This window comes from Leucobacter sp. G161 (assembly GCF_001482305.1).
Classification (GTDB): Bacteria; Actinomycetota; Actinomycetes; order Actinomycetales; family Microbacteriaceae; genus Leucobacter.
Map to the genome: position 1 here is coordinate 1 of NZ_LOHP01000074.1, position 56,995 is coordinate 56,995.

Annotated in this window: 54 protein-coding genes, 1 tRNA gene and 1 riboswitch (1 of these 56 cut by a window edge); of the genes, 37 read left to right on the plus strand and 18 right to left on the minus strand. The window is 65.7% G+C overall.

Annotated features, from left to right (window positions below; translation table 11 throughout):
* The 4 genes from AUL38_RS12395 to AUL38_RS12410 form a co-directional block, all read left to right on the plus strand.
* The coding region (locus tag AUL38_RS12395) for a DEAD/DEAH box helicase (protein ID WP_235590712.1) at positions 1-1,337 on the plus strand (1,337 nt) is incomplete at its 5' end.
* Positions 1,338-1,553: 216 nt separating this feature from the next.
* The gene (locus AUL38_RS12400; protein WP_059062671.1) at positions 1,554-3,629 is read left to right on the plus strand and encodes an acyl-CoA dehydrogenase; all 2,076 of its coding nucleotides are present in this window, start codon (positions 1,554-1,556) and stop codon (positions 3,627-3,629) included.
* A 205-nt stretch (positions 3,630-3,834) separates the two neighbouring features.
* The gene (pip, locus tag AUL38_RS12405; RefSeq protein ID WP_201023745.1) at positions 3,835-4,806 is read left to right on the plus strand and encodes a prolyl aminopeptidase; all 972 of its coding nucleotides are present in this window, start codon (positions 3,835-3,837) and stop codon (positions 4,804-4,806) included.
* A gap of 46 nt (positions 4,807-4,852) precedes the next feature.
* Positions 4,853-5,746 (plus strand): neutral zinc metallopeptidase, encoded by an 894-nt coding sequence (locus AUL38_RS12410; protein WP_059062674.1) that lies wholly within the window; start codon positions 4,853-4,855, stop codon positions 5,744-5,746.
* Positions 5,747-5,766: 20 nt separating this feature from the next.
* Here AUL38_RS12410 and AUL38_RS12415 read toward each other — a convergent pair whose 3' ends face one another.
* Positions 5,767-6,690, minus strand: a complete 924-nt coding sequence (locus AUL38_RS12415; RefSeq protein WP_059062676.1) for a LysR family transcriptional regulator — start codon at positions 6,688-6,690, stop codon at positions 5,767-5,769.
* Between the two features lie 86 nt (positions 6,691-6,776).
* On the opposite strand from AUL38_RS12415, the gene tdh reads away from it, so the two are divergent.
* Together tdh and AUL38_RS12425 are read left to right on the plus strand one after the other, a co-directional pair.
* Positions 6,777-7,820 carry an L-threonine 3-dehydrogenase gene (tdh, locus tag AUL38_RS12420; RefSeq protein ID WP_059062678.1) on the plus strand — a complete coding sequence of 348 codons (1,044 nt, stop codon included), beginning with the start codon at positions 6,777-6,779 and terminating at the stop codon, positions 7,818-7,820.
* Complete coding sequence (locus tag AUL38_RS12425; protein ID WP_059062680.1) at positions 7,820-9,004, plus strand: glycine C-acetyltransferase; 1,185 nt, start codon at positions 7,820-7,822, stop codon at positions 9,002-9,004. Before tdh ends, AUL38_RS12425 begins: the two co-directional genes overlap by 1 nt.
* Before the next feature lie 16 nt (positions 9,005-9,020).
* On the opposite strand, the gene AUL38_RS12430 is transcribed toward AUL38_RS12425, so the two are convergent.
* On the minus strand, positions 9,021-9,596 hold the full coding sequence (locus tag AUL38_RS12430; RefSeq protein WP_059062682.1) for a TetR/AcrR family transcriptional regulator: 576 nt from the start codon (positions 9,594-9,596) through the stop codon (positions 9,021-9,023).
* A 69-nt stretch (positions 9,597-9,665) separates the two neighbouring features.
* On the opposite strand from AUL38_RS12430, the gene AUL38_RS12435 reads away from it, so the two are divergent.
* The gene (locus AUL38_RS12435; RefSeq protein ID WP_059062684.1) at positions 9,666-10,595 is read left to right on the plus strand and encodes a DMT family transporter; all 930 of its coding nucleotides are present in this window, start codon (positions 9,666-9,668) and stop codon (positions 10,593-10,595) included.
* Here the strand turns inward: AUL38_RS12435 and AUL38_RS12440 are convergent.
* The 4 genes from AUL38_RS12440 to AUL38_RS12455 form a co-directional block, all read right to left on the minus strand.
* Entirely contained in the window at positions 10,592-11,407 is an 816-nt protein-coding gene (locus AUL38_RS12440) for a LysR substrate-binding domain-containing protein (RefSeq protein ID WP_083506857.1), read from the minus strand. The two genes, AUL38_RS12435 and AUL38_RS12440, sit on opposite strands and share 4 nt — an antisense overlap.
* An 8-nt stretch (positions 11,408-11,415) precedes the next feature.
* Positions 11,416-11,754, minus strand: a complete 339-nt coding sequence (locus AUL38_RS12445) for an MGMT family protein (RefSeq protein WP_059062688.1) — start codon at positions 11,752-11,754, stop codon at positions 11,416-11,418.
* A gap of 111 nt (positions 11,755-11,865) precedes the next feature.
* Positions 11,866-12,594 (minus strand): VIT1/CCC1 transporter family protein, encoded by a 729-nt coding sequence (locus tag AUL38_RS12450; protein WP_059062690.1) that lies wholly within the window; start codon positions 12,592-12,594, stop codon positions 11,866-11,868.
* 165 nt (positions 12,595-12,759) lie between these two features.
* On the minus strand, positions 12,760-13,230 hold the full coding sequence (locus tag AUL38_RS12455) for an Rv3235 family protein (RefSeq protein ID WP_059062692.1): 471 nt from the start codon (positions 13,228-13,230) through the stop codon (positions 12,760-12,762).
* Between the two features lie 190 nt (positions 13,231-13,420).
* Between AUL38_RS12455 and AUL38_RS12460 the strand changes: the two genes are divergently transcribed.
* Positions 13,421-14,929: a sensor histidine kinase gene (locus AUL38_RS12460; protein WP_059062694.1), complete on the plus strand. Its 1,509-nt coding sequence runs from the start codon at positions 13,421-13,423 to the stop codon at positions 14,927-14,929.
* Between the two features lie 8 nt (positions 14,930-14,937).
* Here the strand turns inward: AUL38_RS12460 and AUL38_RS12465 are convergent, their stop codons facing one another.
* Together AUL38_RS12465 and AUL38_RS12470 are read right to left on the minus strand one after the other, a co-directional pair.
* Positions 14,938-15,351: a hypothetical protein gene (locus AUL38_RS12465; RefSeq protein WP_059062696.1), complete on the minus strand. Its 414-nt coding sequence runs from the start codon at positions 15,349-15,351 to the stop codon at positions 14,938-14,940.
* The gene (locus tag AUL38_RS12470; RefSeq protein WP_059062699.1) at positions 15,348-16,961 is read right to left on the minus strand and encodes a PspC domain-containing protein; all 1,614 of its coding nucleotides are present in this window, start codon (positions 16,959-16,961) and stop codon (positions 15,348-15,350) included. The genes AUL38_RS12465 and AUL38_RS12470 overlap by 4 nt, the downstream gene beginning before the upstream one ends.
* A 113-nt stretch (positions 16,962-17,074) precedes the next feature.
* Here AUL38_RS12470 and AUL38_RS12475 point away from each other — a divergent pair, with 113 nt between their 5' ends.
* The 5 genes from AUL38_RS12475 to AUL38_RS12495 all read left to right on the plus strand — a co-directional run bounded on the left by AUL38_RS12475 (position 17,075) and on the right by AUL38_RS12495 (position 22,411).
* Positions 17,075-18,505 (plus strand): ATP-binding protein, encoded by a 1,431-nt coding sequence (locus AUL38_RS12475; RefSeq protein WP_059062700.1) that lies wholly within the window; start codon positions 17,075-17,077, stop codon positions 18,503-18,505.
* Positions 18,502-19,170 carry a response regulator transcription factor gene (locus tag AUL38_RS12480; protein WP_059062702.1) on the plus strand — a complete coding sequence of 223 codons (669 nt, stop codon included), beginning with the start codon at positions 18,502-18,504 and terminating at the stop codon, positions 19,168-19,170. Before AUL38_RS12475 ends, AUL38_RS12480 begins: the two co-directional genes overlap by 4 nt.
* A 144-nt stretch (positions 19,171-19,314) precedes the next feature.
* Positions 19,315-20,091: an SDR family oxidoreductase gene (locus AUL38_RS12485; protein ID WP_059062772.1), complete on the plus strand. Its 777-nt coding sequence runs from the start codon at positions 19,315-19,317 to the stop codon at positions 20,089-20,091.
* 5 nt (positions 20,092-20,096) lie between these two features.
* Positions 20,097-21,338, plus strand: a complete 1,242-nt coding sequence (locus AUL38_RS12490; RefSeq protein WP_059062773.1) for an acyl-CoA dehydrogenase family protein — start codon at positions 20,097-20,099, stop codon at positions 21,336-21,338.
* Positions 21,335-22,411, plus strand: a complete 1,077-nt coding sequence (locus AUL38_RS12495; protein WP_059062704.1) for a phosphotransferase family protein — start codon at positions 21,335-21,337, stop codon at positions 22,409-22,411. Before AUL38_RS12490 ends, AUL38_RS12495 begins: the two co-directional genes overlap by 4 nt.
* Positions 22,412-22,468: 57 nt before the next feature.
* On the opposite strand, the gene AUL38_RS12500 is transcribed toward AUL38_RS12495, so the two are convergent.
* Positions 22,469-23,062: a TetR/AcrR family transcriptional regulator gene (locus tag AUL38_RS12500; protein WP_059062706.1), complete on the minus strand. Its 594-nt coding sequence runs from the start codon at positions 23,060-23,062 to the stop codon at positions 22,469-22,471.
* Between the two features lie 173 nt (positions 23,063-23,235).
* Here AUL38_RS12500 and AUL38_RS12505 point away from each other — a divergent pair, with 173 nt between their 5' ends.
* From AUL38_RS12505 to AUL38_RS12515, 3 genes are all read left to right on the plus strand, one after another.
* Positions 23,236-24,882 carry a class I adenylate-forming enzyme family protein gene (locus AUL38_RS12505; RefSeq protein WP_059062708.1) on the plus strand — a complete coding sequence of 549 codons (1,647 nt, stop codon included), beginning with the start codon at positions 23,236-23,238 and terminating at the stop codon, positions 24,880-24,882.
* A gap of 93 nt (positions 24,883-24,975) precedes the next feature.
* Entirely contained in the window at positions 24,976-26,319 is a 1,344-nt protein-coding gene (locus tag AUL38_RS12510; RefSeq protein WP_059062710.1) for an MFS transporter, read from the plus strand.
* A 214-nt stretch (positions 26,320-26,533) separates the two neighbouring features.
* Positions 26,534-27,883 carry an MFS transporter gene (locus tag AUL38_RS12515; protein WP_059062712.1) on the plus strand — a complete coding sequence of 450 codons (1,350 nt, stop codon included), beginning with the start codon at positions 26,534-26,536 and terminating at the stop codon, positions 27,881-27,883.
* Positions 27,884-27,950: 67 nt separating this feature from the next.
* Here AUL38_RS12515 and AUL38_RS12520 read toward each other — a convergent pair whose 3' ends face one another.
* A complete protein-coding gene (locus tag AUL38_RS12520; protein WP_235590713.1) occupies positions 27,951-28,868 on the minus strand; it encodes a LysR family transcriptional regulator in 918 nt (305 codons plus the stop codon).
* 117 nt (positions 28,869-28,985) lie between these two features.
* Between AUL38_RS12520 and AUL38_RS12525 the strand changes: the two genes are divergently transcribed.
* Both AUL38_RS12525 and AUL38_RS12530 read left to right on the plus strand, forming a co-directional pair.
* On the plus strand, positions 28,986-29,930 hold the full coding sequence (locus tag AUL38_RS12525) for an NAD(P)-dependent oxidoreductase (RefSeq protein ID WP_059062713.1): 945 nt from the start codon (positions 28,986-28,988) through the stop codon (positions 29,928-29,930).
* Positions 29,927-31,414, plus strand: a complete 1,488-nt coding sequence (locus AUL38_RS12530) for a CoA-acylating methylmalonate-semialdehyde dehydrogenase (protein ID WP_059062714.1) — start codon at positions 29,927-29,929, stop codon at positions 31,412-31,414. The genes AUL38_RS12525 and AUL38_RS12530 overlap by 4 nt, the downstream gene beginning before the upstream one ends.
* 54 nt (positions 31,415-31,468) lie before the next feature.
* Here AUL38_RS12530 and AUL38_RS12535 read toward each other — a convergent pair whose 3' ends face one another.
* Positions 31,469-32,989, minus strand: coding sequence for a phospholipid carrier-dependent glycosyltransferase (locus tag AUL38_RS12535; protein WP_083506854.1), 1,521 nt, complete (start codon positions 32,987-32,989; stop codon positions 31,469-31,471).
* 28 nt (positions 32,990-33,017) lie between these two features.
* Between AUL38_RS12535 and AUL38_RS12540 the strand changes: the two genes are divergently transcribed.
* From AUL38_RS12540 to AUL38_RS12550, 3 genes are all read left to right on the plus strand, one after another.
* A complete protein-coding gene (locus AUL38_RS12540) occupies positions 33,018-34,781 on the plus strand; it encodes a proline--tRNA ligase (protein ID WP_059062715.1) in 1,764 nt (587 codons plus the stop codon).
* A gap of 332 nt (positions 34,782-35,113) precedes the next feature.
* Complete coding sequence (locus tag AUL38_RS12545) at positions 35,114-36,052, plus strand: alpha/beta fold hydrolase (protein ID WP_059062716.1); 939 nt, start codon at positions 35,114-35,116, stop codon at positions 36,050-36,052.
* Positions 36,053-36,109: 57 nt separating this feature from the next.
* Complete coding sequence (locus tag AUL38_RS12550) at positions 36,110-36,460, plus strand: hypothetical protein (RefSeq protein ID WP_059062717.1); 351 nt, start codon at positions 36,110-36,112, stop codon at positions 36,458-36,460.
* Between the two features lie 128 nt (positions 36,461-36,588).
* Here the strand turns inward: AUL38_RS12550 and AUL38_RS12555 are convergent, their stop codons facing one another.
* Positions 36,589-37,074, minus strand: a complete 486-nt coding sequence (locus tag AUL38_RS12555; protein WP_059062718.1) for a CarD family transcriptional regulator — start codon at positions 37,072-37,074, stop codon at positions 36,589-36,591.
* 180 nt (positions 37,075-37,254) lie between these two features.
* Between AUL38_RS12555 and AUL38_RS12560 the strand changes: the two genes are divergently transcribed.
* A complete protein-coding gene (locus AUL38_RS12560) occupies positions 37,255-37,884 on the plus strand; it encodes a DNA modification methylase (RefSeq protein ID WP_153006587.1) in 630 nt (209 codons plus the stop codon).
* 87 nt (positions 37,885-37,971) lie between these two features.
* Here the strand turns inward: AUL38_RS12560 and AUL38_RS12565 are convergent, their stop codons facing one another.
* A complete protein-coding gene (locus AUL38_RS12565; protein WP_059062720.1) occupies positions 37,972-38,664 on the minus strand; it encodes a response regulator transcription factor in 693 nt (230 codons plus the stop codon).
* Entirely contained in the window at positions 38,664-39,776 is a 1,113-nt protein-coding gene (locus AUL38_RS12570) for a cell wall metabolism sensor histidine kinase WalK (RefSeq protein ID WP_083506861.1), read from the minus strand. Before AUL38_RS12570 ends, AUL38_RS12565 begins: the two co-directional genes overlap by 1 nt.
* A gap of 137 nt (positions 39,777-39,913) precedes the next feature.
* On the opposite strand from AUL38_RS12570, the gene phoU reads away from it, so the two are divergent.
* Genes phoU through rlmB form a run of 3 tightly spaced genes read left to right on the plus strand, consistent with a single transcriptional unit; the run spans position 39,914 to position 43,111 of the window.
* Positions 39,914-40,555 carry a phosphate signaling complex protein PhoU gene (gene phoU, locus AUL38_RS12575; RefSeq protein WP_059062722.1) on the plus strand — a complete coding sequence of 214 codons (642 nt, stop codon included), beginning with the start codon at positions 39,914-39,916 and terminating at the stop codon, positions 40,553-40,555.
* A gap of 58 nt (positions 40,556-40,613) precedes the next feature.
* On the plus strand, positions 40,614-42,098 hold the full coding sequence (gene cysS / locus AUL38_RS12580; protein ID WP_059062723.1) for a cysteine--tRNA ligase: 1,485 nt from the start codon (positions 40,614-40,616) through the stop codon (positions 42,096-42,098).
* A complete protein-coding gene (gene rlmB / locus AUL38_RS12585; protein WP_059062724.1) occupies positions 42,095-43,111 on the plus strand; it encodes a 23S rRNA (guanosine(2251)-2'-O)-methyltransferase RlmB in 1,017 nt (338 codons plus the stop codon). The genes cysS and rlmB overlap by 4 nt, the downstream gene beginning before the upstream one ends.
* A gap of 88 nt (positions 43,112-43,199) precedes the next feature.
* Here the strand turns inward: rlmB and serC are convergent, their stop codons facing one another.
* Positions 43,200-44,324, minus strand: a complete 1,125-nt coding sequence (serC, locus tag AUL38_RS12590) for a phosphoserine transaminase (RefSeq protein ID WP_059062725.1) — start codon at positions 44,322-44,324, stop codon at positions 43,200-43,202.
* 162 nt (positions 44,325-44,486) lie between these two features.
* On the opposite strand from serC, the gene AUL38_RS12595 reads away from it, so the two are divergent.
* The 5 genes from AUL38_RS12595 (at position 44,487) to AUL38_RS12615 (ending at position 48,794) form a co-directional block, all read left to right on the plus strand.
* A complete protein-coding gene (locus AUL38_RS12595; protein ID WP_059062726.1) occupies positions 44,487-45,176 on the plus strand; it encodes a metal-dependent transcriptional regulator in 690 nt (229 codons plus the stop codon).
* A gap of 98 nt (positions 45,177-45,274) precedes the next feature.
* Positions 45,275-46,627, plus strand: coding sequence for an NADP-specific glutamate dehydrogenase (gene gdhA, locus AUL38_RS12600; RefSeq protein ID WP_059062727.1), 1,353 nt, complete (start codon positions 45,275-45,277; stop codon positions 46,625-46,627).
* Positions 46,628-46,740: 113 nt separating this feature from the next.
* On the plus strand, positions 46,741-47,499 hold the full coding sequence (locus AUL38_RS12605) for an NlpC/P60 family protein (RefSeq protein WP_059062728.1): 759 nt from the start codon (positions 46,741-46,743) through the stop codon (positions 47,497-47,499).
* Between the two features lie 167 nt (positions 47,500-47,666).
* Positions 47,667-47,739 (plus strand) — tRNA-Arg (locus tag AUL38_RS12610).
* A 251-nt stretch (positions 47,740-47,990) separates the two neighbouring features.
* A complete protein-coding gene (locus AUL38_RS12615; RefSeq protein ID WP_059062729.1) occupies positions 47,991-48,794 on the plus strand; it encodes a TIGR03084 family metal-binding protein in 804 nt (267 codons plus the stop codon).
* A gap of 11 nt (positions 48,795-48,805) precedes the next feature.
* Here AUL38_RS12615 and AUL38_RS12620 read toward each other — a convergent pair whose 3' ends face one another.
* Positions 48,806-50,377 carry a long-chain fatty acid--CoA ligase gene (locus AUL38_RS12620; RefSeq protein ID WP_059062730.1) on the minus strand — a complete coding sequence of 524 codons (1,572 nt, stop codon included), beginning with the start codon at positions 50,375-50,377 and terminating at the stop codon, positions 48,806-48,808.
* Between the two features lie 174 nt (positions 50,378-50,551).
* On the opposite strand from AUL38_RS12620, the gene AUL38_RS12625 reads away from it, so the two are divergent.
* From AUL38_RS12625 to AUL38_RS12655, 7 genes are all read left to right on the plus strand, one after another.
* Positions 50,552-51,334, plus strand: a complete 783-nt coding sequence (locus AUL38_RS12625; protein WP_235590714.1) for a TIGR03084 family metal-binding protein — start codon at positions 50,552-50,554, stop codon at positions 51,332-51,334.
* Between the two features lie 80 nt (positions 51,335-51,414).
* Complete coding sequence (locus AUL38_RS12630; protein WP_059062731.1) at positions 51,415-52,623, plus strand: acyl-CoA dehydrogenase family protein; 1,209 nt, start codon at positions 51,415-51,417, stop codon at positions 52,621-52,623.
* A 106-nt stretch (positions 52,624-52,729) separates the two neighbouring features.
* Positions 52,730-52,896, plus strand: a riboswitch (M-box (ykoK) riboswitch).
* A gap of 50 nt (positions 52,897-52,946) precedes the next feature.
* Positions 52,947-53,264 (plus strand): hypothetical protein, encoded by a 318-nt coding sequence (locus tag AUL38_RS12635; protein WP_059062732.1) that lies wholly within the window; start codon positions 52,947-52,949, stop codon positions 53,262-53,264.
* 64 nt (positions 53,265-53,328) lie between these two features.
* Positions 53,329-54,279 (plus strand): CorA family divalent cation transporter, encoded by a 951-nt coding sequence (locus AUL38_RS12640; RefSeq protein WP_059062733.1) that lies wholly within the window; start codon positions 53,329-53,331, stop codon positions 54,277-54,279.
* A 39-nt stretch (positions 54,280-54,318) separates the two neighbouring features.
* Positions 54,319-54,567: a hypothetical protein gene (locus tag AUL38_RS12645; RefSeq protein WP_059062734.1), complete on the plus strand. Its 249-nt coding sequence runs from the start codon at positions 54,319-54,321 to the stop codon at positions 54,565-54,567.
* Positions 54,568-54,633: 66 nt separating this feature from the next.
* Positions 54,634-55,581: a CorA family divalent cation transporter gene (locus AUL38_RS12650; RefSeq protein ID WP_059062735.1), complete on the plus strand. Its 948-nt coding sequence runs from the start codon at positions 54,634-54,636 to the stop codon at positions 55,579-55,581.
* Positions 55,578-56,468 (plus strand): CorA family divalent cation transporter, encoded by an 891-nt coding sequence (locus tag AUL38_RS12655; protein ID WP_059062736.1) that lies wholly within the window; start codon positions 55,578-55,580, stop codon positions 56,466-56,468. The genes AUL38_RS12650 and AUL38_RS12655 overlap by 4 nt, the downstream gene beginning before the upstream one ends.
* A 64-nt stretch (positions 56,469-56,532) precedes the next feature.
* Here the strand turns inward: AUL38_RS12655 and AUL38_RS12660 are convergent, their stop codons facing one another.
* Together AUL38_RS12660 and AUL38_RS12665 are read right to left on the minus strand one after the other, a co-directional pair.
* A complete protein-coding gene (locus AUL38_RS12660) occupies positions 56,533-56,832 on the minus strand; it encodes a hypothetical protein (RefSeq protein WP_059062737.1) in 300 nt (99 codons plus the stop codon).
* 162 nt (positions 56,833-56,994) lie between these two features.
* Position 56,995, minus strand: partial view of a nitrate/sulfonate/bicarbonate ABC transporter ATP-binding protein gene (locus tag AUL38_RS12665; protein WP_059062738.1) — a 1-nt sliver only. It continues 1,361 nt past the right edge of the window; only 1 of the gene's 1,362 nt is visible here; its start codon lies off the right edge, out of view — the gene reads right to left on this strand; its stop codon straddles the right edge of the window (only 1 of its three bases is visible, at position 56,995).

Genomic DNA, 56,995 nt, shown 5'->3' on the forward strand with positions numbered 1-56,995 from the left:
GCCAGCAGGTCGAGCGGCCAGCTGGTGCCGAGCGCGGCGCGACCCGGATCCGGCCGGTCGATAGCGAGAAACCGCAGAAGTTCACTGCCAAGCTGTGGACCGCGGATGACGCTGCCGGAAAGACCTTCAAGGAACTCGGCCTCGGTGGCAACATCGTGCGGACGCTGGGGGAGCTTGGGGCTGAGGCGCCGTTCCCCGTCCAGGTTGCAACGATCCCGGACGCGATCGCGGGACGCGATGTGCTCGGGCGCGCGGAAACCGGATCCGGAAAGACAATCGCGTTCGGTGCGGCGCTCGTCGAACGACTGCTCGTACTCAAAGCACAGGGCAAGCTCGGCGAGAGTACCTCGAAGAAATTTACACAGCCCAAGCGCGGGGAGCGCTCGGCGCGCGGTGAGCGTACGCCAACGCGCAATCCGAAGGCGCTCATCCTTGCACCGACCCGCGAGCTCGCACTGCAGCTCGACCGCACCGTGCAGCCGCTCGCCCGCTCGGTGGGCTTCTACACGGCACAGATCGTTGGCGGGGTGCCGAGCGAGCCGCAGGTGCACGCGCTCGAACGCGGCGTAGACATCGTGATTGGCACGCCGGGCCGGATCCGTGACCTCGTCGAACGACGCAAGCTCGACCTGCGCGAGGTGCAGGTCTCGATCATCGACGAGGCTGACCACCTGTGTGAGCTCGGTTTCCTCGAAGAGACGCAGTGGACGCTCAGGCAGACGGAGCGTGGTGGGCAGCGGATGCTGTTCTCGGCAACCCTCGACCGCGACGTTGAAGAGCTTGTCGCCGAATTCCTCGTTGATCCTGCCGCGCACGAGATCGAACACGCGAAATCGACGGTGCCGCACCGGGTGTACATGGTCATGCGTGAGGATCGCGACCAGGCGATCCTCGAGTTTGCCAAGATCCCGGGCCGCGTGATGCTGTTCAGCCGCACCCGCGCCGCCGCGGAGAGCATTACCGAGATGCTCGAAGCTGCCGGGATCTCAGCGACGTCCTTGCACGGCAACCTGAGTCAGGCCCGCCGCGAGATCAACCTCAAGCAGTTCTCATCGGGGAAGGCTCGGGTGCTCGTTGCGACGGATGTCGCGGCGCGCGGGATCCACATCGACGATGTTGACGCGGTCGTGCAGCTCGATCCGCCGCAGGAGGCGAAGACCTTCGTGCATCGCTCCGGTCGCACCGGTCGCGCTGGCCGCGGTGGGCAGGTCGTGACGTTGATTCCCCGTACCTGGCAGCAGCGGACGCGCGACATGCTCGACGAGGCGGGCATCGAGCCGCTCGTGTTCGAGGCGTTCGAACCGAAGCAGCGCGCGCGCAGCACCCGCAAGAAGTAGAGATAAGCGCCAGAGAACCCGTGGCGAATTTGTAAGGTTCGTACAAGCTCTCGGTGTCTGGGCTCGGGGCAGGTTGTCGACTGCCCCGCGCTCGGTTGAGTGATCTCCAAGGCCGACATACGCTGGCAGCATTACCAGGGCACGGGTGTGAGCGGGTGATCTGCGTGGTCGACGTTCTCCTCTGCCTCTGCCGTCAGGATCGAATTGGAGATATCGATGGCCAACACTGCCCCCCGTATCAATGTTCAGCAGGTGAGCGACGCGCTCCTCGGCAAATGGAAGGCCGAGCGCCTCGAATCCCGGGAGCTGGTGAGGAGCAATCCGAGCCTGCACACCATCCACGGCCAGCCGATGGACGAGCATCGCATTCGCGTGCTCAACCAGCTGCACGAGCTTGTCGACGCTGGCGCTATCCAGCGTGCCTTCCCGGCCTCGCTCGGCGGTCAGGACAATCACGGAGGCAACGTCGCCGCGTTCCAGGAGCTCGTGCTCGCTGACCCGTCGATGCAGATCAAGGGCGGCGTGCAGTGGGGGCTGTTTGGCTCGGCGATCCTCCACCTCGGCAACCAGTCGCACCATGAAAAGTGGCTGCCGGACGTGATGAATCTGAAGCTCCCCGGGGCGTTTGCGATGACCGAGATCGGTCACGGCTCAGATGTGGCCTCGATCGGTACGACCGCGACCTACGATGTCGACGCCGAAGAGTTCGAGATCCACACCCCCTTCAAGGGTGCGTGGAAGGAATTCCTCGGCAATGCGGCGCTGCACGGGCAGGCAGCCGTCGTCTTCGCGCAGCTCATCACGCGCGGCGTGAACCACGGCGTGCACGCGTTCTTCGTGCCGATCCGCACCCCGGAGGGCAAGCTGCTGCCGGGTGTTGGCAGCGAGGACGATGGGGTCAAGGGCGGGCTGAACGGCATCGACAATGGCCGGTTGCACTTCACGAACGTGCGCATCCCGCGCGAGAACCTGCTCAATCGCTACGGCAACGTCGCGGCTGACGGGACCTACACGTCGGACATCGAGAGCCCTGGCCGCCGCTTCTTCACCATGATCGGCACGCTCGTGCAAGGGCGCGTCTCGCTCGACGGCGCCGCCGTGCGTGCGATGCAGGCTGCGCTCACCATCGCGATCCGATACGGCACTGAGCGGCGACAGTTCCCCGGAGCTTCGGGGCGTGAGACCGTGCTCATGGATTACGGCCAGCACCAGCGTCGTCTGCTGCCGCGCCTCGCAGAAACCTATGCCATGGCGTTCGCCCACGAGCGCCTCCTCACGGTCTTCGACGAGGTCTTCTCGGGCGCGAAGGACACCGACGAGAACCGCGAGGATCTCGAGACGCTCGCAGCAGGCCTGAAGTCACTCTCGACGTGGGCCGCGCTCGACACGCTCCAGGAGGCGCGCGAGGCCTGCGGTGGCGCGGGCTTCATCGCGAAGAACCGGCTTACCGGTCTCCGTGCAGACCTCGATATCTATGTGACCTTCGAGGGCGACAACACGGTGTTGCTGCAGCTCGTCGGCAAGCGGTTGCTCACCGACTATGCTGCGCGGTTCAAGGACGGCGACAAGGCAGCGCTTGCCCGTGCAGCGGCGAGCCAGATCGGCGACAGGGTCGACCGTTTTGGGCTCCGCCAGCTCGGCCAGAGCATCGCTGACCTCGGACAAACGTCCCGCTCGGTCGAGAGCTTCCGCTCGCCCCAAGCGCAGCGCGATCTACTCACCGACCGCGTCGAGACCATGGTTGCCGAGGTCGCCTCGGTGCTCCGCGATGCCGGGAAGGATGCGCCGAAGGACGAGCGTGCTGCCCGCAACGAGGACGCGTTCAACTCGCAGCAGCACAAGCTCATCGAGGCTGCGCGTGCGCACGCCGAGCTGCTGCAGTGGGAGGCCTTCACGGAAGAGCTCGAGAAGCTCAGCGATCCGGGCACGAAGCAGGTCATGACCTGGCTGCGTGACCTCTTCGGCCTCACGCTCATCGAGCGCAACATGACCTGGTACCTCGTGCACGGCCGCATGTCCGGTAAGCGTGCAGAGGCCGTCACCGCGTACATTGATCGGCTTCTCGGGCGTCTGCGCGAGCACGCGCTCGACCTTGTCGACGCCTTCGGTCTGGACGACGGCCTGCTGCGTGCCGAGATCGCCACCGGCATTGAAGAGGAGCGTCAGCAGGAGGCGCAGAACTACGTTGACGCGCACCGCGCCGCTGGTACCTGGCCCGTTCACGAGAAGGAACTCCGCGCCAAGGCGAAGGCTGCTGAAAAGGCCGCCGCGAAGGCTGCTGCTCGAGTGTAGGCCTGGCGCCTGCGGCGGCGGGGCGTGATCCTTGTGGATCGCGCCCCGCCGCACTTGCATCGTGAAGCCCCCGTTTAATCTATTCAGACCCGTTTTCGGTCCTCGCAGGAGTCGGTCTAAATTAAAAGGGTCGGTGAGGATGCTGGGGGTGAGGATGCTGGGGGTGAGGCCGCGCGCGGGGCCGCCCAAGCCCTAGGCTTGAGCTATGACCGAGCTGCGCACCCTGTACCCCGAGATTGAGCCCTACGACCACGGCATGCTGGCTGTGGGGGACGGCCACGAGATCTACTGGGAGGTGTGCGGCAACCCGAACGGGAAGCCCGCAGTGTTCCTCCACGGCGGCCCCGGCGGCGGCCTCGCCCCGGACTACCGGCGCTACTTCGACCCCGAGATCTACCGCGTGGTGCTGTTCGAGCAGCGCGGCTGTGGCCGCTCGACGCCGCACGCGAGCGATCCCGCGGCTGACCTGTCAACAAACACGACCTGGCACCTCGTCGCCGACATCGAGCGGCTGCGCGAGCACCTCGGCATCGACACCTGGCTCGTGTTCGGCGGATCGTGGGGATCGACGCTCTCGCTCGCCTACGCGCAGACCCACACGGATCGGGTCACCGGGCTCGTGCTCCGCGGCATCTTCACGCTGCGCAAGAGCGAGATCGACTGGTTCTACCAAGACGGTGCATCCCACATCTTCCCCGACGTCTGGGAGGAGTACCTCTCGGTGATCCCCGAGGCGGAGCGCGGCGATCTCGTGGCGGCGTACAATCGCCGGCTCAGCGATCCCGATCCCGCGGTACACGTGCCGGCTGGCGTGGCATGGACGGTGTGGGAAAACTCGACGGTGCGGCTCATCCCGAACGAGGACGTCATCGCTGAGGCGCGCGCAGACGTCGCCTCGGCGGTCGCGTTCGCGCGCATCGAGAACCACTTCTTCTCGCACGGCGGCTGGTTCGAAGACGGCCAGCTCATCGCCGATGCGGGTAAGCTCGCTGAGATTCCGGGCGTCATTGTGCAGGGCCGTTACGACGTCTGCACCCCGGCGCGTTCAGCGTGGGATCTGCATCGCACCTGGCCAGAAGCAACGCTCGAGATGATCGGCGATGCGGGCCACGCCTCGAGCGAGCCAGGCATCGTCGACGCGCTCGTGCGCGCGACTGACCGCTTCGCGGGTAAATAGCTCAACGCTGCAAGCCTGAGTCACAGAGACGGGATAGCATTCCAGCATGACCTTCAACGAGAACGTTCGCATTGACACGAGTCAGGTGCAGAAGCGCAGCGGCGGTGGCCGGCGCACCGGCATGGCCGTTGGCGGCGGCGGTATCGGGCTCATGCTCGTGCTGTTTCTCGGCTCCCAGTTGCTCGGTGTGGACCTCACCGGACTTGCGCCAGCCCTGAGCTCGGGTGGCGGAGCAGCCTCGTCGAGCGAACAGGTCGTTGAAGTCGACAACTGCAAGACCGGCGCCGACGCGAACGCGAACGTTGAGTGCCGCATGACGGCGACGAGCGACTCGCTCAACCGTTACTGGAACACCCAGGTCGGCAACTACCGCGGGCCGCAGCCCGTCGCGCTGTTCAGCGGCCAGACCCAGTCGCAGTGCGGCACCGCGTCGGCGGCGACCGGCCCGTTCTACTGCCCACCCGAAGAGCGCATCTACGTCGACACCGCGTTCTTCAACACGCTGCGCTCCGACTACGGCGCCTCGGGCGGTCCGCTCGCTGAGATGTACGTGCTCGCACACGAGTGGGGCCACCACATCTCGAACATCACCGGCTCGCTGAACCAGGCCGGCCGCGAATCGGGGGCGACCTCGGGGTCCGTGCGCCTCGAGTTGCAGGCGGACTGCTTCGCCGGCGCCTGGGTCGGTGCCGCACAGACAGTCACCGACGACAGCGGGGTGCCGTTCCTGAAGCCCGTCACGCAGTCCGAGATCAATGACGCGCTCAGCGCCGCCGCGGCGGTCGGCGATGATCACATCATGGAGTCCTCGGGTGTGCGGGTCGATCCCGATCGTTTCACCCACGGCACCTCAGAGCAGCGCCAGCGCTGGTTCATGACCGGGTACGAGCAGGGGCCGACGTCGTGCGGCACCTTCGAGGTGCCGGCGAACCAACTGTAATTCGAGCTCATCGAGCTGGGTTACTTGCGCGCCTCGCCGGCTTGCACGAGTCGCGCCATCGCGGTGCGCAGGGCCTGCACAGTTGTCTGCACCGAGCGCCTGTGCAGTGTTTCGGGTCGGGTGAGGAGATCGATCGTTCGCGTCGCATTCACCCCCGAGAGCGGGCGTAGCACGAGACCCTGCAGCGCCGAGCCGACCGTGTAGCGCGGCACCATGCCGATCGCGTCGCCCGTCGCCACGATCGAGGCGACCGAGCCGTAATCGTTGATGCGGTGCACGACGTTCACCGGGCGGTCAGCGACGGCGGCGATCGCGCCGAGCAGGTCGTCGGGGGAGTAGCCGGCGCGGCTCGTCACCCAGGGCTCGCCAGCGACGTCAGCCGGCGTGAGGGAGCTGCGCTCGGCGAGCGGATGTTCCGCCGGGAGGGCGATGTCGAGCGGTTCCTGCGCGAGCCGAATCACGCGCAGGCCGGACGCGGGCCACGGCGGGCTGTGTTCGAGCCGGTGCGCGAGTACGAGGTCATAGTTCGCGGTGAGGAGTGGGAAATCGTCTTGTGACACATCTTCGTCTGCGAGCCGAAGGGCGGGCGGGGAAGCGGCACCGCGGAGTTCAGCGAGCAGCGCCCCGAAGATCGCCTGCGAGGCGCTGTGAAAGCCGCAGACCCGCACGATGCCGGCCGGCTCCTGCTCGAAGGCTTCGACCGCGCCGGCTGCGGCTGCGAGGGCCTCAATGACTCCCGTTCCCGCGCGTGCGAGCGCGTGGCCCGCCTCGGTGAGTACGAGTGTGCGGCCTTCGCGCCGGGTGAGCGGTGCACGAAACTCCCGCTGCAGCGCGGTGATCTGCTGCGATACCGCGGAGGGCGTGACGCGCAGGCTCTCAGCGACCGCGGTCACGCTGCCGAGCGTGCCGAGTTCGCGGAGGATCTCGAGCTGATAGATTTCCACGCCACCCCATTCTTTAGCTGTAGCTTAATGGAAACTAAAGAAAGTGGCCCTTGTTCTGAACTGTGCGTCGCCGAGACGATAGCTGTATGCGAGCACTCTTCAAGCCGGAACCCGGCCCCGGGTTCACCCTCTCCGAGGTCCCCGATCCACACTGCGCGGCCGACGAGGTCATTATTCGCGTCATGCGCACCGGCATCTGCGGCACCGACCTCCACATCCTCGACTGGGATGCCTGGGCGGCCTCCAACGTCGACGCGCCGCTTATCGCCGGCCACGAGTTCTACGGCGAGGTCGTCGAGATCGGCGAGCAGGTGCGCGACGTGCGCGTGGGGGATCGCGTCTCCGGCGAGGGGCACATCGTCTGCGGCACCTGTCGCAACTGCCGCGCGGGGCGCCGGCAGATGTGCATCCGCACGAAGGGCCTCGGCCTGCACCGCAACGGTGCGTTCGCCGAGTACCTCTCGCTGCCCGCGAGCAACGTGTGGGTGCACTCCGACACCATTTCGCCTGAGCTCGGAGCAATCTTCGATCCACTGGGCAACGCCGTGCACACGGCGCTCGCCTTCCCGCTCGTCGGCGAAGACGTGCTCGTGAGTGGCTGCGGCCCGATCGGCCTGATGTCGGTCGCTGTCGCCCGCCACGTCGGTGCACGCTACGTCGTCGCCACCGACGTCAGCGAGGCTCGCCTCGAACTCGCCCGCGGCCTCGGCGCGCACGAGACCGTCAACGTCGCCCACGAATCGATCCGGGACACCCAGAAGACGCTCGGGATGCGCGAGGGCTTCGACATCGGCTTCGAGATGAGCGGCGCGGGCACGGCGCTCCCGGGCATGCTCGAAAACATGAACCACGGCGGCAGGATCGCGATGCTCGGCCTCCCCACCGAACAGTTCGCGATCGACTGGGCGAAGGTCGTCACCCACATGATCACGCTCAAGGGCATCTACGGGCGTGAGATGTTCGAGACCTGGAATGCGATGGCCGCGATGCTCGAGACGAGCGAGCAGCTGCGTGAGCGCATCACCTCGGTCATCGCCGACGTGCTTCCCGCACGCGACTGGGAACAGGGCTTTCGGGCGGCGAAGTCCGCCACTACCGGAAAAATCATCCTCGACTGGACGGAACTGTAATGTACGGCGCATTTAAGCAACACCTCAGCTCAGAACTCACCGCGATCGAAGACGCAGGGCTCTTCAAGCGCGAGCGCGGCATCGCCGGCCCCCAGGGCCCCGAGATCACCGTGAACGATGCGCCCGTCTTGAACTTCTGCGCGAACAACTACCTCGGCCTCGCCGACCACCCGAGCATCGTCAAGGCCGCGCATACCGCACTCGACGAGTGGGGCTACGGGCTCGCGAGCGTGCGTTTCATCTGTGGCACGCAGGATCAGCACCTCGAGCTCGAGTCCAGGCTGTCATCGTTCCTCGGCACCGAGGAGACGATCCTCTTCGCCTCGTGCTTCGACGCGAACGGTGGCGTGTTCGAGACGCTGTTCGGCGCAGAAGACGCGATCATCTCTGACGCGCTGAACCACGCCTCGCTCATCGACGGCATCAGGCTCTCGAAAGCCCGCCGCTACCGCTACGCGAACTGCGACATGGAAGAGCTCGAGGCCCGCCTGCAGGAGGCATCGGACGCGCGCTTCCGCGTCATCGTCACCGACGGCGTCTTCTCGATGGACGGTTTCGTCGCCCCGCTTGAAGCGATTTGCGACCTTGCGGACAAGTACGACGCGCTCGTGCTCGTTGACGACTCGCACGCCGTCGGCTTTATGGGCGAGAGCGGAGCCGGTACGCCGGAGCTCTGTGGCGTTGCTGACCGCGTCGACATCCTCACCGGCACCCTCGGGAAGGCACTCGGCGGCGCCTCGGGCGGCTACGTCTCGGGTCACAGCGAGATCATCCAGCTGCTGCGGCAGCGTGCGCGGCCGTACCTGTTCTCGAACACGCTCGCGCCGACAATCGTCGCGGGCTCCCTCGCGGCGCTCGACCTCGTCGAGCAGGCGGGCGGTGAGCGCGTGCAGCTCCAGCAGAACGCTGAGCTCTTCCGCGCCCTGATGACTGAGGCAGGCTTCGACCTGCTGCCGGGCAACCACCCGATCGTGCCCGTCATGTTTGGGGACGCTGCCCGCACCGCCGAGGTCGCGGCCGAGCTGCAGCGCCGGGGCGTCTTCGTGACGGCGTTCAGCTTCCCGGTCGTGCCGAAGGGCGAGGCGCGCATCCGCGTGCAGCTGTCCGCTGCGCACACGGAGGAGCAGATTCGCACGTGCGTGGCGGCGTTCGTCGCCGCAACCGAGGCGGTCGTCTCGGCCTAACCGGCGGGCCCCGGAGTCAGTGCGGGAGCGCCGCGAGGATCGCTTCGGCGAGCGATCTCGCGGTCTGCACCCACGCGTCGGAACCTTCGAGCCCGGACTTCGCCATCGAGCCCTCGAGCAGAAGGGAGAGATGCGCTGCGACCGGTGCGGGCTCCGTGGTGAGTCCCGCGAGATGTGTGCGGAGGATCTCCTCGACCTCATCCTTGTGTGCCCGCACCGCTAAGCGACCGGGGTGGCCGACCGGGAGTTCCGCAGCAGCGTTGAGGAGTCCGCAGCCGCGCCAACCCTCGCGATAACCGGAATTGGCGTGGTCGGCGTACGCGTCGAACACCGCGAGGACGCGCTCAGCAGGGCTCTCCGTCTGCGTGAGCCGCGTCTCATACATGCCGAGCCACTCCTCGTGTCGGTCGGCGAGGTAGCTCGCAACGAGCGCGTCTTTCGAAGCAAAGTTGTTGTACAGACTGCCCTTGGCGACACCCGCGCTCGCGATGATCGTGTCGATCCCCGTCGCCGCGACTCCGGATGCGTAAAACTCCTCCGCGGCCGCGCGGAGCAGGCGGTCACGTGCGGGTGTGCGCTGGGTGTGGGTCACGGTTCCTCCCGGGCTGGGGTGTCGCTCCAGTGTACCCAGTTAGACCGATCTGTCTACTATGCTGAGCGGATGACCTCCTCCACATCGCTGCGCCCCGGTCTCGGCGTCCTGCTGGTACTCCTTGCTTCGTTGCTCTGGGGCACGACCGGCACCGCGGCAACGTTTGCGCCGGAGGTGAGCCCGCTCGCGATCGGGGCGGCCGCTCTCGGCGTCGGTGGCCTACTGCAGGCCGTCGTCGCGGGGCGTGGCCTGTTGCGCGCCGGCCCGCTGCTGCGCCCGCACTGGCGAGTCGTGGTCTTCGGGGGCCTGGGTGTCTTCGCCTACCCGCTCGCGTTCTACAGCAGCATGCACGCCGCTGGTGTGACGATCGGAACGGTCGTCTCCCTCGGATCCGCGCCCGTGTTTTCCGCACTGCTTGACTGGGCGATTGACCGCCGCCGACCTACGCGGCGCTGGATCATCGCCGCGGCATTCGGACTCTCGGGCATGGCCGTGCTGAGCCTGTTCGGCGGGCACGCCGCCGGCGGCGGCACCGGAAATGTTGGCGGAGGCGTCGCGCTCGGGCTCCTCGCCGGGGCGAGCTACGCCGGGTACGCCTGGGCCGCCCATCGGCTCATCGGGCCGGGCGTGGACTCCCGCGTCGCCATGGGGGCGGTCTTCGGTCTCGGCGGGATCCTGCTCATGCCCGTGCTCATCGCGACGGGCGCGACACTGCTCTCGTCGTGGCGAGCGTTCGGGGTAGGCGCATACATGGCGCTCGTGCCCATGTTCCTCGGCTACGTCCTGTTCGGGCTCGCGCTTCGGCACGTCGATGCGACGACCGCGACCGTGCTCACGCTCTCAGAGCCGGTGATCGCTGCCGGGTTTGCCGCCCTCATCGTCGGCGAGCGACTCGCGGGCGGCGGTATCGTCGGCGTGGTGCTCATCGGGGTGAGCCTCGCGCTGTTCGCGCTTCCCGCACACCGCCGACGGTCACCGGGGGGACCGACGTCGGGTTAGCGGCGTTTTGCCTTGCGGCGCTCCGCCTTTTCCCGCTCCCGCTTCTCCGTGGCCGCCTGTAACTGCGCACCGCGTGAGTTGGCTTTGAGTTTCGGCTTTTTCTTCTGCGCGGGCTGCTGGCGCTGAGCCGCAGGAGTGTCACTCGGCGATGTCGCGGCCTCGGCAGTCCGCGAGGAGCGTGCGGTGCGGCCACGCATCACGCCGGCGAGGTGCTGCATATCGGGCGCATCTCGCTCGACGGGCCAGCTTGCCCAGACGGTGCCGGCGACGATCTGATCGGAGATCCGGATCGTCACGTGCTGGTGCTTATCGGTGATGTGCCGCGCGAGTGGGGCGGGCATGAGGATGCCGCCCAACCCGGTCGCCACCAGGTCGAGAGCCGCGTTGATATCGGCTGGCATCCATGCTGGGTCAGCCCACGGCTCGGGATTCGGCCACTCGGCTGCGTGATTGGGGTGGTCGAGCAAACGGATGTCCGCGAGCTCGGCGAGTGACACAGTGTCGCGCCCGGTGAGGTCGTGACCTTTCGGGAGCACGACCGCGAGCGCCTCGTCGTACAACCGGAGGGCGTGGTGGGTGCGCTCGCTGGGGCCGTCCGCGCCCTCGGGCACGTGGCCTGGGGCCGTACGCTCGAGGATCATGTCGAACTCGGCCGCGTTGCCCGGCCGCCCGTACGGGCGAGGGAACGGCACGATCGTCAGGGGGCGCTCCGGAGAGACAACCTGCCAGCGCTTCACCCACTTACTCGGCGCGACACCGCGAGTGAAGCCAAGGAGGATCTTGGAGGTGGCTGGGGTATCTTCGTTCATCATTGCCTCGTTCACAGCATCACGTCTGCATAAATTTCGTGGGTGTAGGGGAGCCGTGCTGCGGACAGCGCAATGCGGTACTCCTCCGGAGACTCGACCCGCCTGAGCGGAGTGCTCTCCTCCCGGTACCGGGGGAGGGCGTCGCGCTCATGGCCCTGCGGCGGGAGCCCGCTCGCCGGCACCACTCGCCACCACGGGACCGCGTGCCCGTACAGGGCCATGACTCGGCCGACCGCGCGCGGGGCCTCCGAGCCGATTGCGATGCCGACGTCGCCATAGGTCATGACGCGGCCGGCGGGGATACGCTCGACGACCGCGAGGACGGCTTCGGTGAAATCGGGATCTGGCACGGCATCAAGCCTACGCCCGCGCGCGCCATCGCATCACCGAAAACGCAGACAGCGAAGCCCCGCCATCCAGGACGTATCCGGATGCGCGGGGCTCAAGCGTGTGCGGCGTGGCTAGATTCCGGAGACCCCGAGGAGCATGCCGATGGTGTACGTGGCTGCTACGGCGATGCCTCCGAAGAGTAGCTGCCTGCCGGCGCCCGCGAGCCAGCTGCGCTTCGTGGTCCGCGCCGCCAGCCCACCGGCGAGCAGCAGGCCGACGCCGCCGAACGCGAGGCCGAGCCAGAGGTTTCCGAATCCGAAGACGAAGGGAATGATCGGGATGAAGGCGCCAACGCCGAATGACAGCAGCGAGGAGATCGCGGCTACCCACGGGGACGGGCGGTCGTCGAGGCTCAGCCCAAGCTCGTGAGCAAGGTGAACCCGCACAGCGCTTTCGGTGTTCGCGTGCACCTGGGCAGCTGCGATGTCTGCGGTCTCTTCGTGCATGCCGAGGCGCGCAAAGAGTGCTGAGAGTTCGGCCTCTTCACCGATCGGGTTCCGAGTGTGCGCTTCCCGTTCGATGCGTACCTCGGCGTCGAGCTGCTCGTTCGCGGTTCGGACGGAGGTGTATTCGCCGAGCGCCATCGAGATCGCGCCTGCGATGAGCCCCGAGATGCCGGTGATGGCGACGATGGTGTTGGATGCGCCCGCTGCTGCGATACCGGCGATGAGACCGATGTTCGAGACAAGACCATCCATGGCACCGAAGACGGTCGCGCGGAGCCAGCCGGAGGAGACGTCTGCGTGGCGGTGGTCGTAATCGTGTGGGCGAGAAATGTCGCTCGGCGTCGGGGCGTTCACACGGGCCTTTCTGTTGCGTCGTGAGGCACGTTGCGCGGCATGGATTACTGCGCAAAGGGCAACGCTAACAGGGATTTTGCGTGAGGGAATAGCCCCTCCTGAAGCTCGAATCATCGAGCTTTCTGAGTTCGCTATAGCGAACTCCTATGCGCGGTGCGGCGTCGGCTACAGCACGGTAATCGAAGTCGCTTGCCACCGTTCCCGAATGATCTCGAATCTCAGAGCCACCGCCCGTGCACGAGCGGGCGTCGTGAGCACGACCGAGGCCTCGATGACGCCCGTGACGGGGCGTGTGGCGCGCACCCGCCGCACACTCGGAACGATGCGCCGGTGGTCGCGGTACAGCGAGCGGCGCTCAACGTTGAGCGCCCGCAGCTCCCCGAGCGTTTCGGCGACGCCGGCGGTGATCCACTTGCCGAGCTGTCCGACCTGGCGTGTGCCTTCAACTGCCTCGAACGCGAACACCGCGACCGCACCGATAGTCTGCGCTGAGAGACGGGGAATCGGGGGAGGATCGGGGACCTCGTGCGGCTGCTGGCTTGCTGACTCTGGTGCTGCCTCGACGGCGTGCAGCCGCCGGTACCGATGCGGAGACGTCGGCGAGCGTGGGGTTGGAGATGAGAGCGGCGCACCCATAATGTGGACTTTCTGTGTTTTGGGACGGAACTGTCCGCAGCCCCCACTCCGCGGCTGGATATGTGAAAGCCCACGTTACGTGCGCCGCATTATCGCGGGTCAAGGGTCGCATTCGCTCCGGTGTTCTGCTGCCTGGTACCGAACCGTCAGGTCGTCAGGGGATATCGGCGACGTGCCCTAGGCTTAGAGCGTGGCAACCCTTCGAAACCTTGCAACGAAGTACTCGGATCTCACCGGAGAGGAGCTCGAGTGGCTAGAGCTGCTCGCGCTCGACCTTCCGCTGCTCGCGGACGTCGCGCTCAGCGATGTGGTGCTCTGGGTGCCCTCGGATAATGGCGACTACCTCGCCGTCGCCCACAGCCGGCCTGCCGGCTACATCACGCTGTTCTATCGCGACGTGATTGGTGACTTCCTCCGCCCGGAGTGGCGCGAGGTCGTTGAGCAGGCTCTCGAAACGGGCCAGCCTGCTGCTTCGACGTCACCGGCCTGGTACGAAGAGAACCCGATGAAGCTCACCGCGTACTCGATCAGCAGGCGCGACAGCCAGGGCAACGTCATCGGCCCGTTCGCGGTCGCGACGGTGCACACGACGGCGCACGACACCCAGCATGCGTCGCGCATCGCAGCCTCGTTCCGCGAGGTCGCAGGCGATCTGCTCGGCATGATCCAGACCGGCGCATTCCCGAACCCGGGCGGCATGGGCGGCCAGCAGGGCGCCCCGCGCGCGACCGACGGCCTCGTGCGCGTGAACCTCGAGGGCATCGCGACGTTTGTGAGCCCGAACACGCAGACCACCTTCACGATGCTCGGCTACCGCGACGAGATCGAAGATCAGAACTTCTCCGAGGTGCTCTCCGAAGTGCTCAAGGGGCAGTTCGACACGAACGAGTCTCTCCCGCTCATCAGCCAGGGTAAGGTCGCCAAGCGCACCGAGATCTTCGCGCGCGGGCTCTCGGTCGCGATGCGTTCGATCCCCGTCTACCGTGACGGTGAGCGAATCGGCGGCGTGATCCTCACCCGGGACGTGAGCGAGCTGCGACAGCAGGCTCAGGAGCTCATCACCAAGGACGCGACGATTCGTGAGATCCACCACCGCGTGAAGAACAACCTGCAGACTGTGGCCTCGTTGCTGCGCGTGCAGGCACGCCGTGCTCGCAGCGAGGAAGCGAAGCAGGTGCTCGGTCAGGCGATGCGCCGTGTTGCGGCAATCGCCGTCGTGCACGACACGCTCTCGACGGGCCTCGCGCAGATCGTCGACTTCGACGTCGTCTTCGAACGCGTGCTCGGGCTGGCCGCGGAGGTCGCGAGCCTGCACGGCACCACCGTGCATCCGCGCAAGGAGGGCTCCTTCGGGGAGCTACCCTCCGAGTATGCGACGCCGCTCGCACTCGCGCTCACCGAGATCGTGACGAACGCGGTGGAGCACGGGCTCGCGGGCCGCGAGGGTGAGGTCTTCATTCGTGCGGATCGTACCCCGGAGCGGCTCACTGTCGAGGTCATCGATACCGGCACGGGCCTCCCCGGCGGCACCGTCGGAGACGGGCTCGGCACGCAGATTGTGCGCACGCTCATCGAAGGCGAGCTGGGCGGATCGATCCACTGGGGCGCCGACGTTGCCGGCGGCACCCGAGTGGCGATCGATATTCCGTTGCACTGGCTCGCAGCGCAGACGCGGCCGATCCCGAAGGTCGAACGCTAGGGTTTCGGCTATTGGCGGTCGCGTGATCCTCGGACGAGGACCGCGACGCCGACGCCGAGGAGCAGGATTCCGAGGCCCAGAATCGTGGTGATGAGCCACGCGGTTGGGTCCACGGATCCGCCAACGGCGCGCACCGCCACGTAGGCGCAGAACACGAGAATGAGTGCACCCCACACGATTGGGCTGGTGCGCGGGCTCGCCTTCTGGGGACGCTGCGGTGCCGTGGGCTGGGCGACCGTGGGCTGGGCGACCGTGGGCTGTTGCGTCGTGAACTGCGGCTCCGACGGCATGGGTTCGGCCGGCATGGGTTCGGCCGGCATGGGCTCCGCCGCTATGGGCCCCGCAGGCATCGGCACGGCGGGCTGCTGCGCCGCGGGCTTCTGCGCCGGGGGCTGCGGCTCTGAGGTCTGATCGGTGCTCATCGTGCGAGCTCCTTCTCTAGCTTTGCGATCTCGTCGAGGGTGAAGTCAAGCGTATTCTGCAGACGTTCCTCTCGCACTTCGCTGATCCCGGGCTCTTTGAGTTCGCCGCGGAGCTCACCGGCCTGCTCGCGTAGTTCGCCGAGCTCCTCGCCGAGTTCCGCGTACGACACGTCATTCGTGCCGCGTGCACCCGCCGCGCGCTCACGCGGTGCGGCGTTGGGCGCATCCCGTACGTGCACGCTGCCCGCGAGCATATAGACGGTGACGCGAGTGGCTTCCTCGGAATCGCTCACGCGAGTGTCGAAGGTGCGTGACACGAACGGGCCAGCGAGGGTAGCCGTGTCGTGGGTGACTTCCAACGCGTCGACGGTGCCGGCAAGCAGCCGCACCGTGAGCACGACCGGCTCCGACGCAGGCAGCGTGATCACAGACTTGCCCGCGACCTGCCACACATCAAGGTTGTGGGTTCCGCCGCTCGCGTCAAGGGCGGTGAGGTCGACCTCGCTCTTCCCAGCGAGCAGCACAGTAGCGGGCGCGGTCGTGCTGACGCCAATGGTGCCAAACGGCTGGAACTTACTTCCTGGCGGGAGCACCGAAGTGAAGAGCAACGCGACTACGCCGCAGGCCGCGAGGAACCCGACCCAGCCGGTCCGCCGGCCACGGATGCCAGCGACGATCAGTGAAACCGCCAGCACCGCAGTTGCGCCGAGCAATGCCGCGGTGAGGACGAGGCCAGCGTTCAACTGCATATCGAAGGCGATGAAGGCTGCCCCGCCCGCCGCGAGCAGGGCAAGGGCGAGCGTGATGACGACGTGGGCCGCCCCCAGCTTCGTGAGTTCGTGCTGCTCGGCGTACCTGGCACTCCAGTCGTCCGCCTGCTTGCCGACGTCTTCACTCCACCGCGTGGCCTGTTCGCCGGCGCGCTCGGCGCCCGCAGTGAGCCGCTGAGTCCAATCCTGCGCGGGCGCGGTTGGAGCGGTTTGCGCGGTGTGGTCGGCAGTCGGCGTGGCGCCTGCTTGCGCTCCCTCAGACGGGGACGCGGGCGCCGAGAACGTTGTGGGCGGCGCGGTCTCCTCGCGGACCTTGCGTCCGTGCTGCAGCACGAGTCGGCTCACGAGGAATCCCGCCGCGGCAATGACCCCGATCCAGACGATCACGGCGACCGTTGTCGACATCCAGTCGGGCACGCCGACTGCGTTCCAGAGGCTCCAACCTCCGAACGCGGTGATTCCGAGCACGCGGAAGAAGACTGGCAGCACTACGAAGACTCCGACCGCGACAGTAGCTACTACCGCCGCGGTCCCCGCTCGCCCCCGGAATACCTCCTCAAGGTGGATGCGCCCGCCCTGGTCCGGCAGCAGCAGCCAGCCGGCGAGGTAGAGCACGATGCCGGGGCCACCGAGTACGGCGAGCACGACGAAGATGCCGCGCACAATGATCGGGTCGATGCCGGCGCGCATGGCGATACCGCCGGCGACACCAGCGAACCAGCGGTCGCCGCCGCGGCCGATGCCGAGCCCGCGAATCCAAGTGAAGAAGCCGGCACCGAACGGCGCGTTCTGTGGAGCGCCGGTCGGGGCGGCCCCTGAGGGAGGAGGTGTCTCGTTCATACTTCGAGTCTGCCCTGGCCGAACGAAGTGGGCTATGGGGGTTCACCCTGATCGAACCCTGGTTCCTCCCCCTGAGGGCCCTGCGAACGAGCTGAGGGTGCTTGGATGGAGACATGATCAGCACACAACCGCCGTCGCGCACCCTCACGCGCTCGACCTCGGAACGCCTCCTCGCCGGGGTCTGCGGGGGGCTCGCTGAGCACCTGCGCGTGCCGGTGATGTCCGTGCGGATCGTGATGCTCGCTCTGGTGCTCGCCGGTGGGGCCGGGGTACTGCTGTACCTCTGGCTCTGGGGAACGGTTCCGCTCGACACGGCTGCGGGGGGCGTCGCGCCGCTGCGCAGCGCGCTCACCAAACCTGCTCAACCCGTCTCCGTCCCCACGCAGCCTCCGGCGACATCGAATGCCCGCGAGAACGCAGCCGCGGTTGCCCGCGTGCTGCCGCAGCAGCCGGCGCGACCCGTGAGCCCTGCGCCCGTACCTCCACCTGCTTCCGCGCTCGCCGCAGGGCAGCAGGCCCCGCACACGGAGGTTCCTGCCGTCGACGCGCGAGCCGCGAGGATCAGCCGGTGGCCCGTTGCCGAGCTGCTGTTCGGGGCGTGCCTCCTGCTTGTCGGGGTGCTGTTTGTGGTGCAGCGGTTCGGGGTTGAGCTTCGGCTCTCGATTATTCTGCCCGGCCTGGCGGTGCTCGTTGGCGTTGGACTGACCTGGTGGCAGATTGCCGACCGGAACCGGCCGGACGCGAACCAGGTGCCGCGCGTACTGGGTGCCCTCGCGCTCGTCGCGGTCGGGGTGCTCATGTTTTTTGTCACCGCGGAGAACCCGAGCGTGTGGACGGTGATCGCAGCTGCCCTCGCTGCGCTCGCTGGTGTCGCGCTCGCGATTGCGCCGTGGCTGCTCAGGCTCAATCGCGAGCTCGTGGCCGAGCGTGCCGGCCGGGCGCGAGAAGCGGAACGCTCGGAGATCGCCGCCCACCTGCACGACTCGGTGCTGCAGACGCTCGCGCTCATTCAGCAGCGGTCTGAACCGGGCAGCGAGGTGGCCCGCATCGCGCGCGGTCAGGAACGTGAGCTGCGTGAGTGGCTGTTCCGGGCTGCGGACGGCGGAAGCGCCGCGCCGCGCGAGACCGCGCTGGAGGAACTGCGGGCACACGCCGCCGCTCTCGAGGACACTCACGCTGTGCGATTCGAGACGGTCGGTGTGGGCGCCGAGGTTGCCGTCCCCGAGCCGATCGTCGCCGCGGCGAAGGAAGCCATGTTGAACGCCGCGCAGCACGCCGGGGGAGAGGTGACGGTGTTCGCGGAGGTGACACCCGTTCGGGTGTCCATTGATATCACCGATCGCGGCCCAGGTCTCGACCCGGGAAACCTCCCCGAGGGGCGCATGGGCGTGCGAGATTCGATCCTTGGGCGCATGTCACACGCAGGCGGAACTGCGAAGATTGTGCCCGGGCCTGGCGGCAGCGGGACCTCGGTGCGGCTCGAGATGCCGCGTGAACTGAAAATGAATCCTGCGGGCGACGCAGAGACAGGGGCGACATCGTGAGCGATTCGAACGGCGGGCGGATCCGCGTGGTCATCGTTGACGATCACCAGATTTTCCGCACCGGGCTCCGCGCCGAGCTCGGCCCCGAGGTTGAGGTGGTCGGCGAGGCCGCGACGGTCGACGAGGCGGTGGAGCTCATTCCCGGTCTCGCGCCAGACGTCGTGCTGCTCGATGTGCATCTGCCAGGCGGCTCGGGCGGGGGCGGTGCGGAGGTGTTGCAGCGGCTGGTTGGAACCTCAGCAACGACGAGGTTTCTCGCGCTCAGCGTCTCTGATGCTGCCGACGATGTGGTGAGCGTGATCCGCGCGGGCGCGCGTGGGTACCTGACGAAGACTGCTTCCGGTGCCGAGGTGACGGCGGCGGCGCTGCGCGTGCGGGGAGGCGACGCAGTCTTTTCGCCGCGCCTCGCTGGGTTCGTGCTCGACGCGTTCGGGACGGGTCTCGGCGAGACCGCTGCGGCGGATGACGAGCTCGATCGTTTGACCGCACGCGAACAGGAGGTCATGCGTATGATCGCGCGCGGATATGCGTACAAGGAGGTCGCGGCGGAGCTGTTCCTCTCGGTGAAGACGGTGGAGACGCACGTTTCCAGTGTGCTGCGAAAGCTGCAGCTGTCTAACCGCCACGAGCTCACAGCTTGGGCGCTCTCGAAGCGCCTGCTGTAGGGGCGGTAGCCGCCACGCAATCGTGGGGCGGCGACTTGGAAACTTGTGTGGAGAAAGCTCCTCGGACTACAGTGAGTACCGAGCGAGTGATCGGTCGGCCCGAGAGGGTGGGTCACCGTTCTTTCAATGACGATGGAGTTTGAGATGACACACAGCAGTACGCTCCCGCTCGCGGGCAAGGTGGCGATTGTCACCGGGGCAAGCCGAGGAATTGGCCTCGCAATCGCGGCTCGGCTCGCCGCCGACGGCGCGAAGGTCTGCATCACCGCGCGCACCGAAGATGCACTGCGCGATGCAGCGCAGACCCTCCCGGAAGGGCAGGTGATGGTCGTACCTGGCAAAGCCGATGACCCAGACCACCGGGCCGAGGTGATGGATCGCGTCGCCTCCCAGTGGGGACGGCTCGACGTGCTCGTGAATAACGCCGGCATCAACCCGATCTATGGCAAGCTCATCGACGTCGATCTCGGCGCCGCCCGAAAGATCATCGAGGTGAACGTCGTGTCGATGCTCGCCTGGGCGCAGGCGGCGTACCACCACCCGACACTCGGCTTCGCCGGGCACGGCGGTTCCATCGTGAACCTCTCCTCGGTGACAGGGAAGACACCCTCGCCCGGGATCGGCATGTATGGCGTGACCAAGGCTGCGGTGATGCACCTGACGACGACCCTGGCCGCCGAGCTCGGCCCGGACGTGCGCGTCAACGCCGTCGCGCCGGCCGTGGTGAAAACCGACTTCGCGAAGGCGCTGTATGAGGGGCGCGAGGCCGACGTTGCCGCCGGCTACCCCATGCAGCGACTGGGTACCCCGGAAGACATCGCGGGCGCTGTCGCCTATCTCGTCTCACCCGATGCCTCGTGGGTTTCGGGGCAAACACTCGTTCTCGACGGCGGCTTGCTCGCCACAGGAGGTGCAGCGTGACCACCATGCTTCCCGAACCATTTGAAGCGCTCCGGCTGCGGACACGCGAGTTCATTCGCACGGTCGTGATCCCGGCCGAACCGAAGCCGGGCACCACCCTCGACCATGACACCCGTCTCGACCTTATGGCGCAGGCGAAGCGCGCCGGTGTGTTCGCGCCGCACCTCGCTGTCGAATACGGTGGGCAGGGCGTGCCACTTGAGCACTGGCCCGCGATCTTCATCGAGGCCGGGTACTCGCCGATCGGGCCTGCCGTGCTCAACTGCATGGCGCCGGATGAGGGCAACATGCATATGCTCGAGCTCATCGCGACCGAGGATCAGAAGGAACGATACCTCCGGCCGCTCGGCGCGGGGGATGTTCGTTCCTGCTTCGGCATGACCGAGCCGCACCCGGGCGCCGGGTCTGACCCGCTCGCCCTCCAATCGTCGGCCGAACGCGTCGCCGGCGGCTGGAAGATCAACGCGCACAAGCGCTTCATCAGTGGTGCGGAGGGAGCGGCATACTGCATCTTGATGGCGCGCACCGAAGCTGTCGAGACCGAGGGCTTCCCGGCCGGGGCGACAATGTTCCTCATCGACATGGACCATCCGGGCGTGCGCATCGGAAACCCGATCAACGCGATCGACACCGCTATCGCGGGCGGACACCCGCACGTCTACTTCGAGGAGTGCGTTGTCCCCGACGACGCGGTGCTTGGCGCACCGGGCGAAGGCTTCGCATACGCGCAGGTGCGCCTGGGGCCGGCGAGGCTCACGCACTGCATGCGCTGGCTCGGCCTCGCCAAGCGCGCGCAGGACATCGCGCTGGATCGGGCCGGGCACCGTGAGCTGTTTGGGTCGCAGCTGCGCGAACTCGGCATTGCGCAGGACATGCTCGCGCAGTCCGAGATCGACATCGCGACGTCCGAAGCGATCATCGACCGCACTGCCGTGATGCTCGAACGTGATCCGAAGGCCGGAGCAGCGCTCTCAGGCATCGCAAAAGTGCACTGCTCCGATGCGATCGGCCGGATCATCGACCGAGCGATCCAGCTCTGCGGTGGTGACGGGGTCACCGACGCGCTGCCCCTCGCCTCGTATGCGAACGAGGTGCGGCCCTTCCGCATTTACGACGGCTCAAACGAGACCCACAAATGGGCGATCTCCCGCCGAGCCTCCTCGCGACGCCGACGTGAGGTCGAAGCGGGGGAGCCCCGCCGCGACGTCGTTGACGAGCACGGCGAGGACCTCTGGGGTCAGCAGTGATCGCGCTCGCCGACGGGATCGAGGTCGTCGCAACGATCGAAGACGCCGCTGACCTCCCGATGCCGCCACTGCTCGTGCTTGACCGGGTCGCCGCCTTCCTCGATGCCCACGGGATCGGGGAGGGGGCGCTCTCCTGGCAGCGGATCGGTGACGGCCAGTCGAACATTACCTACCTCATCGAGCGCTCAGGCGAGCGTGTGGTGCTGCGTCGCGGCCCCAGGCCGCCCCTGCCCAAGTCCACGCACGACATGATTCGCGAGGCGACGGTGCAGCAGGGCTTGCACCGCGTGGGTGCTCCGGTGCCCCGGATTCTCGCGGTGTGTGAGGACCCCGATGTGCTTGGGGTCCCGTTCTATCTCATGGAGTACCTCGACGGTGCGATCGTGCTCGATACAACGCCCGCGGCCTTCGACACCGTCGAGGGGCGCAGGCGGGCCTCTCAGGCGCTCGTGGACACGCTCGTCGAGCTGCACGGTGTCAATCTGGAGCGGGCAGGGCTCGGATCATTCGGCCGCCCCGAGGGGTATCTGGAGCGTCAAGTGAAGACCTTCACGAGCCTCGCCGGGCAGGTGTCGCGGCGAGAGCTACCGCTCCAGGCCGAGCTCTCGCAGTGGCTCGAGCGACATCTCCCCGCCCCACAGCGCGTGGCACTCGTCCACGGCGACTACCGCTTCGGAAACGTGATGTTTCGGCACGAGGGGCCGCCCCGTGTGCTCGCGGTTCTCGACTGGGAGATGGCTGCCCTCGGTGACCCGCTCGCCGATCTGGGGTATCTCGTCGCGACCTATAGTGACCGGACATCGCAGGGCACGGTGATGGAACTCACGAGCGCGACCAGACAGGACGGCTATCTCACCCGGGACGAGCTCGTGGAGCGGTATGCGCTCGGAACCGGCCTCGACGTCAGTGACCTGCGGTGGTACCAGACGCTCGCTCTCTGGAAATCCTCGGTATTTCTCGAAGCGATCTATACTCGGTGGCGCGCTGGAGAGCGACCAGGCGACAGCTTTGCGCACACGCTGGAAGACGCGGTGCCGCAGATCCTCGAGACCGCGAGGGCCCTCACGCGGTAACGCGGTGTGCCACGATCCGGGCCTCGGCCGCGAACGCGAGAGCGGGCGCAGCCGAGGCTATCGGACGTATCGGGCGGTGTCTCGACTGATCTCGGTGTAGATGCCGACGATCTCGTCCACGCTGAGCGGCCCACCGTGCCGAAACCACTGAGCAACGCCCAAGCAGATGTGCGTGATGGCGCGTGCGACATGGCGCGGTTCCGGCGTCGCAAAGATGCCCTCGGCAGCTCCGTCCGTGACGGCGTCAATCAAGTATTGCTCGACGCCGCGGCGAGACGCGATGTGCTGTTCGCGGGGCTCGGGCTGGAGCGAACGGATCTCGCTGTAGGTAACGAAGGCCACTTCGCCGAACTCCGCGTGGAACTCAAGCAAGCACGCGACGAGGGCATCGAAGCGTCCGAGCGTCGTTGTCGCCGACTCCCGCGCCAGGATGAGTGCGGTGTGCAGCTCGTGCATCGAGACCTCACAGAGCTTCTCGAGCAGCGCCGCCTTCGACGGGTAGTGATGATACAGGCCGGGGACCGAGAGGCCAGCCTCGCTCGCGATCTCGCGAATCGAGGTTCCGTGAAAGCCGTTCCGCACGAAGCAAGCGAGGGCAGCGCTGCAGCAGGTGTCAAACACGATGGGCTGCGGGAAGTGGGACTCGGTCATGAGTGTCAGAATTGCATGCCGCGGGCTCGGGCGCAACTGGGCGCGGCCGGGGGTTGCTTCCGCGGCTGAGTGGTGATTACAATAAACGTATCGACCGAGCGAGTGATCGGTCGGTGCGTGTGGCGGGGCATCATCCCGCACGAGACGTATTGGATTGCAGGTAAGGATCAACGATGATCGACGCGCTGGAACGATGGCATCAGTGGTACCCCGACCACGTCACCCCCGGGTTGGACCTCGCCCACCACACGCTCACCGAGGCGTGGCAGAGCAGACTCGCCAACGACCCCAACGGGGTAGCCATGCGGTACTTCGGTTCGACCTACTCCGCGAGCACCGTGGATGCGGCTGCCAACGCGCTCGCCGCAGGGCTCCAAGGGAAGGGCGTGCGGCCGGGCGACATCGTCGGCATCCAACTGCAGAACATCCCCCAGTTCCCGCTCGTGCAGCTCGCACTCTGGCGGCTTGGTGCAGTCGCGTTGGTGCTGAACCCGATGTACAAGCTCCGGGAACTCACCACGATTCTCGCTGACGCGCGTCCGGTCGGGATCGTGGGGACTACGGGCGTCGTCGAGGAAACCATGCGCGAACTGGGCGACCTCGCCCCGGCCTGGGTGCTCACCACCCGCGACTACGAGGTGACAGACCGAGACAACCGCGTCCCAGGGGAGCTCGGCAGGCCGATGCCCGGAGCGCTGGCATCGAACGACCTGTTCGGGCTCATCAACGCCCACCGAGGGCAGATGCCCCGCCCCGTCCAGGTATCGGCAGAGAGCCCAGCGCTGCTCACCTACACTTCGGGCACCACCGGTGACCCGAAGGGCGCCATCGCGACGCACCGGAACCTGCTCGCGACCGCCGAGGCGACGCGGCAGTGGTTCGACGTCGCACCCGGGGAGCGGGTGCTCGCGGTCGCACCCCTCTTTCACATCACCGGCGCGGTGGCGACCGCAACGATGGCGCTGGTGTCTGGAGCCGAGCTTGTGTTCATCGGCCGACTCACTCCCGAACACTTCATCGAGGCCGTCACTGACTACGAGGTTCACCACATCTGCGGATCCATCACCGCGTACAACGCGCTCCTCGACTTGCCGCACGGCGGTGTGGCCGAGATGCGCTCGCTACGCACAGTGTTCTCCGGGGGCGCCCCGGTGCCGCCGAAAACTGTCGAGCGATTCGCGCAACGCTTCGGCCACTACATTCGCAACGTCTACGGCATGACCGAGACGGCCTCGGCCTGCATCGCGGTGCCCGTGACGCGTGAGGCGCCGGTCGACGACGCCACCGGCACGCTCGCAATCGGGCTGCCGATGTCGGGCGTCCGTGTGCGGATCCGCGACGCGGAGGGCAGACTCGCTACGGCGGGTACGCTCGGCGAGCTTGAAATCAGTGGGCCGAGTATCACCTCCGAGTACCTCAACAAGCCGGAGGCGACCGCGGCAACGCTTGTCGAAGGCTGGCTAAAAACCGGGGACATCGCCTTCGTTGATGGTGACGGCTGGGTGTACCTTGTCGACCGCAAAAAGGACCAGATCAATGTGTCCGGCTACAAAGTCTGGCCGCGCGAGGTCGAAGACGTGCTCTACGAGTTCCCCGGAGTACGTGAGGCCGCGGTGATTGGCAGGGCGAATTCATACAGCGGCGAAGAAGTCATCGCCTTCGTCTCGTTGCAGGCCGGCAGCGACGCGACACCCGAGCAGATTCGCGTATCGGTGAAGCAGAAACTCGCAAGCTACAAGGCGCCACGCGAAGTCGTGATCCTCGACGACCTCCCCAAGACCGCAACAGGCAAAATACAGCGTCTCGCACTGCGCGAGTAACCCAGCGAAGCTCGGCCGCAGGCCAGCCCGCGCACCCCAACGATCCCGCCAGCTGGCGCGGATCACAGTCAACAGATGCAAAGGAGCAGTGTGATGACTACGCAGACAGCAGAGGGCCGGACAGGTACCTCGAAGCACCAGGTGAGTGCCGCTCATCGGAAATCAATGGTCGCGAGCAGCGTCGGCCAGGTCCTTGAATGGTACGAATGGAGCGCATACGCCGTATTCGCGCCGTTCATCGCGGGCATGATGTTCAACCCCGACAACCCCGTCTCTGCGCTGCTGGCGACCTTTGCGGTGTTCGCGGTCGGCTTCCTCATGCGTCCGCTCGGAGGGCTGCTGTTCGGCATCATCGCCGACCGAAAGGGGCGCAAATTTGTGCTCGTGACCACCATGCTGTCCATGGCGATCGCCTCGGTCGCCATCGGGCTCATGCCCTCATACTCGCAGGTGGGCATCTGGGCTTCCGTCGGCCTCCTGCTCGCACGCATGATCCAAGGCTTCGCGCACGGCGGAGAATCGGCGACCGCGAACTCCTACATCGCCGAGATCGCACCCCGGCATAAGCGCGGCCAGTGGGGCAGCGTCGTCTTTATCGCGATCTTTGGTGGCACGATCATCGCCTACACGCTCGGCGGCGCGATCACCAACGTGCTCGCGGAGTCCGAGGTTGCCGCGTGGGGCTGGCGGATTCCCTTCCTCCTCGGGGCGGTACTCGCGCTCGTCGCCCTGTGGCTGCGCCGCAACATGATCGAGTCTGAGGTGTTCGCTGAAGAGGCGGTGCAGGAACTGCTCGTCGACGACGGGGAGCCGGCAACGAAGATGACCGCCGCCGCCATTGCGGGGCGGCCGAAGAGCCAGCTCACCGCAGTACTGTTGCTTGTCGCGATGGTGACCGGAATCACCGCCGCGCACTACACCTGGAGCTCGTACGTCTCGACGTATGCGATTGTCGAGCGTGGAATGCCGACGCAGTCCGCCTACTGGGCAATCGTGCTCGCCCAGGTCATCGCCTGCGTGGCACTGCCGTTCTGGGGCAAGCTCTCGGACCGAATCGGGCGCAAGCCACTGCTGTACGGCTTTGCGATCGCGATGGCGGTCGCCCAGTTCCCGCTCATGAGCCTCATCAGTGACCAGGCGTGGACACTGTTCGTGGCCGCCGCAATCGCGCTGCTCATCGTCGGCGCCGCCGGGGCTCTCCTGTCGAGCTACATGTCAGAGCTGTTCCCAACGGCAACACGCACGCGGAACATCGGTATTGCCTACGGCTTCTCGGTTGCGGTCTTCGGTGGGTCGGCTCCCTACCTGAACCAGCTGTTCAACAGCCTCGACCTGGGGTGGATGTCCAACGTCTACGTCATTGTTCTGTGCTGCGTCACGTTCATCGCGGTGACCCGGATGCCGGAAACACGGGGCATCGACCTCAGCAAGGTGTAACGACTGCGCAGGTAGAGAACCGGAGGGCTGGGGCGATCGAAGATCGTCCCAGCCCTTGCGCGTGGTGCGCACAGGCAGCCGGGCCAAGTGTGCATATTTGCGCATGAGCCGTGCGGTAAGAGGCGTTGCGGGGTGCATCGGTGTCCACCACGATGGGACTGAACTCACGTTCGGTGAAGACGTGGACGTTGGTCTGAGCTACAAGGAGGTAGCAATGTCGGTAGATACGCAGCGCACAGAACCCACTGGAAAGATGGGGGCACTCAGGAGGGTCGTCGTCGCTTCGATGGCGGGCACTGTCGTCGAGTGGTACGAGTTCTTTCTGTACACGTCGGCGGCAACGCTCGTCTTCAACCTCATCTTCTTCCCGCAGACCGACGAGCCCCTCGACGGGGTCATCGCAGCCTTCGTGACCTACGCGGTCGGATTCATCGCGCGCCCGCTTGGCGGCGTCGTCTTCGGCTACTTCGGGGACAAATACGGCCGGAAGAATCTCCTCCAGGTCGCCATCATTATGGTGGGCGTGAGTACGTTCTTGATGGGCTGCCTGCCGACCTTCCAGACCATTGGCTACTGGGCGCCGGCGCTCCTCGTCACGCTGCGGTTCTTCCAGGGCTTCGCGGTCGGCGGCGAGTGGGGCGGCGCCGTGCTGCTCGTTGCCGAGCACGCACCGAAGGAGAGTCGCGGCTTCTGGGCAAGCTGGCCGCAGGCTGCGCTCCCGCTCGGCAACCTCCTTGCGACGATCGTGCTGTGGGTGCTCTCGGGTGTGCTCACCGACGAGCAGTTCCTGTCGTGGGGCTGGCGGATCGGCTTCTGGCTGTCGGTCGTTATTGTCGCTGTCGGCTACTACGTTCGCACCAAGGTGACTGACGCCCCGATCTTCACCGAGTCGCAGGCGATCGAGGTCGTCACCGAGAAGCGCACGAACGGTCTCGTCGAGGTCTTCCGCTATTACCCCCGACAGGTGTTCACGGCAATGGGGCTCCGGTTCGCGGAGAACATCATGTACTACCTCGTCGTGACGTTTTCGATCACGTATCTCTCGATCCACGTGGGCATGGAAACGACGCCGATTCTCGGCTTCCTGCTCATCGCTCACGCGGTGCAGTTCATCGTGATCCCGCTCATTGGACGCCTCGCAGACATTATTGGCCGACGGGTGGTCTACGGGCTTGGCGCGGCGCTCTCGGCCGGCTGGGGCTTCATCGCCTTCCCGATGTTCGAGACGGAGAACACGGTCGTGATCGTGAGCGCAATCGTGATCGGCCTGGTCTGCCACGGCATGATGTACGCCGGACAGCCGGCGATTATGGCCGAGATGTTCCCGACGCGGATGCGCTACTCCGGGGTGTCGCTCGGGTACCAGGTCACCTCGATCGTCGCGGGCTCCGTCGCACCGATCATCGCCGCTGAGCTGCTCAAGCGGACGGGGTCCAGCGTGCCGATCGCGATCTATCTCGCGATCGCCTGCTGCATCACGCTCATCGCGGTCGTGTCACTGCGCGAGACGAAGGGCATCGACCTCAAGGAGCTCGACCGGATCGACCGCGCGCGCTTCGAGTAACGGAACGCCCGCGAGACAGGGCGGAAGGGCTCCACCGGCAGGCCTCGTTCGAGGCAGTGGTGGGGCCCTACGCGCTGTTCGCCGCGGCACGTATGTCGAGATGATGCTGTTGCGCGTGGTCGATGAGCGCCTGGAGCGTGAGCGCTACAGCAGGCTTGCGCAGCGCCTCCTCGCGGGCGACCGCCCAGTAGTCGATGTCGTGGCCGTATTCGTCGGCGAGCACGCGAACGAGGTGTGGGTGGGCGTGGGTGAGGTAGTCGGGGAGGATCCCGATGCCCGCGGACTCCAGCGTGGCGGACACGTGCGCGAACACGCTCGTTGAACTGATGCTCGGTTTCCCGATCGGCAGTCCGCGATGCGCCGCATCGAGGTCGTCAACCTGGAGGGCCGATTCGACATAGAAAATGAGGCGATGCTCTTCCAGCTCGGCTACAGACCGTGGGGTCCCGTGCTCTGCGAGGTACTCCGGTGTAGCGAAGAGCGCGAGCCGGTAGCTGGAGAGTCGCAGCGCCGAAGCGTTGTTCACGCTCGGTTTGCCCACGACGATCTCGATGTCCACGCCGGAGCGGTGCTGACGCACTCGCTGAGTCGCCGCGATCACCTCGAATGCGACATCTGGGTGACGGCGCTGGACCTCAACAAATGCCGGGATCGCGCAGGTTGAGCCGAATGCGTCTGGCGTCGCGACACGGACGAGGCCGGAGATCGTGCTGGGACGATCGTGGGCGGCGAGGCGGCCGATGGCAGCCTCCATCTCCTCGGCAGCGATCATCGCCCGCTGGCCCAGCTCAGTGAGTTCCCAGCCGCTCGGGGTGCGCACCAGCACGCGATCGCCGAGGCTGGCCTCCAGCGACGCAAGTCGGCGGGAGACGGTCGAGTGGTTGACGCCGAGGGCATCGGCAGCTGCCGTGTACCTGCCGAGTCGTGCGACCGCGAGGAACGTCATGAGAGCCTCAGGCTGGAGGTCAGGTCGCAAATGTCGCATGTCGCCATTGTGCATCAATGCACGGATGGATTGCAATATTGGGGTGCTTCTGTGTATTGATTCTCATTCGGAAGGTGGCGATGATGAAGATACACAACCGACGTCAAGGAGGACATCGTGGCTACGATCGCTTGGATTGGCTTAGGGAACATGGGTTCCCGCATGACTAGACACCTCATCGATGCAGGACACAGCGTGTTCGGCGTTGACCCCAACGAGGCCGCGATGGCCCAGGCCGTCGCCGTCGGCGTGACCCCGGCGGCATCGGTCGCCGCCGCGGTCGCTAATGCCGACGCCGTCATCACGATGCTGCCCAAGGGCGAGCACGTGCGTGCCGTGTACGACGGGCCAGACGGCATTTGGGCGAACGCCAAGCAGGGCGCCGTGCTTTTCGACTCCTCAACCGTTGACCTCGACACCTCTGGCTGGTGCCACACCGGCTCCCAGGAACGCGGGATTGCCTTTGTTGACGCCCCGGTTTCCGGCGGCACCGCCGGCGCAGCCGACGGCACGCTGGCGTTCATGCTGGGCGGTGATGCCGCAGCCGTCGAGCGCGTCCGTGAGCTCATCGCGCCGATGGCAGGCAATATCTTCGCGACGGGTGGGCCGACCACCGGCATCGCAGCGAAGATCGCGAATAACATGATGCTCTTCATCGCGCAGCAGGCCTGTGCGGAAGGGTCGCAGCTTGCCGAGCAGCTCGGCCTCGACGCGCAGGTGTTCTGGGACGTGGTCACCGCGTCGTCAGGCAACTCCTGGCCGCAGCAGACCTGGTACCCGGTACCCGGCATCGTTGAGCGTGCCGCGGCGAACCAGAACTTCGACGCGACCTTCAGCGCGGACCTCGCACGCAAAGACATCGGTCTTGCGGTGCAGGCAGGCGCCGACCGCGGTGTCGCGCTTCCCGGTGCCCAGGCAGCGATGGCTCAGCTCGATCGGCTGATCGCTGAGGGGCTCGGACACAAAGATTGCAGCCTCGTGGTGAAGTACTCTTCGCCGGACGGGAAGGTTGCTGGCTACGATCCAGAATTCGACACTCAGACAGAGGGCGTATCACGATGACGTACACGATTGGTCACTATGTTGGCGGCGCCCGCCTCGCCGGCGGCGACCGCAGCGCCGGCATCTTCCAGCCGGCGACCGGGGCAGAGCAGGGGCGCGTGCAGCTCGCGTCGACCGAGTTCGTCGACTCCGCGGTGCAGGTCGCGAGCGAGGCGCAGCGCTCGTGGAGTCAGCTTGGCTCGGCGAAGCGCGCGAGAGTGATGTTTAAGCTGCGCGAGATCATCGAGGCCCGCACTGACGAACTGTCTGCCATCATTACGAGCGAACACGGCAAGGTGCTGTCTGACGCTGCGGGGGAGGTAGCCCGCGGCCTCGAGAACGTCGAGTTCTGCGCGGGGCTCGTCCACCATATGAAGGGTGAGGCGGCGGAGCAGGTGGCGTCTGGCATTGACGTGCTGCAGCGCCGCCAAGCCCTGGGCGTCGTCGCCTGCATCACCCCGTTCAACTTCCCTGCGATGGTGCCGCTCTGGATGGTCACCACGGCGATCGCGGCTGGGAACGCTGTCATCCTGAAGCCCAGCGAACGCGACCCCTCGGCCGCGATCTGGATCGCTGAGGCGTTCACCGAGGCCGGGCTCCCGCCAGGCGTGCTCAACGTCGTGAACGGCGACAAAGAAGCTGTCGACGCGCTGCTCGAGCACCCCGAGGTGCGGGCGATTTCGTTCGTTGGCTCGACCCCGATTGCCAGGTACATCTACGAGACCGCGGCGACCCGCGGCAAGCGAGTGCAGGCGCTCGGTGGCGCGAAGAATCACATGGTCGTTATGCCCGACGCCGATCTCGACGCGGCGGCAGATGCTGCGGTGTCGGCCGCATACGGCTCAGCTGGGGAGCGCTGCATGGCGGTCTCCGTCGTGGTCGCCGTTGGTGACATCGCCGACGCGCTCGTCGAGAAACTCGCGCAGCGTGCTCGCACGCTGCGCGTGGGGGACGGCCGTGACGCGACGAGCGACATGGGGCCACTCATCACGCAGGCAGCGAAGGATCGCGTACTCGAGTTCGTGGACGGCGCCGAGGGCGAGGGCGCGACGATCGTCGTCGACGGTCGCACGCAGGATCTCCCGGAAGCCGGCTTCTTCGTCGGGGTGTCCCTCCTCGACAATGTGCGGCCCGGCATGCGGGTGTACGACGAGGAGATCTTTGGCCCCGTGCTCGCCGTCGTGCGAGTGGAGACGTTTGACGAAGCGGTACGGCTCATCAACTCGAGCAAGTTCGCCAACGGTACGGCGATCTTTACTCGTGACGGCCGGAGCGCACGCCAGTTTGAGGTCGCCATCGAAGTCGGCATGGTAGGGATCAACGTGCCGATCCCGGTGCCGATCGGAGCGTTCTCGTTCGGAGGCTGGAAGGACTCGCTGTTCGGTGACACCCACATGTATGGGCCGGAGAGCTTCAACTTCTACACCCGCCGCAAGGTCGTGACGTCGCGCTGGCTCGAAGCGAGCGAATCGCAGTTGGACCTCGGGTTCCCCACGAACGGCTGACGGTCAGGCTCTGCCCGGTGCGCCACACGCACCGGGCCGAGCCTGTTGCCCTCGCTACGCCCAGCCCGGCAGCCACAGGTGCCACCGCCAGAACCAGTCGGGTACGGGCATTCCTGACCAGACGGGGAAGAACAGCAGCGAGACGACGACCGCCACAGCCACAAACACTCCGACCGCTATCCTGCGCCCGGCTACCGTTTCGACGTCGCCGCGACGCCGACAGATCACTCCGATCACCAGCGCGAGCGCGAGCGCGGCAAACGGAGTGAGGACGACCGCGTAAAACTGGAAGACCGCAGACCGCGAGAACGTGAGTACCCACGGCAACCAGCCCGACAGATAGCCGGTGATCACGAACGCGGCGGCGTATGCACCCGCACCGAGCCTGCCATCGCCGCGGACGAGTCGCCGAGGCACACGGAGTGCACGGATGATCCACCACGCGAGCACAAGAAGCGCGAGTACGCCGCCCCAAGTGACGATGAGGTTGGGCAGTGGCGAGATTGCCGCCGTTGCTCCGTTCGCGAACGACTCCTGATACATCGCGGTCGGCCGGAGGCCGAGCGGCCACGTGAGCGGGTGCGCCTGGTACGGGTGCGGCGCCGACAGGGTTGAATGCCACGCAAACATGTCGACGTGGTACTGCCAGAGCGCCACGGGCCAGGGGGCGCTGTCGCGGCCCCACCCGCCAGAGGTCACGATCCACCCCGCCCAGCTCGCGACGTACACGGCGGCTGCGGTCGGCAAGGCGATGAGTCCGGTTGCGAGTGCCTGACGCGCGGCGCGGCCCCAGGCTCTTGCCGGGCTCGCCTGCCGGTGCAGGCCGAGGTCTGCCGTGAGCCCGAGACGGCGACGGGCCTCCCGCGCGGCAACCACCCGAACGAAGGCGTCACGAGCCGCAGTGAGTAGGAGAAAGGCGGCGAGCGGATACAGGCCCGACCACTTCACCGATGCCGCGCACCCGAACGCGGCGGCTGCTGCAAACAGCCACGGTCTGGCCCACATCACCGTGAGCCCACGCTTCGTGAACCGGCTCCGCCGCATCACCCAGACATGGTCACACCACATGAGCAAGGCCCCGAGCACCACGAAGAGGGTGAGCGCGCCATCGAGTAGGCCGACCCGCGTGAGCACCACATGCACGCCGTCGATCGCGAGGAACAGGCCGGCGAGGATCGCCACGACACTGCTGCGGCTGATCCGCCACCCGAGCAGCATCGTGAGCCCGACCGTCGCGACGCCCGTGAGTGCGACCGCAGCCCGCCAGCCCCACCCCGAGCCCTCACCAAACACCGCAAGGCCGAGCGCAATGACCCACTTTCCGAGCGGCGGGTGCACCGAGAACGAGGGGTCCGCGAGGTAGCCCGCGCCCATGAGTGGATCGTCGTCGGGCCAGCTTGTCGTAAAGCCGTGCGCGAGCTGCGTGATCGCGTCCCGCACGTAGTAGATCTCGTCAAACACGAGCGTGCCCGGCCTGCCGAGCGCCCAAAAACGCAGGATCGCAGCGAGCGCGAGCACGGCGAAGACACCGACGGCGGCGAATACACGGGAACGCCTGTGCAATCTGACGGGCATATGCTCAGCCTACGGCTAGCATGGGAGAGTGATCACACGGCTCAGCTCATACTTTCTCAAGACTCTGCGCGAAGACCCCTCTGACGAGGAGGCGCGGAGCCACAAACTGCTCCTGCGCGCCGGCTACATCAGGCGCCAGTCACCGGGCGTGTTCGCGTGGCTGCCACTTGGCCTGCGGGTGAAGGCGAAGATCGAGCAGATCGTGCGCGAGGAAATGGCAGCGGCGGGCGCCCACGAGGTGCACTTCCCCGCAATGCTGCCACGCGAGCCGTATGAGGCGACCGGTCGTTGGGAAGAGTACGGCGACGACATGTTCCGCCTGCAGGATCGGCACGGCGCCGACCACCTCCTCGCTCCCACGCACGAGGAAGCGTTCACGGTCCTCGTGAAAGACATCGTCACGTCCTATAAGGACCTGCCGCTGCAGCTCTTCCAGATCCAAGACAAGTACCGTGACGAGGTGCGCCCCCGCGCTGGCCTGTTGCGTGGGCGCGAGTTCACGATGAAGGACGCGTACTCCTTCGACACCACCGATGAGGGGCTCGACGCGAGCTACCAGAAGCAGCGTGACGCCTACGAGCGCATCTTCACGCGCCTCGGGCTCGACTACGTCATCGTGTCGGCTGACGCCGGCGCGATGGGCGGGTCACGATCGGAAGAGTTCCTGCTGCCGATCGCGATCGGCGAGGACACCTTCGTGCGCTCGGCAGGCGGCTACGCGGCCAACGTCGAGGCGTACTCGACGCCGGTGCCCGAGGCGCTCCCCACCGAGGGGCTGCCGGAGGCCCAGGTCTTCGACTCACCCGATACCCCGACGATCGAAACGCTCGTCGCACACACGAACGCGGTCATGCCGCGCGAGGATGGCCGCCCCTGGGCCGCCGCAGACACGCTGAAGAACGTCGTGCTCGCGGTCACCGATCTCGAAGGTGAGCGCTCGCTCGTCGTCATCGGGATTCCCGGCGATCGCGACGCCGACATGAAGCGCGTTGAGGTGGCGTTCCCCAACTGTGAGGTGGAGCCGGCAACCGCCGCCGACTTCGCGAAGCACCCGGGGCTCGTGAAGGGCTACATCGGGCCCGGCGTTGCCGGCGCCCCCGTGCTCGGGCTTGAGAGCTCGAGCGGCGTCAAGTACCTCCTCGATCCTCGTGTGGTGCCCGGCACTCAGTGGGTGACCGGTGCGAACGAACACGAGAAGCACGTCGCGTTCCTCGTCGCAGGCCGCGATTTCACCGCCGATGGCGTTGCAGACATTGCTACGGTGCGAGAAGGTGACCCCGCTCCCGACGGCTCGGGCCCCATCGAGACCGCCCGCGGCATGGAGATCGGCCACGTCTTCCAGCTCGGCCGCAAGTACGCTGAGGCGCTCGGGCTCAAAGTGCTCGACGAGAACGGCAAGCTCGTCACCGTCACCATGGGCTCCTACGGCATCGGCGTCACCCGTATTCTCGCGGCGCTCGCTGAGATCAACAACGACGACCGCGGTCTCGTTTGGCCGCGGAACATCGCGCCGTTTGACGTGCACGTTGTCGCAACGGGCAAGGATCCCGCGATTCTCGAGATTGCCGAGTCGCTCGTGAGTACGCTCGCAGCTGGCGGCGTCGAGGTCATGTTCGATGACCGCCCGAAGGTGTCACCCGGCGTGAAGTTCGGTGATGCTGAGCTCATCGGGGTGCCCCGCGTTGTTGTCGTCGGCCGCGATGCCGCGGAGGGCTTCGCCGAGGTGTGGGACCGTGCGGCTGGCACGAAGGACAAGGTTGCGCTGTCGGAGGTGCCCGCGCTCTTCGCGTAGGCCCCCATGCGCGGGGCTCCGGTAGCCCTCTTTCGCGGGCTCCGGTAGCCGCCCCTTCGCTCGGGGGTCCGGTAGCCCCCCCCCTGCGCGGGGCTCCGGTAGCCGCCTTTCGCGCGACGTTCGATCTGGGATCGACGGTAGATATGCCGCTTCGGTGGAGGTAAGGCATAGCAACCGACGATCCCAGATCTATGTGCCTGCGCCGTGCTGGGGTTGTGCTGGGGTTGTGCTGGGGTTGTGCTGGCGCTGTGCCTGCGCCGTGCTGGCGGGGCGGCTTCTCTGCGCACTCGGAGGGCACTCGACTAGCATGGCCCCACACTGTTGGAGGTGCCGTGACTCAGAGCCGAGGGAACGCCGAACGCCGACCAAACACCGCGATCGACCAGCGGCCCGGGACAGACGTCGCGATCGAATGCGCCGACGGATACCGACTCGCAGCGCGGTCATTCGCGCCGAGCCAGGCGACGGACCTCGGCATGACGGCGGTTATCACGACCGCAACCGGAGCGAAGGCCTCTTACTACTGGCGCTACGCCGAGTATCTCGCCTCGCGGGGTTTCCGGGCAGTCGTCGCTGACTACCGCGGTATCGGCCGCTCCGCACCCGCGGGTGGTGCAGCCGGGCTGCGTGGCATGGCGACGCGGTGGCACGAGTGGGGCACGCTCGACATCGATGCCGTCATTGCATGGGCATTAGAAGACGGGCCAGGGCGCCAGCTCGTCGGGGTCGGCCACAGCTTCGGCGGCCTGGGAGTGTGTCTGGCTCCTCGCGCGCCCGCAATCCAGCGGCTCCTCATGGTGGGCGCCCAGCACGCGCACTGGCCTGACTACGCTGCCCGAAGCCCGCGTGCATTCTGGCAATGGCACGTCACGATGCCGACGATTGCCGCAGTCACCGGGTACTTCCCGGGGCGGCGCCTCGGGTGGCTGGAAGATATGCCGCGCGGTGTGGCCTTCGACTGGGCTCGGGGGAGGGCCAACTTTGCCGACACGATTGGGCGTGACGGCCAAATCGTGATGGAGCGCGTCGCGGAGCTCGAGTTCGACGTCCTCGCGGTCGCCGCAACAGACGACCCTTTCGCGACCGAGGCTGCAATTGAGCGGTTGCTCGAATACCTACCAGCAGCCTCTGTCGAGCGCTGCGCGCTCGAACCCGCAGAGCTCGGTGTCTCCGAGATCGGACACCTCGGAGTGTTCCACGAGCGCTTCAAGGACGCGCTCTGGGGGCGTTCGGCGGAGTGGCTCACCACCGGGCACCGCACCAAGGAGTGAGGCGCCGCGATACGCGCCCCAAGCACCGAGTCGAAGCATGAGAGACAGGAGAATCACGTGACACCGCACGACGATCAGACACGCGAAGTGCGACGCGATGACGGCGAGCTCATCGGAGTCGTTAGACGGACGGCGACCGGGCTGTGGACACCGTGCGCGGTGTTCGGCCTGCCACTCGCGGAGGCACGTGCGGAGGAGGCTGCTACCCAATACATCTTGGACCACGGCCTCGGATATCTCGCAGAACGGTGGGAGGTTCGCGAAGGGGATACATGGGTGACTGCTCAGATCATCGAGGCGCGGCCTCGCGAGGTCACTGTGAGCTTTGCAGACTACGGCCATCCTCGCCTGTTCAACTCGCGACGGACGTTGCAGGATCCACTGCCAGAGCAACTGCGGTTGGCTTGACGAACCCGAACGGCGGCCGGGCGGCCGCCTGGGGAGGCCATTCTGGAAATAGTTGAGGGCCCCGAACGTGGATGCACGTTCGGGGCCCTCAGCTTGCGACGCAGCGCAACATTCTTGGGATGCGACGGTTACGAGGCGAGAACCTCGTCGAGGATCATGCCGGCCTTCTCCTCGTCAGTCTTCTCCGCGAGCGCGAGCTCGGACACGAGAATCTGACGGGCCTTGGCGAGCATGCGCTTCTCTCCAGCGGAAAGCGAACGCACCTCCTGGTCGCGGCGCCACAGGTCACGAACGACCTCCGACACCTTGATGACATCTCCGGAAGCAAGCTTCTCGGTGTTCGCCTTGAAACGGCGTGACCAGTTGGTGGGCTCTTCGGTGAACGGGGTGCGAAGCACCTCGAACACCTCCTTGAGGCCCTCCTGATCAATCACGTCGCGAACGCCGACGAGATCGCAGTTCTCTGCGGGCACCTCAATCGTCAGGTCTCCCTGATCGACCTGAAGCTTCAGGAAGAGCTTTTCCTCGCCACCGAGTTTGCGCTTCTTCACCTCGATGATCTTGGCTGCGCCGTGGTGGGGGTAGACGACGGTCTCTCCGACCTCAAATTGCATCGAGTTGCTCCTTGTGTTAAACCAACCACTAGAATACCACAGCTCGCTGTCGGGAGCCCGGTGTATCTTGCGACTCGGCCAGGCTCGAGTCGCGACGGCCCCGCACTGGGGATAGTATTGACGTAGGTCTGCGTGCTTCGGGCGCGCACGTTTCAGTTCATCCACGGCTCGGAGGCCCTCTTGAAGAATCGGATCGCCGCTTCACTCGCACTTGCAGCAGCGCTCACGCTCGGCATGAGCGGGTGCAGCCTCATCGCGCATAACGCTACCGGCGTCGAGTACGCGCCGAGTGACGGCGTACAGGTCACCTCGGAAGGCGTCGCACTTCGCAACATCATGCTTGTCGCCGACGAGGCTGGCGAGAATTTCAACCTCGTGTTCACCTCGGTGAACAACACGGGTGCCCCCGCTCAGGTTTCGCTCAACATGAAGAGTGAGTCCGCTGACGCGACGCTCGACTTCGAGGCTCCCGCAGGCACGACGTCGTTCGGCAACCCCGAGACCGACGACGAGCTCCTCGTCACCGCTCTCGATGGCTTGCAGGCGGGCCAGACCGTGAAGACGTACTTTACGATCAACGGCACAGGCGACCTGGTCGAGTTCATCCCGCTGCTTGACGGAACGCTCAAGGAGTACCAGGGCTACGTTCTTGCTGCCGGCGCTGGCCAGCTTGCTGAGATGAACGCCGAGGATCTCGCGGACATGACCGAAGCACAGATCGCTGAGGCCGCAGAGGCCGCTGGCGAGTCGGTCGAGGACTTCACCAAGCGCGTTTCGCAGATCGCAGCAGACGCCACAAAGGTCGGCTAACAACGGACTTGATCTAGCCCTCGCGCTAGACAGAACGGGCGCCCAGCGAATGTTCGCTGGGCGCCCGTTTGCGTTGCTGGGTGTGCGTTACCCGAAGCGGTAGCCGACACCACGCACCGTAGAGATGAGCTTCGGCTGCGCCGGCTCCTCCTCGATGCGCGAGCGCACACGCTTCACGTGCACGTCAAGTGTCTTCGTGTCGCCGTAATAGTCGCTGCCCCAGACCCGATCGATGAGCTGGCCCCGGGTGAGCACGCGTCCGCTGTGCCGCATGAGGAGTTCGAGGAGCTCAAACTCACGCAGGGGCATCGCGATCTCTGTGCCTCGAACGGTGACGGTGTGCCGATCGGTGTCGAGGCGGATGCCGTGCGAGTCGAGCGCGCCACCGTCGTCGTCGGTCTCGGGCTCGTCTGCCGGGACCGCACGGCGCAGCGCAGCACGCACGCGCGCGAGCAGCTCGCGGGTCGAGTATGGCTTGGTCACGTAGTCGTCGGCGCCAAGTTCGAGCCCCACGACGATGTCAATTTCGCTGTCCTTGGCGGTGAGCATGATGATCGGCACCTGCGAGCGCAGCCGGATCTCGCGGCAGACCTCGGTGCCGGGGAGCCCGGGCAGCATGAGATCGAGGAGCACCAGGTCGGCGCCGTCCGCGTTGAACGCTCGCACAGCGTCGTTTCCGTCATCGACGACTGTGACGCTGTATCCCTCGCGTTCCAAGAGGAACGCGAGCGGCTTGGAGATGGACTCTTCGTCTTCGACGAGGAGGATGTTTGGGGACACTACGCGCGTCCTTTCGTGTCTGTGAGCTGCTGCAGGGCCTTGCGCGTGCGCTTCACGCGTTTTGCGCGCTTCTTCTTCGGAATGTCGTTGAGTGGGAAAGAGAGTGTGAATCGTGAGCCTTCGCCGGGGGTCGAACGCACCGTGACATCGCCACCGTGTGCCCGGAGGGAGTGTCTCGCGATGCTGAGCCCGAGACCGGTCCCGCCGTCCTCGCGGCTGCGGGCGCCGTCGACACGGTAGAACCGCTCGAAGATGCGCTCGAGGTGCTCTGGCGCGATTCCCGGGCCGGTGTCGGTGATGGTGATGGTGAAGTGTCGTTTCTTGTGCGCGATGCGGATCCGCACCGACGCGCCCTCGGGGGAGTGCCTGATGGCGTTGCTGAGGATGTTCGCGACCGCGCTCGAGATTGCGCTCGCGCGCCCCTGAATCGCGGCAGTCCGCTTCGGATTCGAACTGTCGACGAAGAACAGGTCGACGCCGCGGCGCTCGGCAAAGCTCTCGTGCGCATCGATCTCCTCGTCGACGACGGCGCGGAGGTCAACCTCGTCGAGGTGCTCGGGGCGCAGCGTCGATTGCGCTTCGGAGAGCTGAATAATGTCGCGGGACAGATCGGCAAGTCGCTTGGATTCTTTCACGAGACTCGACGCGAACTCCCGCACGAGTTCGGGATCGTCTGCCGCCTCCCGCACAGCTTCTGAGAGTAGCCCGACTGCGGCAATCGGCGTCTTCAGCTCGTGCGAGACGTTTGCGATGAAGTCGCGGCGCATAGCGGTGAGTCGCTGTTCCTCGCCGAGATCCTCCGCGATGACAACCACGAAGTTCGCTTCGACCCGGATGACGTGCGTGCGCACCGGAGCTCCGGGATCATCGGGATGTGGATCACGGTGGGAGGGCGTGCCGGTCGCGAGGACGTGCTGCGCGCGCTGCTGAAACTCTCGTGTGCGGAGCAGTCCGAGCTCGGTTGGGGTCTCGCTGCGGCGCGCGACGGCATTCGCATAGACGGCAGTGAGGTTGCGGTCGAGGATGACAGCGAACACGTCGAGCCCGTCGAGAATCGCGGTCGCGGTCTCGGGGAGGCCATGGAGCTTCGGGAGCTCGGCAAGCGGGAGCATGTCTTCATCGTAAACGGGAGCGATCCATCCGCGCACGAGGTAGTGAAGAGTTCGTCCACTGTTTACCTTGTAGTGACGGGTAGTTCACCGGGGGAAGCGAAAGTAAGTACGTAAGAGGTTGGCCACGAAAGGACACCATGCGCGCAGTATTCCAGCAGTCGCTGAGTGAGTTGCAGGAGCGGCTCGCTCTGATGGCAGAGCTCGTCGAAGCATCGATCTCCGAGGCGACCACCGCCTTCGGAAGCTCGGATGCCGAACTTGCCGAAAACGTCATCGAGCGTTCCGACGAGGTAGACGCGCTCGCGCTCGCCCTCGATGAACTCGCATTCGACATCCTGCTTCGGCAGTCACCGGTCGCATCGGATCTTCGCCTCGTCGTTGCGTCGCTGCGCATGAGTTCGGAGCTCGAGCGGATGAGCGACCTCGCCGAGCACATCGCCGAGCTCGCGCGCTACCGCTACCCGGACAGCGCGATCCCGAAGGGGCTGCGGAAGACCTTCACGAAGATGGGCGCGCTCGACGTGGAGATGGCCGAGGCCGTTGTGCGGTTGTTGCGCGAGCAGGATCCGGCGATCATCCTGGAGATCCGCGACCTCGAGGACGACCTCGACAAGCTGCACGCGAAGGTCTTTACGAAGATGCTCAGCGACAAGGTGAACGCTGACGCTCTCGGGCTCGTCGACGCCACGCTCGCCAGCCGCTACCACGAGCGTTTCGGCGATCATGCGGTGGGCGTCTCGAGGCAGATGCAGTTCTTCTTCTCTGGAGAGATTGCATAGCTCGCGCTCAATCGCAACATTCACGGGACCCCGAGAACGCAAACGGTAAGCTTGGGGCGTGACTCAACGCATCTACGACACGCACGAGCAGGCAATCGTCGACTTCGTCCCGCAGCACGCGGGCACGGTCGGGATCTACGTCTGTGGACCCACCGTGCAGTCGTCGCCGCACATTGGCCACCTCCGGAGCACCCTCGTGTACGACCAGATGCGCCGGTGGTTCCGTGCAACCGGTCACGATGTGACGTTGATCCGCAATGTCACGGACATCGACGACAAGATTCTCGACAACGCTCGGATTGCGGCGGAGGCCGGTGGAACCGAGCAGTGGTGGGCGCTCGCGTACCGCGTTGAGCGGGAGTTCACGGACGCCTACGATGCGCTCGGTGTGCTCGCACCCACGTACGAGCCGCGAGCAACCGCGAACATTGGCGAGATGATCCGGCTCATCGAGGAGCTCATCGAGCGCGGTCACGCCTACCAGGCGAATGACGGCTCAGCGAGCGTCTACTTCGATACCGGCTCCTGGCCCGACTACGGCTCGCTCACGAGGCAGCAGCGAGACCAGATGGAAGACGCCGCTGACTCCGAGCCCGTCGGGAAGCGCGACCCGCGCGACTTCGCGCTCTGGAAGGCACACCGCGACACCGAACCCGAGTCGGCCTCGTGGCCGTCGCCCTGGGGGCAGGGACGCCCGGGCTGGCACATCGAGTGCTCGGCGATGGCCGCGCGTTACCTCGGTGACTCGTTCGACATTCACGGCGGTGGGCTCGACCTTCGTTTCCCGCACCACGAGAATGAGCTTGCGCAGTCGCGCGCCGCGGGTCAGGGGTTCGCGCGCCACTGGATCCACAACGGGCTCGTGAACACGGGCGGCCAGAAGATGTCGAAGTCGCTCGGCAACTCGCTGTTCGCTGCCGATCTCCTTGCCGAAGCTCGGCCGATTGTGCTCAGGTATTTCCTGGGCTCCGCGCACTACCGCTCGACGCTCGAGTACTCGGATGGTTCGCTCGCCGAGGCCGCGGCAGCATTTGAGCGGATCGAGGGCTTCCTTGAGCGCGCCGAGGAGTTCATGGTCGCCTCCGGTGAGGACCGCGCTGCCGGTGAAGGCGTCGCGCAGCTCTACCTCGCGCCACTCGCAGGCACCGCAACGACCGATTCGCTGCCCGCAGCGTTCACGGCCGCGATGCTCGACGACTTTGCGATCCCGCAAGCGCTCGCGGTGCTGCACGAGGCAGTCCGCGCCGGAAATACAGCCATCGATTCGGGCAACGGCGACGAGCTCGTACGGCTCGCGATCGAGGTCGTCGCGATGCTCGATGTGCTTGGACTCGATCCACGCGATAGTGTATGGGGCGCGGCTTCTGGGAACGCCGCTGCCGACACCGCGCTCGATGCGCTCATCGTCGGCCTCATCGAGCAGCGTGCCGATGCACGCGCAAACAAAGACTTCGCCACGAGTGACGCGATCCGCGATCGCCTAGCTGGTGCTGGAATCATCCTTGAAGACAATCCGAACGGAACCCGCTGGAGTCTCATATGAGCAATAAGAAGGGGCGCACAGGCGCCGTACGCAAGAAGGGGCTCGGTAAGGGCGTCGGTTCTGGAGGTCAGGGTCGCCAGGCGCTCGAGGGCCGTGGCCCGACGCCTCGTGCCGAGGACCGCGAGTATCACCCCGCCGCAAAGGCGAAGGCTGCGCGCGAGCGCTACGAAGCCGCGAAGGCACGCCATCAGGGCGGCGCCGGTGGCGGTGGCGGGCGAGGCTCGAACACACGCAAGACCGACGAGTCAGAGCTCGTAACTGGCCGCAACGCCGTGCTTGAGGCGCTCCGCACGAAGATTCCAGCGACCACGCTGTATATTGCTGCGCGCATCGAGATGGATGACCGCATGCGCGAGATTATGCGCATCGCGACCAACCGCGGCGTTGCCGTGCTCGAGGTCATGCGCCAAGAGCTCGACCGTATGACCGATCGCGACACCGTGCACCAGGGCGTCGTACTCAAAGTACCGCCGATGGAATATGCGCACCCGATGGATCTGCTCGAGGACACCCTCGACCGTGGAGAGACCCCGCTGTTCGTCGCGCTCGACGGCGTCACCGACCCGCGCAACCTCGGCGCGATCATCCGCTCGGTCGGCGCGTTCGGTGGCCAGGGTGTCATCGTGCCGCAGCGACGCACGGCGAGCCTGAACTCCGCCTCGTGGAAGACCTCGGCTGGCGCCGCGGCCCGTATTCCCGTGGCACGGGCGTCGAACCTCACGCAGACGCTGAAGGAGCTGAAGAAGCAGGGTCTCTTCGTCGTCGGACTCGACGGCGACGGTGACGTCAGCCTGCCCGGTCTCGACCTCGCAGGCCGCCCGCTCGTGATCGTCGTCGGCAGCGAGGGTAAGGGCCTGTCCCGCCTCGTCACCGAGACCTGCGACGCGATCGTGTCGATCCCGATCTCGGCAGTGACCGAGTCGCTCAACGCCGGCATCGCAGCGTCGGTTGCGCTCTACGAGGTGTCGAAGCTCCGCGCGGCTGAGGCTGCGGAGTCCGCAGCGGCCGAGTAGTTTCGGGTCGCCGACTCAGCCCAGACAACACGAGAGAGGGCCTCCTGCGTCAAGCAGGAGGCCCTCTCTCGTTCGTTGGTGCAGTCGGCTACAGCCGCTCGAGGATGTAGTCGATCGCGCCGGTGAGCGTGCGCACATCATCGGGATCGATCGAGGTGAAGGTCGCGATGCGCAGCTGGTTGCGGCCCAGCTTGCGGTACGGCTCGGTGTCAACGATGCCGTTGGCGCGGAGCGCCTTCGAGATCGCTGAGGCATCGATCGAGTCGTCGAAGTCGATCGTCGCGACGACCTGCGAGCGGTGCGCGGGATCGGTCACGAACGGCGTCGCCACCTCAGACTGCTCGGCCCAGTCGTAGAGCACGCCGGAGGATTCCGCGGTGCGAGCCGAGGCCCAGGAGAGGCCGCCGTTCTCATTGATCCAACGCACCTGCTCCTCCATGAGCGCGAGCGTTGCGAGTGCGGGGGTGTTCAGCGTCTGGTTCAGGCGCGAGTTCGAGAGGGCGCCAGCGAGGTTCAGCGACTCCGGAATGTACCGGTCGCCGTTCGTCTGCCGCTCGATCCGCTCGATCGCAGCGGGCGACACCAGTGCGAACCAGAGGCCGCCGTCCGACGCGAAGTTCTTCTGCGGTGAGAAGTAGTAGACGTCGGTCTCAGCAGCATCGAATTCGATGCCGCCGGCGGCGCTCGTCGCGTCGACCACAGTGAGGGCTCCCGGATCCACATCGGGGCCGGCGGCGCGACGCACCTCGGCCATTACGCCCGTCGACGTCTCGTTGTGCGGGTACGCGTAGAGGTCAATGCCCGCCTGCGGGAGGATCTCGGAGCGCGAGCCTGGCTCGGCCTGTCGGATCACCGGCTCTTCGAGGAACGGTGCAGCGGCAGCGGCGATGCCGAACTTTGCGCCGAACTCACCAAACGTGAGGTGCTGGCTGCGGCGCGAGATCAGCGAGTGAACAGCCGAATCCCAGAACGAGGTCGCTCCGCCATTGGCGAGGAGGATCTCGTAGCCCTCGGGCGCGCGGAAGAGATCGGCAAGTCCCGAGCGCAGACTTCCCACGAGATCCTTCACGGGAGCCTGGCGGTGCGAGGTGCCGAGCACGGTCGGCTGCAGGCTCGACAGGAACGCGAGCTGCTCGTCGCGGATCTTCGACGGGCCGCAACCAAAACGTCCGTCGGCGGGAATGAGTGATGATGGAAGTTCTATGGCGGCCATACGCCCAATTGTAGGGAGTAACTGGTGCTCGTGCCGCCATGCACCGACCGCGATTCTGGTGGCCATGGCCGAATACTGCGGCCGAGTGGCTGAACTCTTGCGTGAGTGCGCGCTCGAGATGTCGTAAGCTGGGGCTACGCAGACGGCTTGTAGGGGTATACATTGACGGACCTGATTGACACCACCGAGATGTACCTTCGAACGATCCTCGAGCTCGAGGAAGAAGGCATCGTGCCGTTGCGCGCGCGCATCTCGGAGCGACTAAGCCACTCGGGCCCGACGGTTTCGCAGACCATTGCCCGGATGGAGCGGCTGGGACTCGTGATCGTGACGGGCGACCGGCAACTCGAGTTCACCGAGGAGGGACATGCCCGCGCGATCCGCGTGATGCGCAAGCATCGCCTCGCTGAGCGGCTCCTCGCAGACGTCATTGGCCTCGAGTGGGAGTTTGTTCACGAAGAGGCATGCCGCTGGGAGCACGTGATGAGCGAGCAGGTTGAGTTGAAGCTGCTGAGCATCCTTGACCGTCCGACCGTCTCCCCGTACGGCAACCGCATTCCGGGGCTCGAAGAGCTCGGTGCCCGCCCGGCCCCGCCGCTCGACAGGAATGAAGTTGGGATCACCGACTGGCTTGCCCAGCCGCATAACCCGACGCGCGTCACCATTCGGCGCCTGGCCGAGCCAGCGCAGAACGAACCCGAGTTGCTTGCCCAGCTCTCAGCTGCCGGGGTGGTTCCCGGCAGTACAGCTTCTCTCACCCGCACAGGCGATGTTGTTCGTGTGGCAGTGGAAGGAAACAGTGAAGCCATCGACATTCCTGTGGAGGTGGCGGCACACATTTTCGTCTCATAGATGAGGCGGCGTCTACTTATGAGAAATTCGTAGACGTTCGAAATCGCCATTATTGGCGAGCCCATTTCCAATGGAGCTGAGACCCCGAGGAGACAGCATTGTCACTTCCCACGTCGGAGGCGCACCTGAGCGCCGTTCTCGAAGCTGTCGAGTGTCGTAACCAGGGGGAGCCCGAGTTTCTCCAGGCGGTCCGCGAGGTACTCGAAACCCTCGCTCCTGTGCTCGATGAGCACCCCGAGTACATTGAGCACGGCATCCTCGAGCGGCTCGTGGAGCCTGAGCGGCAGCTCCTCTTCCGAGTGCCATGGGTTGATGACGCTGGCAAGGTTCGGGTGAACCGTGGTTACCGCGTCCAGTTCAACGCCGCACTCGGACCGTATAAGGGCGGTCTGCGTTTCCACCCGAGCGTGAATCTCTCGGTCGTCAAGTTCCTCGGCTTCGAGCAGGTCTTCAAGAACGCGCTCACCTCGCAGCGCATCGGCGGTGGCAAGGGAGGGTCTGACTTCGACCCTGCCGGCAAGAGCGATGCCGAGGTCATGCGTTTCTGCCAGGCCTACATGACCGAGCTCGTCCACTACATTGGCGAGCACACCGACGTGCCGGCCGGCGATATTGGCGTCGGCGCGCGCGAGATCGGATACCTCTTTGGGCAGTACCGTCGGCTGACGCACAAGTACGAGTCGGGCGTCCTCACCGGCAAGGGGAAAGGGTGGGGAGGCGCAGAGGTGCGCACCGAAGCCACCGGCTACGGGGCAGTGTTCTTCGCGGAGGAGATGCTCGCGCGCGCTGGCGACGGAGTTGCAGGGCGGCGTGCAATCGTGTCAGGTTCGGGCAACGTCGCCATCTATGTCATTGAAAAGGTGCAGCAGCTGGGGGGCCGGGCTATTACCGCGTCCGATTCAAGCGGCTACATTGTTGACGAGGCCGGCATCGACGTCGATCTGCTCAAGCAGGTCAAAGAAACCGAGCGGGCCCGAATCTCCGAATACGCTGAGCGCCGGCCGAGCGCCCACTACGTGGAGGGCGGCAGTATTTGGGACGTTCGTGCTGAACTGGCGTTCCCGTGTGCGACCCAGAACGAGCTCCGTGAGGACGCCGCACGCGCGCTGTTGAAGAACGGTGTGCGCGCTGTCGCCGAGGGTGCGAACATGCCCACATCGCCAGAGGCCATCGACTTGCTGCAGGAAGCAGGCGTGTTGTTTGCCCCCGGCAAAGCAGCGAACGCCGGCGGTGTTGCCACATCAGCACTTGAAATGAGCCAGAACGCGGCACGCTCGCGTTGGGACTTCGACAAGAGTGAAAACAGGCTGCACGAGATCATGCGAGACGTGCACGAACTCTGCTATTCGGCATCCGAACGGTATGGAAAACCGGGAGACTACGTCTTGGGCGCGAACTCTGCAGGGTTCGTTACCGTGGCTCAGGCGATGCTTGAGCAGGGCGTCATTTAACAGCAGGAATCCAAGCGTGACAATTTCGTGATGTTCGGTTAGGCTTGGTCAAGTCTTAGCTTCGCGACCGGTTCAGGGTCGCAATAAAAGCACCAACGTAAGGTAGATATTTCGTGAATTCACAGCCCAGTACCGAGGTCGTAGCTGCGACTCACCCCGCAGCATCGTCCAAGGCGAAGGTCAAGAAGATCGCACGAGTGAGCGGCGCCGCCGTCTTCACTTTCGCAATGTTCGGCACGCTCGCGCTGCCGGCATACGCGTTCAACGACACGGAAGCACCGGTCGCGGCAGTCGCCGAATCGCAGTCGATTAAGGTCACCGCCGGTCCCGCGCTTACGCAGATTGATGACATCCCGCTTGAGGTCGACACGTCGGTCGCTGAGCAGGAGCGTCGCGAGAAGCTTGTCGCTGAGGCCGAGAAGCGCTCCAAGGAGCTCGAAGCAGCGAAGCAGGACGGCGACAAGCCGGCTGGCGCCGCGGCAGCAGCAGCCCCTACCGCAGCTGAGATCCCCGCCGGTTCGGGAGCAAGTGGCCTCGTGGCGGCAGCGCTCGCGCAGGTTGGCGTGAACCAGGACTGCACCGACCTTGTCCAGAACGCACTTGCTGCGATCGGTCAGAGCGAGCGTCGCGACGCTGGCGGTTACGATCACGGCGTGAACGACTTCTTCCGCTACGGCGCTTCGGTCGACTACGTGCACGGCACCACGGCGCTCGCCCCCGGCGATCTCCTCATGTGGCCCGGCGCACCTCACGTTGCCATCTACATCGGTGGCGGCCAGGCCGTGCACGGTGGATGGACCGGCGGCACGACCGTCGTCGCGGGCCTCAGCACGTACGCTGGGTTGCCCACGCAGGTTGTTCGCATGAGCTAAAAGCTTAATCACAAGAGGGGCGCAGCTTACGAGCTGCGCCCCTCTTGCGTTTGGGGCTGCGCGCGTGGCGCGCTGGCGTGCCGCTGCGCGTGATTCAGGTCTGGCCGTCTGTCGGAGCGCGCGCTCGGTGCGCTAGACTCGTTGCTTGGCGCATGCGTGCGCTACCCGCCTTGGTAGCTCAGTGGATAGAGCACTTCTCTCCTAAAGAAGGTGTCGGAGGTTCGATTCCTCTCCAGGGCACATTGGATAATGGCCGGAATTTCAGCACTGTGATGCTGGAATTCCGGCCATATTTACTTTTCTGTGGGCTGTCGCTCGGCGTCGGCGTCGATGACGTTGCCGGGGTCGATAGCGGCACGAGGATCCAGGCTTGTCGACCGATGCGAACATGACGTACAGTTGTGGCATTGTTGTGTGGCTCACGGACACGTTGGGGTGTTCACTCATGGAGCGGGCCTGCTGGTGGGATTCCAGAGCTGAGAGGTGCCGAGATGGAGATTGTGCAGACCTTGACGGTGCTTGACGAGGCGGCAGACGCGCTCGATCGGACGGTCAGCGAGTTGCCGCCCCGCAGGTGGTTGCGGCCGACGCCCGCGCGTGGCTGGAACATTGCGAACCAGATAGGGCACCTCGCATGGAGCGACGAGCTGTCGCTGCAAGCGTTGCAGCGCGATCCCGGGTTTGCGCAGTTCGTCGCCCGGGTTGCATCCAGCGATGTGAGCGGCTTCATCGATAGGGGCGCGCGTGAGCGCGCGACCCTGCCGGTCCCACAGTTGCTACGCGAGTGGCGTGCGGGCCGCGAGTCGCTTCGGCAGGCCTTTGCGGAGGCCGACCCGTCAGACCGAATCGCGTGGCTGGGGTCGCCGATGCTGCCGCGCACGATGGCCGACATGCGCATTGTGGAGACGTGGGCCCACGCCGTCGATGTCTTCGATGCACTCGGGCAAGAGATGCCGCCGGTGGCCGGCGTCGCGACCGTGGTGAAGATGGGCATTCGAACGCGCGAATCCTCGTTCCGGGTTCGCCAGATCGAGATTCCGGAGGCCCCGGTGCGGGTGGAGTTAGCGCTGCCAGACGGAGCGCGTGTTGATTACGGCCCCGCAGATGCCCCCGAACGGATTCTCGGGAGCGCCTGGGGGTTCGCGGCGGTCGTGACCCAGCGCAGGAACGTCGCCGACGTTGAACTCGAAGTGGTGGGCGGTGGTGCTGCGCGGTGGATGCGCATCGCGCAGGCGTTTGGTGGCGCCCCAACGAACGGACCCTCTCCCGGGGTGCGGTTGGAGTGGCATCGCTGAACCACGTGCCGCTACGTCGATGAGGCAGTGGGCGTGAGGTCTTTGACCCACTCCCGCAACTCCACCTTCCGCACTTTTCCGGTTGCGGTGAGCGGGAGGGACTCGACGAAGAAATACTGGCGGGGGATCTTGAACCCGGCGAGCGTGTCGCGCGCGTGCTGATCCAAGCGTTTGGCGAGCGCCGCTGTGTCGTCCGTGTTGCTGCCATGGGGAACCACGATCGCGGTGACCGCTTCGCCCCAGTAGTCGTGCGGTGTGCCGATCACTGACACGTCAGCAACGCCCTCGTGGGTGTACAGCGCCTGTTCGACCTCGATGGGGTAGACGTTCTCCCCGCCCGTGATGACCATGTCTTTCTTGCGGTCTACGAGGTAGTAAAAACCTTCGCCATCGACGCGCGCGAGGTCGCCAGAGTAGAACCATCCGTCCCGGAAGGATTCGGTATTCGCGTCGGTGCGGTTCCAATACCCGCTGAACACGGATGGGCCGCGGATGATGAGCTCGCCAACCGTCTCGGCAGGGACGTCTGCGCCGGCCTCGTCGACGACGCGGAAGTCGACGTGGTTCGACGGCTTCCCGATTGACCCTGCCTTCGTCGTGATGAACTCGCTTGAGAGGATCGCGGCTGCCGCGGCGGTCTCGGTCATGCCGAACCCCTCGATGAAGGCCATTCCCTTCGCCTGGAGCGCTTCAATCACGGGAATTGGGCACGGTGCTCCGCCGCTAATAGCCACCTGGAGTGAACTCGTGTCGTGTATGTCGAGCTCTCCGGAGCGGAGGATCGCCGTCCACATCGTGGGAACCGCGAATGCGGTGGTGCACGCATACTTCTCGACTGCGGTTGCCCATGTGGCGGGGGCGAACGCTTCCAGGATGTAATTACTGCCGCCCCAGTAGACGGTCGGCAGGGTGTATACCGCGAGCCCTCCGATGTGGAACAGCGGTGCCGCAACGAGGTTGCGGTTGTGGTGGTTGATCCCTGCCTCTGCATTGTTGTGGTACAGCGAGACCCAGAACAGGTTGGTGTGGGTAATCATCGCGCCCTTCGGCCGGCCTGTGGTGCCCGAGGTGTACATGAGGAGGGTGGGGCTCTCCGGATCCATATTGGGCAGCGCCTCAAGCGGATCACCATCGCTGATGAGGTCTTCGAATGCGCTGTGGGTCTGTGTTCGGCGTTCGGCCGCGGTGAGGAGCGGGATAACTTCCTCGATGATGGTGCCCTCCTTCGCCGCTGACACGACCTCAAGTAGGGGAGTCGAAGCAAACACGAGCTTCGCCCCGGCGTCATCGAGAATGTAGTGCATCTCTGGGGCTGTGAGGCGGTGGTTGATCATCACGGTGATCGCCCCTAGCTTGGCGAGCGCGAACATGAGCTCGAGCATCGCGGGGCTATTCAGGCTGCACAGTGCAACCCGGTCGCCGGCCTCGACCCCACGGGAGCGCAGCGAGGACGCCAGGCGCGTGGTGCGTTCGTCGAGTTCTCGAAACGTGTAGGAGACTTCGGTGTCTACGTCCACGAGCGCGGGCCGGCCGCCGATGCGCTGTGAGTGGATGCTCAGCCATTGTCCGAGTGGAACGCTCATGATTATTCTCCCTTGAATGATCAAGCCGATGACCACTCCGGGCATGGGTAGTGAAATCGGCGTTCCTTCGCTACTGTATGTGAAGGGACAATAACAATCAAGGATGATTGTTTTGCTCGCAAGAGCCGAAGCTATCTTCCTGCCGACCGATGGGCTGTGATGGGCATGGATATCGTGGACGCCGTACAGATTCTCAATGAGTCGTCTGACCTGCTGGACAGCACGGTCGCGCGGCTCGAAGGCGCGGACTGGCTACGGTCGACGCCGGCTGAGGGGTGGACCGTCGCCGACCAGATTGGGCACCTGACCTGGACCGACGAGATCTCGCTGCAGGCACTCACGGACCCCGTCGCGTTTCAGCGGCTCGCGGAGGAGGTTGCGAGCGCCGCCGACGCGGGATTTGTGGATCGTGGTGCGCACGAGCTCGCGGCGCTCCCCGCAGCTGACCTGCTGGCCCGGTGGCGTCGTGCGCGCCGCGAGCTGAGCGAGGGACTGCTCGCAGCGGATCCCGGCGGCAAGATACCGTGGTTTGGCCCGCCGATGCGCCCGATTACCATGGCGACAGCCCGCACGATGGAGACCTGGGCGCATTCACTCGACGTGTTCGACACGTTCGGAATCGAGTTCCCCGAGACCTCCGCACTCTGGGCCGTGGCACGTATCGGCGTGCGCACCCGCGACTTCGCGTTCCGCCTGCGCAGCCTCGCCGCCCCGGGGGACGTCAGGGTCGAGCTCGACATGCCTGGGGGTGAGCGCTTTGAGGACGGCCCGGAGGATGCTCCGGACCGGGTGGTCGGCTCTGGCTGGGGCTTCGCAGCCGTGGTGACCCAGCGGCGAAACCTGGCGGACGTCGACCTTGCGGCTGTGGGCGACGGCGCGAGTACCTGGATGGGAGTGGCTCAGGCCTTCGCCGGCGCACCGACCGCTGGACCCGCGCCAGGAGAGCGGCTCGCCTAGCGACGTCGCTCCGCGAGCGCGGTGCACAAGCGGCTTGGCCGCACACAGAGAACACCAGGAAGACGAACGGCGGGATTGGCATGTTGAATCAGTATGAGGCTGAGGTTATTGGCCGGGACGAGCTCGCGGAGCTCAAACAGGTGACGAAGCAGTTCGTCGCGGCCGAGGTGCTCCCAGAGCAGACCGAATGGGAGCGTGATGGTGCGATCCCGCGGGCTCTGCATCGCGCGGCCGGTGACCTGGGGCTCATCGGTGCTGGATTTCCTGAGGCTGTTGGCGGCGGGGGAGGCGGGCTGCTCGCCACCGTCGCGATCACTGAGGCCGGGGACGAGGCAGGGATGTCGGGCGGGGTGTATGCGTCGCTGTTTACTGCCGGTATCGCGGTGCCGCACATGGTGCTCGCCGGGAGCGCAGAGCAGATCGATCGTTTCGTGCGGCCGACGCTCGCCGGAGAGCTCATCGGGTCGCTGGCAATTACTGAACCAAGTGGGGGCAGTGACGTGGGGCACCTGCGTGCACGTGCCGAGCGGGAAGACGATCACTACGTCATCAGCGGGTCGAAGACGTTCATCACCTCGGCGACCCGTGCGGACTTCGTGACCACTGCGGTTCGCACGGGCGGCCCCGGCGCCCGGGGAGTCTCCCTCGTCGTGGTGCCCACTGACACTCCAGGCTTCGGCGTCGCGAAGAAGTTGGAAAAAATGGGATGGCGCGCGTCCGACACCGCAGAACTCTTCTACGACCGTGTCCGAGTTCCCGCGTCGATGCTCATTGGCGAAGAGGGAGCGGGGTTTGCGTACATCTCGCACGGGTTCGTGAGTGAGCGGGTGAGCCTTGCTGTCCAGGCGTACGCGAGTGCGCAGCGAGCGCTGGATCTCACCGTTCAGTGGTGCCGCGACCGCGAAACCTTTGGGAAGCCGCTCATTGCTCGCGATACGGTGCAGGCGAAACTCGCGGAGATGGCGAGGCGCGTTGATGTTGCGCGTGTGTATACGCGGCGTGTGGCTGAGCGGTGGGATGAGTTCACGGCTGCGGGTGCCGCGGCGGCGCCCGAGGGAGACGCCGAGGGCCTGAATATCGTGTCTGCGGCGGCGTTCGCGAAGAATACTGCGACGATCAACGGTGAATGGGTCAACCGTGAAGCGGTGCAGTTGTTTGGCGGTATGGGATTTATGGCCGAGAGCGAGGTCGAGCGGATCTATCGCGATAGCCCCGTTCTGGCTATTGGCGGCGGCACAGTTGAGATCCTCACGACGCTGGCGGGGAAACATCTCGGGTACCAGCCCTAAGTGACTGTGGCTGCCTCTGGCGGGCGCCGGCATCGCGGCGGAGTCGTCGCCGCGATGCCTCACAAGTGATTACTTGCGCAAGTGATTGAATGTCACTATGCTGATGAGTGCGCTTCGTTCGGTGAGGCTCTTGCGTGAACACAGGCCACTGATCTGACGACATCGAGAGATGCCCAAGGTTAGGACAGGCACCCTCGGCTTAAGGGGGCTGCCCAAGGTGGCTGCACTACGACTACGTCACGCAATGCCGAAGCTCTGACATGGAAGCGCGTTGTCCCCGAGCCAACGGGCTCATTTGGCGTGCCCTGAGAGGAACAAGCGGTATGCGCACAGCACTCTACGAACAGCCCCTGCAGGCGGGGGGATCCGCCCCCGTCGCCGCAGAACGGCCGACAACCGCGGTCCTGCCGCAGGGAGGACCGACCCGGTGGCGGAGCCAGTTCTTCACGGACACACGTACGCCCGGAGGGAAGAAGCAGCGAGCTACGCGGTACGAGCGATTCACCACTCGGATGGTGCTCGTCAGCAGCGTCATCATGCTCGGCGTAACCGCGACTCTGCACGTCATCAACTATGACCTTGAGACGAAGACCTCGTCGACGTCCGGCACACACGGCGGCTTCTATAAGGAAGGCGAGTAGGCGTCCAGCCTCCCAGCCACATCGTGAGCGCGGAATGCCGCGTCCAATCAGGAAGTGAAAGTTAATGAACAATGAGTACGGAACGACGGCGCTGGCGGGCGACGTCCAATCCCTCAACGGCGGCCGGTGGCAGCGCGTGCGTGGGGAAAGCTCTCGCGTGCATGCTGACCTGCGTGCGGAGTTTGGGGTCGACTTTGAAGATGCTGCCTCCTCCTCGTTCAGCACCGAGAATGGGCTGAGTTACCTGCCCATCACCTACGTGGCCAGTTCCGCCGAGGGTTACAGCACCACGCGGATTATGCTCGCCATCAGCGATTCGATCGTCGTGACGATAGAGCCGAGCGCATCAGCTGCCGCGCTCGACCTCGCGGTCGCACGGATGGCGCGCGACGGACGCGAAGACGACAGCGCCGTGGAGATCGTCGCGAGCATCCTGCAAGCCGTTGCCGATACGACCGACGAGCTCGTGAGCTCAATGAGTCAGGGCACCGAGCGGATGATGATCGAGACGGGGGCGATTCTGCAGAGCCTCGAGGCGAAGAAGTCACGCGAGTTTGGGGTGAGTGATGTCACCTACACCCAGCAGGAGCTCGCAGACATGGAGTCGCTGCTCTCGCACTGCATGGAGAGCCAGCTCGCGCTCGCAGAGGCCGCGCGGCACCTGCGGGCGAAGCTCTGGGGCCTCGGACTTGAGACCCGGTCGGATTTGAGCAGGCTCATCGAAGATATCGTCGCCATCGAGCCCCACATCGAATTTGTGCACGACCGAGTGCGCCTGCTGCAGCAGACGAACAACCTCGCGCTCAACGTGAAGCAGAACCAGATTATCAAGGTCTTCTCCGTGGTCACCGCCGTATTCCTGCCGGTGATGCTGCTCTCGACGTACTACAGCATGAACTTCGAAAACATGCCGATCCTGTCGTGGCAGTACGCCGAGCCGATGGTCATCGTGCTCAGCTTCCTCTTCGCGCTTGCCCCGCTCTTCTACGTGCGGTGGCGCGGCTGGCTGCGCTAGGCCACAGACTTTCCCAACTACTCAGCAAAGGAACCACTCATGTCGAACAAGAACCTCAACGGTACGCTCCCAAACGCAAGCTCGAAGCCGGTTGCCTGGAGCTCGCGCATCGATGTCCACCACCTCGGCGGTGATGCCTCGGCAGGCCAGTCGCAGGATGGAAGCGACTCGGCGCGGCAGGGCAGCTCGAAGATCGAGAAGGAAATCATTTGGGCTGTGGTCGTGCTCTATGCGGGCCTCATCGCCTGCTTCGCCGGACTCCACCTCTTCGGGCTCTCGCTCGGGTAATCCGCCCCCAGTTCACATGATCGGCCGCCGAAGCGGGGCCGATCCCCATGTCTTGAAAGTGTGACCATGCAAGAAAACACAGCAACGGGTGCGCAGCTCGACGCTCAGCAGCTGCCACGGCAGGGCTGGCTGCGGGTGCGTGCCTCGGACCAGATCATGCTCGCGAATATCCATAGGCAGTACGGAATTCGACTCGAGCGGCCGGTGCGGCACGCGGTTGAAGAGCAGGGCTTCGTGCTGCTGCCGCTCGACCTGCCGCTGCCCGACCGTGAGCCGGACTCGAGCGAGGGCGCGTCGTTCTCGTCGACGCAGATCCTCATCGCGTTCACTCCCGAGCTCCTCATCACCGTCGAGCCTGACCACCCGATCGACGCGCTGCGGCGCGCGCAGGATCTGCTCGCGCGGAGTGACGACAGCTCGGCAAGCCGGGACGCGCTCATCATCATTCTTGAAGAGCTCAACGACGCGATGCAGGAGACTGTCGCGCAGATTTCGCAGGTGCTCACGCGCCTCGCGGATCAGGCGGTTGATAGCAGTGGGGGCTTCAAAATGGAGGGGCGCCAGGTCGGTGTCGCCGACATTGCGCAGACCGCAGTCATGCTCGGAGGCGCGGAGGAGCTCATCGCCCGGACGGTGCAGGGGCAGCTCATGCTTGAGCGCGCGGCGCGGTGGGTGCGACGCGGCGGTGGCGACGTGGAATTTGACTATTCGACGACGCTGTCTGACATTCAGGGCGGCCGCCGGCACGCACGGTTCCAGCACGCCAAGGTGCGGAATATTCAGCAGTCGCTCATGACGACGCTCGATCTCAAGCAGAACCAGATCATCAAGGTGTTCACGGTGGTCACCGCGGTGTTTACGCCGCCGACCCTCATCGCCGCATATTACGGCCAGAACTTCGCAAACATGCCTGAGCTCGCGCTCGGCTGGGGTGAATGGTTCGTGATGGGCACGACCGCGCTGTTTGCGCTCGTGCCGCTCGCGTACATCAAGCGGAAGGGGTGGTTGCGATGAGCGTTCGGAGCATTACGCGCGACACCTGGACCAGGGTCTTCCTGGATGCTCCTGAGGATTTCGCGACCGCCGAGCGGGTGCTCTCGAATCGGCTCCATCGCGGTGGGGAGGATCACGAGCGGCGGCTGCCGGTCACGATTGTGTCGGCGGGCGGTGGCGCAGCACACGTGTACAACCTCACGGTGATTGTGCGCGCCGAGCAGATCATCACGGTCGAGCCTGGCGCCGGTATTCCGCTGTTGCAGGACGTCGAGGCGCGCCTCCAGTGGGCTGACGCTGCAACCGACACCCCGCACCACGCGTGGTACGCGATCGCCCAGGCCGGGTTTCAAGCGAGCGCCGGCGCGCTGGAGTTCGTCGAATCGGATATCAACCTGGTTCGTGCGCCGATGGTGGAAGCGAGTCGCGAATCATCGCGTAGCCTCGGCGTCAGTGATTTGCCGCGGGTGAGCGAGATGCTCGTCGACATCGACCACGCGCTCTCGCACGTGGCATCCTCGATTGCGACACTGACGCAGCTCGCGCGGCTGCTGCGCCGTGAGACCGCGGTGCCGGGATCCGGTATCGAGCGGCCCCAGGTGGATGCGCTCATCCAGCAGGGTGAGGCGCTCACCCGCAGGGTCGAGTTCATGGTGGACCGTCACAGGTTCCTCTCGCAGGGCGCCTCGCAGCAGATCTCCACGAGCGACCTCAACATCGTCAAGATCTTCACGGTGCTCTGGGCGATCCTCATCCCCGGCACCACACTCATCAACTGGTACGGGCAGAACTTCGAGTTCATGCCAGAGCTCAGCTGGGAGTACTCGAGCTGGATCCAAATCCTCGGGGTGTTCTTCCTCGCGGTGATCCCGATCTATACGGTGAAGCGCGCAGGGCAACTGCGGTAACGTGGACAGACACCAAGCGGGCGGATCGAGTCATCGATCCGCCCGCTTCTGCGTTCGCTGCGTGCTAGCTCCGCCGGTCTCGCGTGACGGCGAGCGTGCACACGATGGCGACCGCGATGCACAGGCCGGCGACGCCAACCGGAACCGAAGCCTCGCCCTCGGCGATCATTACGGCGACGAGTTCGATGAGGGATGCGAGGAAGAGGAGCATTGCGATGAACGCGAGCATCGAACGGACCCAGAGCCGTGTTGAGGCGCGTACGGGTGCGTGGCTGGCGGGCGGATCGTGTGGCTGATGGACGATGCCGTCAGTGTTGGCCGGCCGGCCGATACCGGAGTGGGTCAACCAGATTGAGTGGCGCATGTGAGTCTCCGCTGTCTGTCGTGGGCGGGCTGCATGGCAGCGTGCATGGGACGAGGCTCGGGCCTCGGCCACTCATATACTACTTCAATTGCGCAAGTACGCAAGTGTGGCGAGTGTTCGAGGACTCGAGTGCCACAGGCACGCGCCATCGGAGCGCGCCGAT

Coding starts and splice junctions, on each gene's coding strand:
- AUL38_RS12400 (WP_059062671.1), top strand. CDS start 1,554: ATGGCCAACACTGCCCCCCGTATCAATGTTCAGCAGGTGAGCGACGCG.
- pip (WP_201023745.1), top strand. CDS start 3,835: ATGACCGAGCTGCGCACCCTGTACCCCGAGATTGAGCCCTACGACCAC.
- AUL38_RS12410 (WP_059062674.1), top strand. CDS start 4,853: ATGACCTTCAACGAGAACGTTCGCATTGACACGAGTCAGGTGCAGAAG.
- tdh (WP_059062678.1), top strand. CDS start 6,777: ATGCGAGCACTCTTCAAGCCGGAACCCGGCCCCGGGTTCACCCTCTCC.
- AUL38_RS12425 (WP_059062680.1), top strand. CDS start 7,820: ATGTACGGCGCATTTAAGCAACACCTCAGCTCAGAACTCACCGCGATC.
- AUL38_RS12435 (WP_059062684.1), top strand. CDS start 9,666: ATGACCTCCTCCACATCGCTGCGCCCCGGTCTCGGCGTCCTGCTGGTA.
- AUL38_RS12440 (WP_083506857.1), bottom strand. CDS start 11,407: ATGATGAACGAAGATACCCCAGCCACCTCCAAGATCCTCCTTGGCTTC.
- AUL38_RS12455 (WP_059062692.1), bottom strand. CDS start 13,230: ATGGGTGCGCCGCTCTCATCTCCAACCCCACGCTCGCCGACGTCTCCG.
- AUL38_RS12465 (WP_059062696.1), bottom strand. CDS start 15,351: ATGAGCACCGATCAGACCTCAGAGCCGCAGCCCCCGGCGCAGAAGCCC.
- AUL38_RS12470 (WP_059062699.1), bottom strand. CDS start 16,961: ATGAACGAGACACCTCCTCCCTCAGGGGCCGCCCCGACCGGCGCTCCA.
- AUL38_RS12475 (WP_059062700.1), top strand. CDS start 17,075: ATGATCAGCACACAACCGCCGTCGCGCACCCTCACGCGCTCGACCTCG.
- AUL38_RS12485 (WP_059062772.1), top strand. CDS start 19,315: ATGACACACAGCAGTACGCTCCCGCTCGCGGGCAAGGTGGCGATTGTC.
- AUL38_RS12490 (WP_059062773.1), top strand. CDS start 20,097: ATGCTTCCCGAACCATTTGAAGCGCTCCGGCTGCGGACACGCGAGTTC.
- AUL38_RS12500 (WP_059062706.1), bottom strand. CDS start 23,062: ATGACCGAGTCCCACTTCCCGCAGCCCATCGTGTTTGACACCTGCTGC.
- AUL38_RS12505 (WP_059062708.1), top strand. CDS start 23,236: ATGATCGACGCGCTGGAACGATGGCATCAGTGGTACCCCGACCACGTC.
- AUL38_RS12510 (WP_059062710.1), top strand. CDS start 24,976: ATGACTACGCAGACAGCAGAGGGCCGGACAGGTACCTCGAAGCACCAG.
- AUL38_RS12515 (WP_059062712.1), top strand. CDS start 26,534: ATGTCGGTAGATACGCAGCGCACAGAACCCACTGGAAAGATGGGGGCA.
- AUL38_RS12520 (WP_235590713.1), bottom strand. CDS start 28,868: ATGCGACATTTGCGACCTGACCTCCAGCCTGAGGCTCTCATGACGTTC.
- AUL38_RS12530 (WP_059062714.1), top strand. CDS start 29,927: ATGACGTACACGATTGGTCACTATGTTGGCGGCGCCCGCCTCGCCGGC.
- AUL38_RS12535 (WP_083506854.1), bottom strand. CDS start 32,989: ATGCCCGTCAGATTGCACAGGCGTTCCCGTGTATTCGCCGCCGTCGGT.
- AUL38_RS12555 (WP_059062718.1), bottom strand. CDS start 37,074: ATGCAATTTGAGGTCGGAGAGACCGTCGTCTACCCCCACCACGGCGCA.
- AUL38_RS12570 (WP_083506861.1), bottom strand. CDS start 39,776: ATGCTCCCGCTTGCCGAGCTCCCGAAGCTCCATGGCCTCCCCGAGACC.
- phoU (WP_059062722.1), top strand. CDS start 39,914: ATGCGCGCAGTATTCCAGCAGTCGCTGAGTGAGTTGCAGGAGCGGCTC.
- rlmB (WP_059062724.1), top strand. CDS start 42,095: ATGAGCAATAAGAAGGGGCGCACAGGCGCCGTACGCAAGAAGGGGCTC.
- serC (WP_059062725.1), bottom strand. CDS start 44,324: ATGGCCGCCATAGAACTTCCATCATCACTCATTCCCGCCGACGGACGT.
- AUL38_RS12615 (WP_059062729.1), top strand. CDS start 47,991: ATGGAGATTGTGCAGACCTTGACGGTGCTTGACGAGGCGGCAGACGCG.
- AUL38_RS12620 (WP_059062730.1), bottom strand. CDS start 50,377: ATGAGCGTTCCACTCGGACAATGGCTGAGCATCCACTCACAGCGCATC.
- AUL38_RS12630 (WP_059062731.1), top strand. CDS start 51,415: ATGTTGAATCAGTATGAGGCTGAGGTTATTGGCCGGGACGAGCTCGCG.
- AUL38_RS12635 (WP_059062732.1), top strand. CDS start 52,947: ATGCGCACAGCACTCTACGAACAGCCCCTGCAGGCGGGGGGATCCGCC.
- AUL38_RS12640 (WP_059062733.1), top strand. CDS start 53,329: ATGAACAATGAGTACGGAACGACGGCGCTGGCGGGCGACGTCCAATCC.
- AUL38_RS12645 (WP_059062734.1), top strand. CDS start 54,319: ATGTCGAACAAGAACCTCAACGGTACGCTCCCAAACGCAAGCTCGAAG.
- AUL38_RS12650 (WP_059062735.1), top strand. CDS start 54,634: ATGCAAGAAAACACAGCAACGGGTGCGCAGCTCGACGCTCAGCAGCTG.
- AUL38_RS12655 (WP_059062736.1), top strand. CDS start 55,578: ATGAGCGTTCGGAGCATTACGCGCGACACCTGGACCAGGGTCTTCCTG.
- AUL38_RS12660 (WP_059062737.1), bottom strand. CDS start 56,832: ATGCGCCACTCAATCTGGTTGACCCACTCCGGTATCGGCCGGCCGGCC.